At 59.8% G+C, this 52,647-nt stretch carries 52 protein-coding genes and 2 tRNA genes; 25 read left to right on the top strand and 29 right to left on the bottom strand.

Annotated features, from left to right (window positions below):
- Together rpmA and rplU are read right to left on the bottom strand one after the other, a co-directional pair.
- On the bottom strand, nucleotides 1-250 hold a 250-nt coding region (rpmA, locus tag B3E94_RS00845; RefSeq protein WP_286911975.1), incomplete at its 3' end, for a 50S ribosomal protein L27.
- A 38-nt stretch (nucleotides 251-288) separates the two neighbouring features.
- A complete protein-coding gene (rplU, locus tag B3E94_RS00840) occupies nucleotides 289-603 on the bottom strand; it encodes a 50S ribosomal protein L21 (RefSeq protein ID WP_003247466.1) in 315 nt (104 codons plus the stop codon).
- A gap of 245 nt (nucleotides 604-848) precedes the next feature.
- On the opposite strand from rplU, the gene B3E94_RS00835 reads away from it, so the two are divergent.
- The 3 genes from B3E94_RS00835 to B3E94_RS00825 all read left to right on the top strand — a co-directional run bounded on the left by B3E94_RS00835 (nucleotide 849) and on the right by B3E94_RS00825 (nucleotide 2,654).
- Nucleotides 849-1,817: a polyprenyl synthetase family protein gene (locus B3E94_RS00835; RefSeq protein WP_176512200.1), complete on the top strand. Its 969-nt coding sequence runs from the start codon at nucleotides 849-851 to the stop codon at nucleotides 1,815-1,817.
- Nucleotides 1,818-1,984: 167 nt separating this feature from the next.
- Nucleotides 1,985-2,326 carry a zinc ribbon domain-containing protein YjdM gene (locus B3E94_RS00830; protein ID WP_008092017.1) on the top strand — a complete coding sequence of 114 codons (342 nt, stop codon included), beginning with the start codon at nucleotides 1,985-1,987 and terminating at the stop codon, nucleotides 2,324-2,326.
- A gap of 82 nt (nucleotides 2,327-2,408) precedes the next feature.
- Nucleotides 2,409-2,654, top strand: coding sequence for a hypothetical protein (locus B3E94_RS00825; protein ID WP_176512201.1), 246 nt, complete (start codon nucleotides 2,409-2,411; stop codon nucleotides 2,652-2,654).
- A 127-nt stretch (nucleotides 2,655-2,781) separates the two neighbouring features.
- Here the strand turns inward: B3E94_RS00825 and B3E94_RS00820 are convergent, their stop codons facing one another.
- The 5 genes from B3E94_RS00820 to B3E94_RS00800 form a co-directional block, all read right to left on the bottom strand.
- Entirely contained in the window at nucleotides 2,782-3,399 is a 618-nt protein-coding gene (locus B3E94_RS00820) for an FKBP-type peptidyl-prolyl cis-trans isomerase (protein WP_176512202.1), read from the bottom strand.
- 85 nt (nucleotides 3,400-3,484) lie between these two features.
- Nucleotides 3,485-3,790 carry a DUF6482 family protein gene (locus B3E94_RS00815; RefSeq protein WP_176512203.1) on the bottom strand — a complete coding sequence of 102 codons (306 nt, stop codon included), beginning with the start codon at nucleotides 3,788-3,790 and terminating at the stop codon, nucleotides 3,485-3,487.
- Nucleotides 3,791-3,982: 192 nt separating this feature from the next.
- Nucleotides 3,983-4,471: a TIGR00645 family protein gene (locus B3E94_RS00810; protein WP_170028202.1), complete on the bottom strand. Its 489-nt coding sequence runs from the start codon at nucleotides 4,469-4,471 to the stop codon at nucleotides 3,983-3,985.
- Nucleotides 4,472-4,620: 149 nt separating this feature from the next.
- On the bottom strand, nucleotides 4,621-4,959 hold the full coding sequence (locus B3E94_RS00805) for a hypothetical protein (RefSeq protein ID WP_008092007.1): 339 nt from the start codon (nucleotides 4,957-4,959) through the stop codon (nucleotides 4,621-4,623).
- A 163-nt stretch (nucleotides 4,960-5,122) separates the two neighbouring features.
- The gene (locus tag B3E94_RS00800) at nucleotides 5,123-7,561 is read right to left on the bottom strand and encodes a Lon protease family protein (protein WP_286911974.1); all 2,439 of its coding nucleotides are present in this window, start codon (nucleotides 7,559-7,561) and stop codon (nucleotides 5,123-5,125) included.
- 254 nt (nucleotides 7,562-7,815) lie between these two features.
- Here B3E94_RS00800 and B3E94_RS00795 point away from each other — a divergent pair, with 254 nt between their 5' ends.
- The 4 genes from B3E94_RS00795 (at nucleotide 7,816) to B3E94_RS00780 (ending at nucleotide 11,356) form a co-directional block, all read left to right on the top strand.
- Nucleotides 7,816-8,304: a DUF3015 domain-containing protein gene (locus B3E94_RS00795; RefSeq protein ID WP_176512205.1), complete on the top strand. Its 489-nt coding sequence runs from the start codon at nucleotides 7,816-7,818 to the stop codon at nucleotides 8,302-8,304.
- A gap of 71 nt (nucleotides 8,305-8,375) precedes the next feature.
- Nucleotides 8,376-10,229, top strand: coding sequence for a DUF4105 domain-containing protein (locus tag B3E94_RS00790; RefSeq protein ID WP_286911972.1), 1,854 nt, complete (start codon nucleotides 8,376-8,378; stop codon nucleotides 10,227-10,229).
- Between the two features lie 205 nt (nucleotides 10,230-10,434).
- Nucleotides 10,435-10,791 carry a hypothetical protein gene (locus tag B3E94_RS00785; protein WP_286911971.1) on the top strand — a complete coding sequence of 119 codons (357 nt, stop codon included), beginning with the start codon at nucleotides 10,435-10,437 and terminating at the stop codon, nucleotides 10,789-10,791.
- 67 nt (nucleotides 10,792-10,858) lie between these two features.
- Nucleotides 10,859-11,356, top strand: a complete 498-nt coding sequence (locus B3E94_RS00780) for a GreA/GreB family elongation factor (protein ID WP_176512208.1) — start codon at nucleotides 10,859-10,861, stop codon at nucleotides 11,354-11,356.
- On the opposite strand, the gene gdhA is transcribed toward B3E94_RS00780, so the two are convergent.
- The 3 genes from gdhA to B3E94_RS00765 form a co-directional block, all read right to left on the bottom strand.
- Nucleotides 11,353-12,693 (bottom strand): NADP-specific glutamate dehydrogenase, encoded by a 1,341-nt coding sequence (gdhA, locus tag B3E94_RS00775; RefSeq protein WP_176512209.1) that lies wholly within the window; start codon nucleotides 12,691-12,693, stop codon nucleotides 11,353-11,355. The two genes, B3E94_RS00780 and gdhA, sit on opposite strands and share 4 nt — an antisense overlap.
- Nucleotides 12,694-13,019: 326 nt before the next feature.
- Nucleotides 13,020-14,687, bottom strand: coding sequence for an energy-dependent translational throttle protein EttA (gene ettA, locus B3E94_RS00770; protein ID WP_236236449.1), 1,668 nt, complete (start codon nucleotides 14,685-14,687; stop codon nucleotides 13,020-13,022).
- Nucleotides 14,688-15,023: 336 nt separating this feature from the next.
- A complete protein-coding gene (locus tag B3E94_RS00765; RefSeq protein WP_286911969.1) occupies nucleotides 15,024-15,407 on the bottom strand; it encodes a hypothetical protein in 384 nt (127 codons plus the stop codon).
- 260 nt (nucleotides 15,408-15,667) lie between these two features.
- On the opposite strand from B3E94_RS00765, the gene B3E94_RS00760 reads away from it, so the two are divergent.
- From B3E94_RS00760 to B3E94_RS00735, 6 genes are all read left to right on the top strand, one after another.
- A complete protein-coding gene (locus B3E94_RS00760; protein ID WP_286911968.1) occupies nucleotides 15,668-19,498 on the top strand; it encodes a sensor domain-containing protein in 3,831 nt (1,276 codons plus the stop codon).
- 280 nt (nucleotides 19,499-19,778) lie between these two features.
- Entirely contained in the window at nucleotides 19,779-21,032 is a 1,254-nt protein-coding gene (gene glyA / locus B3E94_RS00755; RefSeq protein ID WP_176513900.1) for a serine hydroxymethyltransferase, read from the top strand.
- Nucleotides 21,033-21,165: 133 nt separating this feature from the next.
- Entirely contained in the window at nucleotides 21,166-21,759 is a 594-nt protein-coding gene (locus tag B3E94_RS00750) for a hypothetical protein (protein WP_286911967.1), read from the top strand.
- 123 nt (nucleotides 21,760-21,882) lie between these two features.
- Nucleotides 21,883-22,836: an arsenic resistance protein gene (locus tag B3E94_RS00745; RefSeq protein WP_286911965.1), complete on the top strand. Its 954-nt coding sequence runs from the start codon at nucleotides 21,883-21,885 to the stop codon at nucleotides 22,834-22,836.
- Between the two features lie 268 nt (nucleotides 22,837-23,104).
- The gene (locus tag B3E94_RS00740; RefSeq protein WP_286911964.1) at nucleotides 23,105-23,401 is read left to right on the top strand and encodes a transcriptional regulator; all 297 of its coding nucleotides are present in this window, start codon (nucleotides 23,105-23,107) and stop codon (nucleotides 23,399-23,401) included.
- Nucleotide 23,402: 1 nt separating this feature from the next.
- Nucleotides 23,403-23,720 carry a helix-turn-helix domain-containing protein gene (locus tag B3E94_RS00735; RefSeq protein WP_286911962.1) on the top strand — a complete coding sequence of 106 codons (318 nt, stop codon included), beginning with the start codon at nucleotides 23,403-23,405 and terminating at the stop codon, nucleotides 23,718-23,720.
- 69 nt (nucleotides 23,721-23,789) lie between these two features.
- Here B3E94_RS00735 and B3E94_RS00730 read toward each other — a convergent pair whose 3' ends face one another.
- Nucleotides 23,790-25,196, bottom strand: a complete 1,407-nt coding sequence (locus B3E94_RS00730) for a YfcC family protein (RefSeq protein WP_286911961.1) — start codon at nucleotides 25,194-25,196, stop codon at nucleotides 23,790-23,792.
- A 29-nt stretch (nucleotides 25,197-25,225) separates the two neighbouring features.
- Entirely contained in the window at nucleotides 25,226-26,350 is a 1,125-nt protein-coding gene (locus tag B3E94_RS00725; RefSeq protein WP_286911960.1) for a M20 family metallopeptidase, read from the bottom strand.
- A gap of 126 nt (nucleotides 26,351-26,476) precedes the next feature.
- On the opposite strand from B3E94_RS00725, the gene B3E94_RS00720 reads away from it, so the two are divergent.
- The gene (locus B3E94_RS00720) at nucleotides 26,477-27,397 is read left to right on the top strand and encodes a LysR family transcriptional regulator (RefSeq protein ID WP_286911959.1); all 921 of its coding nucleotides are present in this window, start codon (nucleotides 26,477-26,479) and stop codon (nucleotides 27,395-27,397) included.
- A 44-nt stretch (nucleotides 27,398-27,441) separates the two neighbouring features.
- On the opposite strand, the gene B3E94_RS00715 is transcribed toward B3E94_RS00720, so the two are convergent.
- Nucleotides 27,442-27,672: a hypothetical protein gene (locus B3E94_RS00715; RefSeq protein ID WP_286911958.1), complete on the bottom strand. Its 231-nt coding sequence runs from the start codon at nucleotides 27,670-27,672 to the stop codon at nucleotides 27,442-27,444.
- 535 nt (nucleotides 27,673-28,207) lie between these two features.
- Here B3E94_RS00715 and B3E94_RS00710 point away from each other — a divergent pair.
- A complete protein-coding gene (locus B3E94_RS00710; RefSeq protein ID WP_286911957.1) occupies nucleotides 28,208-28,435 on the top strand; it encodes a hypothetical protein in 228 nt (75 codons plus the stop codon).
- Between the two features lie 40 nt (nucleotides 28,436-28,475).
- Here the strand turns inward: B3E94_RS00710 and B3E94_RS00705 are convergent, their stop codons facing one another.
- Both B3E94_RS00705 and B3E94_RS00700 read right to left on the bottom strand, forming a co-directional pair.
- Nucleotides 28,476-29,630, bottom strand: coding sequence for a Fic family protein (locus B3E94_RS00705; protein ID WP_286911956.1), 1,155 nt, complete (start codon nucleotides 29,628-29,630; stop codon nucleotides 28,476-28,478).
- Between the two features lie 401 nt (nucleotides 29,631-30,031).
- Nucleotides 30,032-30,226: a KTSC domain-containing protein gene (locus B3E94_RS00700; protein WP_286911979.1), complete on the bottom strand. Its 195-nt coding sequence runs from the start codon at nucleotides 30,224-30,226 to the stop codon at nucleotides 30,032-30,034.
- Between the two features lie 1,084 nt (nucleotides 30,227-31,310).
- Between B3E94_RS00700 and B3E94_RS00695 the strand changes: the two genes are divergently transcribed.
- The 3 genes from B3E94_RS00695 to B3E94_RS00685 all read left to right on the top strand — a co-directional run bounded on the left by B3E94_RS00695 (nucleotide 31,311) and on the right by B3E94_RS00685 (nucleotide 34,003).
- Nucleotides 31,311-31,826 (top strand): hypothetical protein, encoded by a 516-nt coding sequence (locus B3E94_RS00695; protein WP_286911955.1) that lies wholly within the window; start codon nucleotides 31,311-31,313, stop codon nucleotides 31,824-31,826.
- Between the two features lie 163 nt (nucleotides 31,827-31,989).
- Complete coding sequence (locus B3E94_RS00690; protein ID WP_286911954.1) at nucleotides 31,990-33,360, top strand: AAA family ATPase; 1,371 nt, start codon at nucleotides 31,990-31,992, stop codon at nucleotides 33,358-33,360.
- Nucleotides 33,347-34,003, top strand: a complete 657-nt coding sequence (locus tag B3E94_RS00685; protein ID WP_286911953.1) for an HNH endonuclease — start codon at nucleotides 33,347-33,349, stop codon at nucleotides 34,001-34,003. The genes B3E94_RS00690 and B3E94_RS00685 overlap by 14 nt, the downstream gene beginning before the upstream one ends.
- A gap of 176 nt (nucleotides 34,004-34,179) precedes the next feature.
- On the opposite strand, the gene B3E94_RS00680 is transcribed toward B3E94_RS00685, so the two are convergent.
- The 12 genes from B3E94_RS00680 to B3E94_RS00625 all read right to left on the bottom strand — a co-directional run bounded on the left by B3E94_RS00680 (nucleotide 34,180) and on the right by B3E94_RS00625 (nucleotide 46,048).
- Nucleotides 34,180-35,442, bottom strand: a complete 1,263-nt coding sequence (locus tag B3E94_RS00680) for a hypothetical protein (protein ID WP_286911952.1) — start codon at nucleotides 35,440-35,442, stop codon at nucleotides 34,180-34,182.
- A gap of 3 nt (nucleotides 35,443-35,445) precedes the next feature.
- Nucleotides 35,446-36,585 (bottom strand): nucleoid-associated protein, encoded by a 1,140-nt coding sequence (locus B3E94_RS00675; protein ID WP_286911951.1) that lies wholly within the window; start codon nucleotides 36,583-36,585, stop codon nucleotides 35,446-35,448.
- A 336-nt stretch (nucleotides 36,586-36,921) separates the two neighbouring features.
- On the bottom strand, nucleotides 36,922-37,800 hold the full coding sequence (locus B3E94_RS00670) for a hypothetical protein (RefSeq protein ID WP_286911950.1): 879 nt from the start codon (nucleotides 37,798-37,800) through the stop codon (nucleotides 36,922-36,924).
- 89 nt (nucleotides 37,801-37,889) lie between these two features.
- A complete protein-coding gene (locus tag B3E94_RS00665) occupies nucleotides 37,890-40,784 on the bottom strand; it encodes a DUF927 domain-containing protein (RefSeq protein WP_286911948.1) in 2,895 nt (964 codons plus the stop codon).
- Nucleotides 40,781-41,065 (bottom strand): DUF3077 domain-containing protein, encoded by a 285-nt coding sequence (locus B3E94_RS00660; protein ID WP_286911947.1) that lies wholly within the window; start codon nucleotides 41,063-41,065, stop codon nucleotides 40,781-40,783. Before B3E94_RS00660 ends, B3E94_RS00665 begins: the two co-directional genes overlap by 4 nt.
- Nucleotides 41,062-41,343, bottom strand: coding sequence for a hypothetical protein (locus B3E94_RS00655; RefSeq protein WP_286911946.1), 282 nt, complete (start codon nucleotides 41,341-41,343; stop codon nucleotides 41,062-41,064). The genes B3E94_RS00660 and B3E94_RS00655 overlap by 4 nt, the downstream gene beginning before the upstream one ends.
- Nucleotides 41,344-41,894: 551 nt before the next feature.
- Nucleotides 41,895-42,488 carry a hypothetical protein gene (locus tag B3E94_RS00650; protein WP_286911945.1) on the bottom strand — a complete coding sequence of 198 codons (594 nt, stop codon included), beginning with the start codon at nucleotides 42,486-42,488 and terminating at the stop codon, nucleotides 41,895-41,897.
- Complete coding sequence (locus tag B3E94_RS00645; RefSeq protein WP_409521228.1) at nucleotides 42,485-42,754, bottom strand: helix-turn-helix transcriptional regulator; 270 nt, start codon at nucleotides 42,752-42,754, stop codon at nucleotides 42,485-42,487. The genes B3E94_RS00650 and B3E94_RS00645 overlap by 4 nt, the downstream gene beginning before the upstream one ends.
- A gap of 46 nt (nucleotides 42,755-42,800) precedes the next feature.
- On the bottom strand, nucleotides 42,801-43,757 hold the full coding sequence (locus tag B3E94_RS00640; protein WP_286911944.1) for a hypothetical protein: 957 nt from the start codon (nucleotides 43,755-43,757) through the stop codon (nucleotides 42,801-42,803).
- 277 nt (nucleotides 43,758-44,034) lie between these two features.
- Nucleotides 44,035-45,330, bottom strand: coding sequence for a tyrosine-type recombinase/integrase (locus B3E94_RS00635; RefSeq protein ID WP_286911943.1), 1,296 nt, complete (start codon nucleotides 45,328-45,330; stop codon nucleotides 44,035-44,037).
- A gap of 161 nt (nucleotides 45,331-45,491) precedes the next feature.
- Nucleotides 45,492-45,567 (bottom strand) — tRNA-Thr (locus tag B3E94_RS00630).
- Between the two features lie 70 nt (nucleotides 45,568-45,637).
- Nucleotides 45,638-46,048: a pilin gene (locus tag B3E94_RS00625; protein ID WP_176513877.1), complete on the bottom strand. Its 411-nt coding sequence runs from the start codon at nucleotides 46,046-46,048 to the stop codon at nucleotides 45,638-45,640.
- 215 nt (nucleotides 46,049-46,263) lie between these two features.
- Between B3E94_RS00625 and B3E94_RS00620 the strand changes: the two genes are divergently transcribed.
- From B3E94_RS00620 to yacG, 4 genes are read left to right on the top strand one after another with little or no spacing between them, the layout of a single operon-like run.
- Entirely contained in the window at nucleotides 46,264-47,472 is a 1,209-nt protein-coding gene (locus tag B3E94_RS00620; protein WP_286911942.1) for a type II secretion system F family protein, read from the top strand.
- A gap of 2 nt (nucleotides 47,473-47,474) precedes the next feature.
- On the top strand, nucleotides 47,475-48,341 hold the full coding sequence (locus B3E94_RS00615) for a prepilin peptidase (protein WP_286911941.1): 867 nt from the start codon (nucleotides 47,475-47,477) through the stop codon (nucleotides 48,339-48,341).
- The gene (gene coaE / locus B3E94_RS00610; RefSeq protein WP_176513872.1) at nucleotides 48,341-48,964 is read left to right on the top strand and encodes a dephospho-CoA kinase; all 624 of its coding nucleotides are present in this window, start codon (nucleotides 48,341-48,343) and stop codon (nucleotides 48,962-48,964) included. The genes B3E94_RS00615 and coaE overlap by 1 nt, the downstream gene beginning before the upstream one ends.
- A complete protein-coding gene (gene yacG, locus B3E94_RS00605; protein ID WP_176513869.1) occupies nucleotides 48,961-49,161 on the top strand; it encodes a DNA gyrase inhibitor YacG in 201 nt (66 codons plus the stop codon). Before coaE ends, yacG begins: the two co-directional genes overlap by 4 nt.
- 129 nt (nucleotides 49,162-49,290) lie before the next feature.
- Here the strand turns inward: yacG and B3E94_RS00600 are convergent, their stop codons facing one another.
- Nucleotides 49,291-49,983, bottom strand: coding sequence for an energy-coupling factor ABC transporter permease (locus B3E94_RS00600; protein WP_236236425.1), 693 nt, complete (start codon nucleotides 49,981-49,983; stop codon nucleotides 49,291-49,293).
- Nucleotides 49,984-50,070: 87 nt separating this feature from the next.
- Between B3E94_RS00600 and B3E94_RS00595 the strand changes: the two genes are divergently transcribed.
- The 3 genes from B3E94_RS00595 (at nucleotide 50,071) to B3E94_RS00585 (ending at nucleotide 52,386) form a co-directional block, all read left to right on the top strand.
- Entirely contained in the window at nucleotides 50,071-50,700 is a 630-nt protein-coding gene (locus B3E94_RS00595) for a DUF1780 domain-containing protein (RefSeq protein ID WP_176513865.1), read from the top strand.
- A 132-nt stretch (nucleotides 50,701-50,832) separates the two neighbouring features.
- Nucleotides 50,833-51,006, top strand: coding sequence for a DUF3094 family protein (locus B3E94_RS00590; RefSeq protein WP_003247547.1), 174 nt, complete (start codon nucleotides 50,833-50,835; stop codon nucleotides 51,004-51,006).
- Nucleotides 51,007-51,090: 84 nt separating this feature from the next.
- Complete coding sequence (locus B3E94_RS00585) at nucleotides 51,091-52,386, top strand: NAD(P)/FAD-dependent oxidoreductase (RefSeq protein ID WP_176513864.1); 1,296 nt, start codon at nucleotides 51,091-51,093, stop codon at nucleotides 52,384-52,386.
- A 162-nt stretch (nucleotides 52,387-52,548) separates the two neighbouring features.
- On the opposite strand, the gene B3E94_RS00580 is transcribed toward B3E94_RS00585, so the two are convergent.
- Nucleotides 52,549-52,624 (bottom strand) — tRNA-Lys (locus B3E94_RS00580).
- Nucleotides 52,625-52,647 lie beyond the last annotated feature (23 nt).

The following is a 52,647-nucleotide window of genomic DNA, read 5'->3' as shown; positions in this document are numbered from 1 at the left end:
CGACGATGCTCACGTAACGGCGGTTGAACTCGCCTTTCTTCTCGAACTTGATCACGCCTTCGATCTTGGCGAACAGGGTGTGATCCTTGCCCATGCCAACGCCGTAACCGGCGTGGAACTGGGTGCCGCGCTGACGGACGATGATGTTGCCGGCCTTGACGACCTGGCTGCCATACATCTTCACGCCAAGGCGTTTCGATTCTGAGTCGCGACCGTTACGGGTACTACCACCAGCCTTCTTGTGAGCCATGGTTCAATTCTCCAAATAAATTCAGGGGATCTAGGGGATTAAGCCTGGATGCCGGTGATTTTGATCTCGGTGAACCACTGGCGGTGGCCCATACGCTTCATGTGGTGCTTACGGCGACGGAACTTGATGATGCGTACTTTATCGTGACGGCCTTGCGAAACGACTTCGGCAACAACTTTAGCGCCAGCGACGACTGGAGCGCCGATGGTGACTTCTTCACCGTTGGCAACCAGCAGAACGCGATCGAAAGTCACGGATTCGCCAGTGGCGACTTCCAGCTTTTCGATCTTGAGGAATTCACCTTCAGCGACTTTGTACTGCTTGCCGCCGGTAACGATTACTGCGTAAGACATGGGTATTTCTCCGATAATCCTGCTCACCCAGCGCTTTATATGATGAGTATTGGCTGGCATGGCTGCATGGGGCTGGAACGGCCCGGTGCAATTGCGTAAGGCAGGTGCTGCCCAGGAAGTTAGGGTGCGCGATTGTACGCAACCACGCCTGGCCTTGCAAGTGCCGGCCCCGGCCCACGGGCAGCGCGCCTTGACACACCGGAACCCGCGACCTAGCATGCCGCGCAACCTCAATGGAGCAGCCGATGCAACCCCAAACCTTCTACCGCGCGGTAGCTGACGATTTCAGCGCCGTCGACGAGATCATCAAGAAGCAGCTGACCTCGCGCGTGCCGCTGGTATCGAAGATCGGCGACTATATCACCTCGGCCGGCGGCAAGCGCCTGCGTCCCCTGCTGGTGCTGCTCTGCGGCAAGGCCCTGGGCCGCGAGGGCGACGACCTGCGCCTGCTGGCGGCGACCATCGAATTCCTGCACACCGCCACCCTGCTGCATGACGACGTGGTCGACATGTCCGGCATGCGCCGTGGCCGCTCCACCGCCAACGCGCTGTGGGGCAACGCGCCGAGCGTGCTGGTGGGCGACTTCCTTTATTCGCGCTCGTTCGAAATGATGGTCGAGCTGGGCTCGATGCCGGTCATGCAGATCTTGTCCAAGGCCACCCGGGTGATCGCCGAGGGCGAAGTGCTGCAACTGTCGCGCGTGCGCGATGCCAGCACCACCGAGGAAGTCTACATGGACGTCATCCGCGGCAAGACCGCGATGCTGTTCGAAGCCTCGACCCACAGCGCCGCCGCGCTGGCCCAGGCGAGCGAAGCTCAGCGCGAGGCCCTGCGCACCTTCGGCGACCACCTGGGCGTGGCCTTCCAGCTGGTCGACGACCTGCTCGACTACAAGGGCGATTCGCAGACCCTGGGCAAGAACGTCGGCGACGACCTGGCCGAAGGCAAGCCGACCCTGCCGCTGATCTACACCATGCGCGAAGGCACGCCTGAACAGGCAGCGCTGGTGCGCAAGGCGATCCAGAAGGGTGGCCTGGAAGACCTGGAGCAGATCCGCGAGGCGGTGGAAGCCTCCGGTGCGCTGGACTACACCGCGCAGTTGGCTCGCGACTACGTGGCCAAGGCCATCGAGTGCCTGGAAGTGCTGCCGGCCAGCGAATACCGGGATGCACTGGTCGAGCTGAGTGAATTTGCCGTAGCGCGCACGCACTGATATCGCGTCGCCCTCTTCGCGGGACAAGCCCGCTCCCACAGGCCGCCACAACGAGGCACCTGGGGGAGCGGGCTTGTCCCGCGATGCTTTTGGGCAGACGAAAACACATCTTGCAAAAAACCTTATACAATATGCGCCTTTACCGCCTGTCTGTTTAAGGAACTGAAGTGAGCACTCTGCCAGCCTGTCCGAAATGCAATTCCGAATACACCTATGAGGATGGCACTCAGCTGATCTGCCCCGAATGCGCCCACGAGTGGTCGGCCAACGGCGAAGCCGAAGCGGCCAGCGACGATGTGGTGAAGAAGGACTCGGTCGGCAACGTGCTGCAGGACGGCGACACCGTCACCGTGATCAAGGACCTCAAGGTCAAGGGTTCGTCCCTGGTGGTCAAGGTCGGCACCAAGGTCAAGAACATCCGCCTGTGCGACGGCGACCACGACATCGACTGCAAGATCGACGGCATCGGCGCCATGAAGCTGAAGTCGGAATTCGTGCGTAAGGTCTGATTGCACAAATCCGCCAATTGGCACTTGCTATTCTGATAATAAGAATTATTCTCATTGGAACCGCTATCCAAGGAGAATAGCCATGACTTATCTGATAGACGCCTGGCTGGACCGCCCCCACCCCTACCTGCGCATTCTTCACCGGGAAACCGGTGAGGTGTGCGCCGTGCTCGAAGAAGAAGCGCTGGATGAATTGCGCGACCAGGGCGACCTGGACCTCGACGGGCTGAACTCGAGCGAGCCGGTGGTGCTCAAGGAGCTGGTGCGAAACCTGTTTCTGTTCTGCTATGCGAGGGCGTTGCGCCCTGGGGGGACAGACTGGAATTGAGGCCGGCAGGGCCGGCCTCATCGCCGGCAAGCCGGCTCCCACAGGTACATCAAAAGGCTTGGAAACTGTGCTGTACCTGTGGGAGCGGGCTTGCCCGCGAAGGGGCCGCAAAGCGGCCCCAAGGGCATTACAGAACGTCGAGCAGCTCGACGTCGAACACCAGCACGCTGTGCGGCGGGATGCTGCCAACGCCTTGGGCGCCGTAGGCCAGCTCGCTCGGCACGTACAGGCGCCATTTGCTGCCAGCGTTCATCAGCTGCAGGGCTTCGGTCCAGCCAGCGATCACGCCGCCAACCGGGAATTCGGCAGGCTGGCCACGATCGTAGGAGCTGTCGAACACGGTGCCGTCGATCAGGGTGCCGTGGTAGTGGGTGCGAACGTTGCTCTCGCGGGTCGGCTTGGCGCCTTCACCGGCGGTCAGCACTTCGAACTGCAGGCCCGAAGCCAGGGTGGTGATGCCATCGCGCTTGGCGTTCTCGACCAGGAATTCCTTGCCGGCAGCAGCGGCGGCTTCGGCCTTGGCGGCAGCTTCGGCTTGCATCAGTTCACGGATGACTTTGAAGCTGGCCGACAGGTCGGCTTCGCTGACGCGGCTGTCGGCGCCGTTGAAGGCGTCGGTCAGGCCAGCCAGGATGGCGTCCAGGCTGACACCCGGTGGTGGGTTGTCGCGCAGTTGGCCGCCCAACTGACGGCCGATGCCGTAGCTGACGCGAGTTTCGTCGGTGGACAGGTTGAGTTCGGACATGGTCGTGCTCCACTGCAGGGCGCAGTGCAGCCGCGCCCTTGATGAAAAGGGCGAGCAGCCTAGCACACTGGGCCGCTGCGAGCAGCTACCAGGCAGAACGCTGGGAAATCGGCACCTTGAGGTCTTCTTCCGGGTGGCTGCCCATGCCGCACATTTCATCCTGCACAGACCAATGCACCAGGTTCATGGAGACCATCGGGATGGTCTGCAGCACCTTGCGCGCATCCTCCACCGAACGTACCCGCAAGCGCTTGCCGCGGGTATCGGCCAGGGGGTGGGCATGGCCCTTGACCCGGGCCTCGATCAGGTAGTCGCCGCCTTCGATGGCAATCAGGTTGACTTCGTCGACATGGCCGGCCCTGGCCTCGGTATTGAGCTGATGCAGGTTCATGGGAGCACCTCGCTGGTGGGAACCACGCATGAGTGCTCATTTTTTGTACGGGGGCGGGGAATACACAAGGCATAACTGACGCCGCTCGTCAGTTGGACCGCGCTGGCCCCATCGCCGGCAAGCCGGCTCCCACAAGTTCTGCACCGTACTTGTGGGAGCGGGCTTGCCCCGCGAAAGGGCCCGAGAGAGGGCTCAGTGCTTGGTCAGTTTGTCCAGGTAGCCCATGCAGAACGCCGAGACCACGAAGGTCATGTGGATGATCACGTACCACATCAGGTAATCGGTGGAGATGTTCTGCGCATCCATGAACACCCGCAGCAGGTGAATGGACGAAATCGCCACGATCGAGGCGGCCACCTTCATCTTCAGCGACGAGGAGTCCATCTTGCCCAGCCAGTTGAGCTTCTCCTTGCTTTCGTCGATGTCCAGCTGCGACACGAAGTTCTCGTAGCCGGAGATCATCACCATCACCAGCAGGCCACCCACCAGCGACATGTCGATCAGCGAGAGGATCACCAGGATCAGGTCGGCTTCGCTCAGGGCAAAGACGTTGGGCAGGACGTGGATCACTTCCTGGAAGAATTTCAGCGCCAGGGCCAGCAGGCCGAGGGACAAACCGAAGTAGATGGGGGCGAGCAGCCAGCGCGAGGCATACATCGCGTTTTCGAGAATACGTTCCATGGAGGGTTTGGGACTCGTCAGGTGACTGGAAAAGCGAGCGCGAGTATAGCCAGCCACCTGTGACAGCAAAAGCCTGGTTTCGCCGGCAACACGGCTCCCGCAGGTACTGGTGGGAGCCGGCTTGCCGGCGATGAGGCCAGCGAAGATTCTCAGGATTCAGGATGGAACTGGTAATCCCCAAGGTTGCGACAGCGTTCGCCATTGATGCGCCGTAGCTGGGCCTGCAGGTGCAAGGTCCAGATCTGCGGCCCCTCGGTCACCTGGTACCCATGCAGGGTCAGGCTGTCGACGATGGCATTGAGCACCGACTCGGCCACCAGCGGCCCATGGAAAGGCCCCTGCGCCTTGATTGCCGAGGGTTGCTCGCCAGACATGCCGGCGGCGAACAGCAAGGTCCACATGCCGTTGTCCCCGGCCAGCGGGCGGATGCTGCATTCGATGCGAGTCACCAGGCCCAGGCACTGGCGAGTAAGGCTGAGGTTGCGCATGGCCGCGTCCCCTCCAATGAGCCCTGTTCAGCCTGAAACCCCCAGGCTGTTTCCATCCTGAACGCTGATGCCGTCCTTAAGTTCCAGCATAGAAGAACGGCACAGAAAGATGGAAAACCGGCGCTGAACGGTAGCACATGGCCGCCAGCGCCGATTTATTGACTCAGGCAGGTTTCGCCTGGGCAATCACCTCTTCCAGGCGTTCCTTTTCCGCCTTCTCGATCTCTTCCTCGCTGATCATCTCGGCGATCTCGCGCAGGCGCTCGACCACCCGGGCGTTGACGCTGCCTTCGGTGAACTGGCCCTTGTCGTCCAGCTCGCCGGCGTCCTCGCCCACCAGCAGGCTCAGTGCCTCGTCGGCCTGGCTGACTGCGTAGACATGGAACTGGCCATTCTCCACCGCCTGCAACACGCGCTCATCCAGCATCAGGGTGGCGACGTTGGCACGCGGGATGATCACCCCCTGCTCGCCGGTCAGGCCGCGGGCCTCGCAGAGGCGGAAGAAGCCCTCGATCTTCTCGTTGACCCCACCCACCGCCTGCACTTCACCGAACTGGTTGATCGAGCCGGTGATGGCGAAGCACTGCTTGAGCGGCGTGCGCGACAGCGCCGAGATCAGCGTGCAGGCCTCACCCAGGGATGCGCTGTCGCCGTCCACGTAGCCGTAGGACTGCTCCAGGGCGATGCTGGCGGAAATGGCCAGGGGGAATTCCTGGGCATAGCGGCTGCCCAGGTAACCGGTGAGGATCATCACCCCCTTGGAGTGGATCGGCTGGCCCAGGTTGACCTCGCGCTCGATGTCGACGATGCCGCTGCCGCCCGGGTAGACGGTGGCGGAAATCCGCGCCGGCATGCCGAACGCCGAGTCGCCCACTTCCAGCACGGTAAGGCCGTTGCACTTGCCGATCGCCGCGCCTTCGCTGTCGATCAGGATGATGCCGGCGAGCATGTCGTCGAGCACCCGCTGCGAAACGCGGCCGGTGCGCGTGGCCTTGGCCTTGAGCGCGCGCTCGATGTGGCCGGCGTCGGTCATCTCGTCGCTGGCCAGGTGGCGAATGAAATCGGCCTCGCTGACCAGCTGGAACAGGTCGCCGATGCGCGCCGACAGGCGCGACTGGTTTTCCGCCAGGCGCGCGCTGTAGGTGGCCAGGCGCGCCACCGCATCGCTGGTCAGCGGCGCCATGCCCTCCTCGTTGGTGCGGGTGCGCAGCAACTGGGCGAACTGCTCCAGGTTCTCGTCGACCATGGGCATGTCTTCGTCGAAGTCCACCAGCACCCGGAACATCTCCTGGAAGTCCGAGTCGTGGTCCTGCAGCGCGTAGTACAGCTGGCGCGAGCCGATGATCACCAGCTTGACGTTGAGCGGGATCATCTGCGGCGTCAGGCTGACCGTGGCGACCCGGCCCAGCTCGCCCAGCGGCGACTCCATCTTCAGCTTGCGCGACTGCAGGGCGCGCTTGAGCGCATCCCAGACGAACGGCTCGCCGAGCATCTTCTCCGCTTCAAGGATCAGGAAGCCGCCATTGGCGCGGTGCAGCGCACCCGGGCGCAACTGGCGGTAGGAGGTGTACAGCGCGCCCTGGTCGGTGCTGTATTCGATGCGGCCGAACAGGTTGTCGTAGGTGGGGTGCGGCTCGAACACCACCGGCGCACCGCCGTCGGCGTAGTGGCCCACCACCAGGCTCGGGGCGTACTGCTCTTCGAGCAGCTTGCGCGCCACGGCGTCGGTCTTGCTGTCGTCGACCAGTTGCTCGACCACGGTGCGCAGCAGGTTCAACTGCACCGACTGCAGGTAGGCACACACGGCCGCGTTCTCGGCGTACTTTTCCGACAACGGCGCCAGCAGCGGCTGCAGGGCCAGGGTGATGGTTTCTTCGTTGAGCTGGCGCAGCTGGTTGTTCGACTCGCGCTTCCACTGCGGCAGGCTGGCCAGTTCTTCGTTCAGACGCTCTTCGAGCAGGGCGATGTCTTCATGGAACTGCTCGCGCACCGCTTCCGACAGCTGGGCGAATTCGGCTTCGTCCAGCGCCTTGCCGTCGGCCATCGGAGTGAAGGCGACGTTGCTGGCGTCGCGGTACAGGGCCACGTCCTTTTCCAGCGACGCGCGCTCGATCACATCCAGGGCGCGGTCGTAACGCTGGTTGAAGGCGCGGTCGATGGCGCCTTTCTTCTGCTGGTACGACGGGTGCTCGAACACCGCCGGGAAGGTGGCCAGCAGGTTGTCGATCAGCCCGCCCATGTCGCTGATGAACTCCGCGGCGCTGCCCGAAGGCAACTCCAGGGCCCGCGGCTCGCGGGTGTCGTCGAAGTGGTTGACGTAGACCCAGTCGGCCGGGGTCTGCTGGCGCTTGCCCTCGGCCTTGAGGTAGCGCTTGACGAACGAGAAGCGGCCGGTGCCGGGCTCGCCCATCACGTAAACGTTGTAGCCAGGGCGTGGCATGGCCACGCCGAACTGCAGGGCCTCGACAGCACGCTCCTGGCCCAGGACACCACGAAACGGCTCCAGATCGTCGGTATGGGTAAAGGCAAACTGCTCGGGGGAGAAACGCCGGGTCAGGGCTTCAGGCGCAAGACGCAGGCGCGCAGCGACAGGATCGGGCATTGGGTTTCCTTACTTCGGCGGGGCAGATACGCAGCATTCTGGCGCCGCCCGCGCGCGCCTTGCAAGGCTCGGCCGGACTTTATGTCGCAGGCGCGCTGGCGTAGTTCAGAAGCAAATTTTTCGCAATGAATGACGCAACCTTTAGATCGTGCCTAAACTCCAAGCTGCGCGGGTGGGTGAAACGCTTTCCCGACTTGGCAACCGAGTTGCCAGAAACCCTGACCCTTGGTTAAGACAAATAGAGAACAAATGCTATGAAACGGATTCTTCTGGGTACTCTGTTCACCGTGGTCTCCCTCAACGCCATGGCCGAAGCGCCAGGTGGCCCGAATTGCGGCTGGGGCAACATGCTGTTCGAAGGCCAGCGCGGCACTCCGGCTCACTTCCTCGCTTCCACCACCAACGGCACCTCCGGCAACGCCACCTTCGGCATGACCTCCGGCACCAACGGCTGCTCCACCAAGGCCTCGCTGACCTATGGCGGCAAGTCCTGGTTCGCCATGAACGGCATGATGAACGAGCTGTCCGAAGACATGGCCATGGGCCAGGGCGAAGCCCTGACCACCTATGCCGTGGTCCTCGGCGTGGCACCGGAAGACCGCGGCTACTTCGCTTCGGTCGCCCATCAGCACTTCAACCAGATCTTCAGCAGCGCCGACGTGACTGCCGAGACTGTGCACAGCAACACCCTGGCCGTTCTGAAGAGCGACCCACGCCTGGCCAAGTACGCTACCGAGGCCTAAGCGCAGCTACTCCCGCCCCACCCCGGGGCGGGTTTCGCCTTTTCGGCATCGTTTAGAAGTAGTTGCCCGATATGCTCAAACGCTTCGCTTACCTGGCGCTGTGTGTCTGCGCCCACGTCCAGGCTGCACCGGTGCTGGACGACGCCCGCGTGCAACAACTGGCCAACACCCCCTACTGGATCGCCCTGGGCCACTACGAAACCGCCAAGCTCGGCGGCTGGCGCAGCTATGTGGACGATCACGCCTACTTCCTCGCCGAAGATGGCGCGCACCACCCGGACCAGGAACTGCGCGCCACGGTACAGGCGCTGTACGCCCCGGCCGAGCTGGGCGACAAGCACGCCCAGTGCGTGTTCCCCGCGCGCACCCGCTGGCTGCGCGAGCAGCTTGACCTGCAAGGCCTGCCGCAACCGGACTGCCAGGAATTCAAGACCTGGTACAAATCGATCGACCCGCACAGCGCCGCGTTGATCTTCCCGGCCGCCTACCTGAACAGCCCCTCCTCGATGTTCGGCCACACCCTGCTGCGCATCGACCAGTCCAACACCCGCAGCGACGACACCACGCTGCTGAGCTACGCCATCAACTTCGGCGCCTATATCGAAGGCAGCGACAACAGCATCCTGTATGCCTGGAAGGGCCTGATGGGCGGCTATCCCGGCCTGTTCGCGCTGATGCCCTACCAGGAAAAACTCTCCGAATACCGCAGCCTGGAAAACCGCGACCTGTGGGAATACCAGCTGGACCTGACGCCGGAAGAAACCGGGCGCATGGTCGAACACGTGTGGGAACTCAAGCAGATCCAGTTCGACTATTTCTTCTTCGACGAAAACTGCTCCTACCGCCTGCTGGAGTTGCTGCAGGTGGCCCGGCCGAGCCTGGACCTGACCTCGCAGTTTCCGCTCACCGCCATCCCCACCGACACGGTGAAAGCCGTCAAGCAGTCGGGGCTGGTGGCCAGTGAAACCTACCGCCCTTCGCGCGAACGCGAACTGCTGGCCCGCGCCGAGCCGCTGGACGCTGACGAAAAACGCCAGGTGCTGGCCGTGAGCGCCGACACCGCGCAACTGCAAAGCCCTGCCTTCACCGCCCTGCCCCGCGAGCGCCAGGCGCTGGTGCAGGATGCCGCGTACCGCCTGGAGCGTTACCGGGCCAACGGCCAGGAGCGCGACCCTGGCCAGGCCACCCGCAGCTTCGAGCTGCTGCGGGCGATCAACCGCAACCCGCCGCCGCCGCTGCAGATCGAACGCCCTGGCCTGCCGGAAGACGGCCACGACTCGCGCACCTGGCAACTGGGCGTGGGCACCCGCGAAGACCGCGCCTACGCCGAGTACGGCCTGCGCATGGCCTACCACGACCTCAACGACAACGCCTACGGCTTCCCGCTGGGCGCGCAGATCGAGATCCTCCAGCTCAAGCTGCGCCAGTACGAAGGCAACGACTGGCAGGTGCAGCGCCTGGACCTGGCCACCATCCGCTCGCTGACGCCCCGCAACGAGCTGCTCAAGCCCTGGTCGTGGCAAGTGGCCGGCGGCCTGGAGCGGGTGCCGGGCAAGCATGACGACGAGGTGCTGGTGAGCCATGTGAACGGTGGCGCCGGGGGCACCTGGCAGTTGGCCGATGGCTTGCTGGGCTTTGCCCTGGGCACCGTGCGGGTCGAGCACCACAACGACTTCGCCCAGTTCATCGCCCCGGCGGCGGGGTTCAATGGCGGGCTGCTGTGGCGCAACGGGCTGGGCAACCTGACGCTGGAGGCCAAGGGCGACTACTTCACCAATGGCGAGGTGCGGCGCAGCGTGAGCTTGAACCAGCAGTGGGAGATCAGCCAGAACCTGGGGTTGAGGCTCAGTGCTGCGCGGGAGTTCAGCCACCTGGCCACGGCGCAGAACGAGGTGATGCTGGAGCTCAAGTGGTATCACTATTGAGGGTGACTGTACTGGCCCTATCGCCGGCAAGCCGGCTCCCACAATGGATCTCACAGCCCTGAGACCTGTGTGGGAGCCGGCTTGCCGGCGATAGGGTCAGCACAAGCAACAATGTGAACCAACCGACGCTTTGACACTGTTTTGACAGCTCCACGACAAATGCCCACCTAGACTTTCACGTATCACTCAGAGGGTCTGGAAGGTCATGTCGCGGTACTGGTTCGGCGTATGCATCGCCTTGTTGCTGTCAGGTTGCGAAACCACCCACGAGCAGATGCTCAGCCAAGGTTACCCCCCCTCCTACGCCGACGGCTTCCAGGACGGCTGCAGCAGTGGCCGCCAGGCCGCCGGGGTCATGGCCGGCGACTTTCGCAAGGATGTCCCGCGCTACCTGCACAACCGCCAGTACGAAACCGGCTGGGACGATGGCTTTCGCCAGTGCAACGCCATGAAGAACAGCGAGGACGAACGCCAGTACCGAGACCGCTACTGGGACGAACGCGACCGCGAGTGGCAGCAGGAAAAGGACCGCGACGCCGCACGTGCCTACCGCCACGATTAGGTCGCAAACGAGCATCCGTTGAAACCCGCAGCCTGTCACCATGGTCTCCAGCACAAGGAGGCCCACCATGAGCCGAGCATTCGTCAACGAAGACCAGGCCGCCGCCCAGGCCGACCAACCGGTGGAGCGGCGCGTCAGCGACCAGCCCAACTACCTCACCGCCAGCGGCCTGCGCCAGCTGCAACAGCGCGTGGCCGAGCTCAATGCCCTGCGCAACCAATTACAGGGCCAGGGTGAAGGCGCAGACAAGCAGCGCCTGGCCGACACCGAGCGCGACCTGCGCTATTTCAGCGCCCGGGTGCAAAGCGCGCAGGTGGTGCCCGCCGCTACCTCGCTGAGCAAGGTGCAGATCGGTAGCCGGGTGAGCTTTGTCGATGAACAGGGCCAGGCGCATGAGGTGCGGCTGGTGGGAGAAGATGAGGCCGATGCCGGCCGCGGGCTGATCAACTGGGGCTCACCGCTGGGGCGGGCGCTGCTGGGCGCCAGCCCCGGCGATGAAGTGGTGTGGCGACGACCTGCAGGTGATCAATCGATCGAGGTCGTCGCCATCGCGCCTGATGCTTAAACCACGCCCTGGGCCAGCATGGCGTCGGCGACCTTGACGAAGCCGGCGATGTTGGCGCCCTTCACGTAGTTGATCTTGCCATCGGCCTCTTCGCCGTAATGCACGCAGGCATGGTGAATCGACTGCATGATGTTGTGCAGCTTGCTGTCCACTTCACCTGCGGTCCACAGCAGGCGCATGGCGTTCTGCGACATCTCCAGGCCCGACACGGCCACGCCGCCGGCGTTGGAGGCCTTGCCCGGGGCATAGAGGATGCCGGCATCGATGAAGATATCCACAGCCTCCAGGGTGGTCGGCATGTTGGCGCCTTCGGCCACGCAGATGCAGCCGTTGCGCAGCAGGGTGCGGGCGTCTTCGCTGTCCAGCTCGTTCTGCGTGGCGCATGGCAGGGCGATGTCGCACGGCAGGCTCCACGGGGTCTGGCCCTTGCGGAACTCAAGGCCGAAGCGCTCGGCCAGCTCGCTGATACGGCCGCGCTTGACGTTCTTGAGCTCCATCAGCGCATCCCACTGCTCGTCGGTCAGGCCCGCTTCGGCGTACAGGGTGCCTTCGGAGTCCGACAGCGAGATGACCTTGCCACCCAGGTCCATGACCTTGCGCGCAGCGTACTGGGCCACGTTGCCCGAACCCGAGACCGCCACGCGGCGGCCATCGATGCGCAGGTTCTGGCGCTTGAGCATTTCTTCGGCGAAGTACACGCAGCCGTAGCCGGTGGCCTCGGGGCGGATCAAGCTGCCGCCGTAGGTCATGCCCTTGCCGGTGAGCACCGAGGTGAACTGGTTGGCCAGGCGCTTGTACTGGCCGAACATGAAGCCGATTTCGCGCGCGCCCACGCCGATGTCACCGGCCGGCACGTCGAGGTCGGCGCCGATGTGGCGGTACAGCTCGCTCATGAACGCCTGGCAGAAGCGCATGACTTCGGCGTCGCTCTTGCCCTTGGGGTCGAAGTCCGAGCCGCCCTTGCCGCCGCCCATGGGCAGCGAGGTGAGGGAGTTCTTGAAGACCTGCTCGAAAGCCAGGAACTTCAGCACGCCCAGGTTCACCGACGGGTGGAAGCGCAGGCCGCCCTTGTACGGGCCGATGGCGCTGCTCATCTGGATGCGGTAGCCGCGGTTGACCTGCACCTTGCCCTGGTCATCGACCCACGATACGCGGAACAGCACGGCGCGCTCAGGCTCGACCATGCGTTCGAGAATGCCGGCTTGCAGGTAGTGAGGGTTGGCTTCGAGGAAGGGCCAGAGGCTGCGCAGCACCTCTTCGACGGCCTGGTGGAATTCGGGCTGGGCCGGGTCGCGTTGTTTCAGGCGCGCGAGGAAGTGGTCGACGGATTCGATCATGGTAGACATCTCACCAAGAGGATTGGACTTATTGGTTTTTTTCGCAATGTACCAAGAAGCAATCGCACTGGAATAGGGCGCGATGTCGTTTTTTTGAAAATATTTGGTGCGTTTTATATAAATGTATACAAAACACCAGGCCTTATGTTTTCAGGTCTGGCCTCTTCGCGGGGCAAGCCCGCTCCCACAGGGAGGGGGGCACAAGCCATGAATCTTGCAGTTTTTCCGTGGGAGCGGGCTTGCCCCGCGAAGGCGCCACTGCCCTTTCATGCCAGGCACAAAAATGGGGCCCCGGAGGGCCCCATCCTTGTGCAGCAGAAACCGGCTTACTGGGCCAGCTTCTTGTGCCGTACCCGGTGCGGCTGGGCAGCAGCATCGCCCAGGCGCTTCTTGCGGTCGGCTTCGTACTCGGTGTAGTTGCCCTCGAAGAACACCACGTTCGAGTCGTCCTCGTAGGCCAGGATGTGGGTGGCCACACGGTCCAGGAACCAACGGTCGTGGGAAATCACGATCGCGGCGCCCGGGAAGTCCAGCAGGGCTTCTTCCAGCGAACGCAGGGTTTCGACGTCGAGGTCGTTGGACGGTTCGTCGAGCAGCAGGACGTTGCCGCCCTCTTTCAAGGTCAGGGCCAGGTGCAGGCGGCCACGCTCACCACCGGAGAGGTCCTTGACGAACTTCTGCTGGTCGCCGCCCTTGAAGTTGAAGCGGCCGACGTAGGTGCGCGACGGGATCTCGTAGTTGCCGATGCGGATCATGTCGGAGCCATCGGAAATCTGCTGGAACACGGTCTTGGCGCCGTCCAGGTCCTCGCGGCTCTGGTCCACGCAGGCCAGCTGCACGGTTTCGCCGATCTCGATGCTGCCCGAGTCCGGTTGCTCCTTGCCCATCAGCATGCGGAACAGGGTCGACTTACCGGCGCCGTTACCACCGATCACGCCGACGATGGCGCCTTTAGGCATGGCGAACGACAGGTTGTCGATCAGCACGCGGTCGCCGTAGCCCTTGCTGACGTTCTTGAACTCGATGACCTTGTCGCCCAGGCGCGGGCCGGCCGGGATGTAGATCTCGTTGGTTTCGCTGCGCTTCTGGAATTCCTGCGACTGCATTTCTTCGAAGCGCTGCAGACGGGCCTTGGATTTGGACTGGCGAGCCTTGGCGCCTTTGCGCACCCACTCCAGTTCCTCTTTCATGGCCTTCTCGTGGGCGCTCTGCTGCTTGGATTCCTGCGCCAGGCGGTCGGACTTGGCTTCGAGCCAGCCCGAGTAGTTGCCTTCGTAAGGGATGCCGGCGCCGCGGTCCAGCTCGAGGATCCAGCCGGCGACGTTGTCGAGGAAGTAACGGTCGTGGGTAATGGCTACCACGGTGCCCGGGAAGTCGTGCAGGAAGCGCTCGAGCCAGGCCACCGAGTCGGCGTCCAGGTGGTTGGTCGGTTCGTCGAGCAGCAGCATGTCGGGGGCCGACAGCAGCAGGCGGCACAGCGCCACACGGCGCTTCTCGCCACCGGACAGGTGCTCGATGCGCGCATCCCAGGCCGGCAGGCGCAGGGCGTCGGCGGCGACGTCCAGCTGGCGCTCCAGGTTGTGGCCGTCGGCGGCCTGCAGGATGGCTTCGAGCTTGGCCTGCTCGGCGGCCAGCTTGTCGAAGTCGGCATCCGGTTCGGCGTAGGCGGCGTAGACCTCGTCCAGGCGCGCCTGGGCGTCCTTGATCACGCTGACCGCTTCCTCGACCACTTCGCGCACGGACTTGTTCGGGTCCAGTTGCGGCTCCTGCGGCAGGTAGCCAACGTTGATGTCGGGCATCGGACGGGCTTCGCCGTCGAATTCCTTGTCGACGCCCGCCATGATCCGCAGCAGGGTCGACTTACCCGCGCCGTTCAGGCCGAGTACGCCGATCTTGGCGCCTGGGAAGAACGACAGGGAAATGTTCTTGAGAATTTCCCGCTTCGGCGGCACGACCTTGCTCAGCCGATGCATGGTGTAGACGTATTGAGCCAAAACCAAGCCCTCTAAATAGATAGATAAAGACATCGACGATCGCCCCGGCAAGTGGCCCGGGCGATGTGTTTACGGGGTGTGATTGAACAAAGGCGACCATTCTACGCCAACCTGCGGCGTTTCACAGGGTGGTCGGATGGTGGGGCGGGTTGGGGCCGCTTCGCGGCCCATTCGCCGGCAAGCCGGCTCCCACAGAAGGCCTGTGGCGAACCCGTGGCTGCCGGCTGCCACAGAAGGCCCTTGGCGAACCCGTGGCTGCCGGCTGCCACAGAAGGCCCTTGGCGAACCCGTGGGAGCCGGCTTGCCGGCGATGAGGCCAGCACAGCCTCACATGAATCAGACGTGACGCTGCTTGGCCTTGCCCCGCGGCAACCGGCAACGGTCACCCTGCTCGGCCAGGCGCGCGGCATAGGCGGCCTTGACGCTGAAGCCGCCGCTGCGGGCAGGCTGTTCAACGGCCTTGGCCGGCTTGGCGGCGGGCGCGCTGGCGACCTTGGCCGCGGCCACGACCTCAGCCGGTGCTGCAGCCGCCTTGGCGGTCTTGCGCAGTTCGGCCAGCGACGGCGTCTTGTTTTTCGCGGCAGCTGCCGCTTCAGGCTTGACCAGCGAGCGCTGGCACGACTTGCACGATACGTCCTCGGTCACGGCAGTGCTGACAAGGGTCTGACTGCTGCGCCCACAGGCGGAATCGAGGCCATTGGTGGAAAAGTGAGTAACCAAAAGCGAACATCTCCGAAGCGTTGTCATTGAAGCGGCCGGCATTCTCGCACAGGAAGCAGGGTCTTGCCGAACCCGGCGCCGGCACCACGACTGCCGGCAATCGATGACCGGGCTGGCACTTTGCCATAATGCCAGGCATGCTAGCCCGTTTCGGGTGTCCGGCCTTATAGTGCGCCACCACGGTCCCGGCCCCTGTAGGCACCGGCATGCACCGTGCATAACAAAACCTGCCATCGCCAGCCCAATCGCAGGACCAACGCTTGACCAATCTCAATCATCCGTCGTCGCTGTGCCCTGCAACCTCGGCTCCGGTCGCGTCCCTGCGCGGTTCGGTAAAGGGTGCGTTGGCCCTGCTCGCGCTGGTGTTGCTGGGCCTGCTGCTGTGGCAATTGTTCGCCCAGTTCAGCCATACCCAGGACGACCAGCGCCAGCAGAACCTGGAAGCCAGCGCCGAGCTTGCCGACCACCTGACCCTGAACATGGCGCTCAAGGCCCAGCAGGCGCTGAATGTGGTACAGCCCTACGTCAAGGCGCCGACACCGGCCGCCCTGCCGAGCCTGGTCGCCACCTTGCGCGAACGCCTGCCGAGCCTGCGCGAGCTGGCCTGGATCGACCACAGCGGGCAGCTGCGCGGCGACAGCCTGGCCGGCAGCCCCGACCGCCAACTGATTGACGAGCTGCTGACGCTGAACCAGGGCCAGGGCTTCTTCTTCTCCAACTCGCCCGACAACCGCACCGTCTACCTGCTGCTGCGCCAAACCAGCGAACAGGACCGCGGCTACTGGCTGCTGCGCCTGTCCAGCGACTATTACCAGGCCCTCACCGTGCACCTGGACGGCCCCAGCCACCCACTGTGGCTGCTGGAAAACAGCCGCAGCGGCGAGGTGCTGCAGCGCCACGGCCCGGTGACCACCAGCAACGAGCCGCTGCAAAGCGTGATGCTGGCCTTCATCGACAACAGCACCTGGCAACTGCGCGGCCTGTTCGACGCCGGCCTTGCGCGCCAGAAGCTGCTGCCGGCGCTGCTCGGCAAATGCCTGCTGGCGCTGTTCTGCGCGCTGCTGCCGGTACTGGCGCTGATCAACATGCGCCGCCGCCAACGCGCCTTGCAGGAAGACCGCCGGCGCTACCAGGAAATCTTCGAAGGCACAGGCGTGGCCCTGTGCGTGCTCGACCTGTCCAGCCTGCCCGGCCAGCTCGACCGCTACCACCTGCGCAACCTCGCCGCGCTCAAGCAGAGCCTGGCCCTGGACGGCAACCTGCGCCGCACGCTGCTGCAGGAGCTGAAGATCACCGAAATCAACCAGGTGGCGCGCCAGCTGCTCAACGTCGACTGCCACGAAGGCGCCTGGCAGCGGCTGATCGACGGCAGCGGCGATGGCCGCGACAGCGTGGGCATGCAGCTGATCGACGCGCTGATCGAACAGCGCCCCTCGCTGGAGCTGGAAGTGCGCCTGCCAGCCCCGCTGGGCGGCGAGCTGCACCTGTGGCTGATGGCGCGCCTGCCGCAGCAGCGCCGCGACTACCAGGCAGTGATCCTGAGCATCAGTGACATCACCAGCCGCAAGCAGGTGGAGCTGTCGCTGCTGGAGCGCGAAAGCTTCTGGTCGGACGTGGTGCGGACCGTGCCCGACCAGCTGTACGTCCAGGACGTGCTCAACCAGCGGATGATCTTCAGCAACCGCCACCTCGGCGAAACCCTGGGCTACAACCGCATCGAGCTGGCGCAGATGGGCGAGCGCTTCTGGGAGCTGCTGCTGCACCCCGAAGACGCCGCCAGCTACCAGGCCATGCGCCAGCAGCAGCGCGACACCGGCCACAGCCAGGCGCTGCACACCCAGCTGCGCTTCCGCCACCGCGACGGCGGCTGGCGCTGCTACGACATCCGCGAACAAGTGCTGACCCGCGACAGCGACGGCCTGGTCACGCGCATCATCGGCGTGGGCAAGGACGTCACCGTGCAGATCGAGGCCAGCCAGTCGCTGCGTGACAGCGAACAGCGCTACCGCATGCTCGCCGAAAGCATCAGCGACGTGATCTTCTCCACCGACAGCAAGCTGCAGCTCAACTACGTCAGCCCCTCGGTGCAGGCCGTGCTGGGCTACCCGGCCGACTGGATCTTCGACAACGGCTGGCAGTCGATCATCGCCAACCCCGCCCAGCTCACCGGCATCTACAGCCTGATGGAACGGGTCAGCCGGGCCATGGGCGACAGCGAAGAGCTGGCGCAGTTGCGCCAGCGCCTGCCGACCCAGCTGTTCCTGTTCGACTGCCTGCGCGCCGATGGCCGCAAGATCCCCATCGAACTGCGCCTGGTGCTGATCTGGGACGACCACGAGCGCTTCGAAGGCGTGCTCGGCGTGGGCCGCGACATCAGCCAGCAGCGCCGCGCGGAAAAAGACCTGCGCATGGCCGCCACGGTTTTCGAGCACTCCACCTCGGCCATCCTCATCACCGACCCGGCCGGCTACATCGTGCAGGCCAACGAAGCGTTCAGCCGGGTCAGCGGCTATGCGGTGAGCGAGGTGCTCGACCAACTGCCCGGCATGCTCACCGTCGACGAACAGCAGGAAGGCCACCTGCGCTACGTGGTCAAGCAACTGCACCAGCGCGGCAGCTGGGAAGGCGAAGTGTGGCTCAAGCGCCGCGACGGCGAGCGCTACCCGGCGTGGGTCGGCATCACCGCGGTGCTGGACGACGAAGGCGACCTGGCCAGCTACGTGTGCTTCTTCACCGACATCAGCGAGCGCAAGGCCAGCGAACAGCGCATCCACCGCCTGGCCTACTACGACGCCCTCACCCACCTGCCCAACCGCACGCTGTTCCAGGACCGCCTGCACACCGCCCTGCAGCAGGCCGAACGGCAAAAGGCGTGGGTGGTGCTGATGTTCCTCGACCTCGACCGCTTCAAGCCGATCAACGACTCCCTCGGCCACGCCGCGGGCGACCGCATGCTCAAGGACATGGCCCTGCGCCTGCTGGCCTGCGTCGACGACGACGACACCGTGGCGCGCATGGGCGGCGACGAATTCACCCTGCTGCTGCAGCCGCGCGCCACCCGCGAGATGGCGCTGAACCGCGCCATCCACGTGGCCGAGAACATCCTCGGCAGCCTGGTGCGGCCGTTCGTGCTGGAGAACCGCGAGTTCTTCGTCACCGCCAGCATCGGCATCGCCCTCAGCCCGCAGGACGGCAGCGAGCTGAGCCAGCTGATGAAGAACGCCGACACCGCCATGTACCACGCCAAGGAGCGCGGCAAGAACAACTTCCAGTTCTACCAGGCCGAGATGAACGCCAGCGCCCTGGAGCGCCTGGAGCTGGAAAGCGACCTGCGCCATGCCCTGGAGCAGAACGAGTTCATCCTCTACTACCAGCCGCAGTTCAGCGGCGACGGCAAGCGCCTGACCGGTGCCGAGGCGCTGCTGCGCTGGCGCCACCCGACTCGCGGCCTGGTGCCGCCGGGCGACTTCATCCCGGTGATCGAAGAGCTGGGCCTGGTGGTGGACGTCGGCGACTGGGTGCTGCGCGAAGCCAGCCGCCAGCTCAAGGCCTGGCACAAGGCCAAGGTGCGCGTGCCGAAGGTGTCGGTGAACATCTCGGCCCGGCAGTTCTCCGATGGCCAGCTGGGCAACCGCATCGCCACCATCCTCGAGGAAACCGGGCTGCCGCCGGCGTGCCTGGAGCTGGAGCTGACCGAAAGCATCCTGATGCGCGATGTGAACGAGGCGATGCAGATTCTCGACAGCCTGAAGGTGCTGGGCCTGAGCATCGCGGTCGATGACTTCGGCACCGGCTATTCATCGCTCAACTACCTCAAGCAGTTCCCCATCGACGTGCTGAAGATCGACCGCACCTTCGTCGACGGCCTGCCCGAAGGCGAGCAGGACGCGCAGATTGCCCGGGCGATCATCGCCATGGCCCACAGCCTGAACCTGGCGGTGATCGCCGAGGGCGTGGAAACCCACGAGCAGCTGGAGTTCTTGCGCGAGCATGGCTGCGACGAAGTACAGGGCTACCTGTTCGGCCGGCCGATGCCGGCCAACCAGTTCGAGGCGCAGTTCTCCAACGAGACGTTGTTCATGTTCCATTGATAAGCGCGTGCAAACACTGGCCTCTGTGGGAGCGGGCTTGCCCCGCGAAAGGGCCGGTGAAGACTGGCCAGGGCTTCGCCCTGGTTCGCGGGACAAGCCCGCTCCCACAAGCCGCGAAAAACGGACCTCCGAGTCAACTCCCGCCCCCACGCCAGCCCAGGCGCGGCGCGGGATGCAACATGAAGCCCATTGGTCCGCGACTTGACGCCAGTTCATATGCCAGGCGCGAATCAATCGGTTAGAATGCCCCCCCAATCCCGCCCGATCCTTGAGGACCGTTATGTTCAGCCGTGATTTGACCATTGCCAAGTACGACGCCGAGCTCTTCGAAGCCATGCAGCAAGAAGCTCTGCGCCAGGAAGAGCATATCGAGCTGATCGCTTCGGAAAACTACACCAGCCCCGCCGTCATGGAAGCCCAGGGTTCGGTGCTGACCAACAAGTACGCCGAAGGCTACCCAGGCAAGCGCTACTACGGTGGTTGCGAGTACGTCGACGTGGTCGAGCAACTGGCCATCGACCGCGCCAAGGAGCTGTTCGGCGCCGACTACGCCAACGTCCAGCCGCACGCCGGCTCCCAGGCCAACGCTGCCGTCTACCTGGCCCTGCTGTCGGCCGGTGACACCATCCTGGGCATGAGCCTGGCCCACGGTGGCCACCTGACCCACGGCGCTTCCGTCAGCTCCTCGGGCAAGCTGTACAACGCCATCCAGTACGGCATCGACGCCAACGGCCTGATCGACTACGACGAAGTCGAGCGTCTGGCTGTGGAACACAAGCCGAAGATGATCGTTGCCGGCTTCTCGGCCTACTCGCAGGTGCTGGACTTCCCGCGCTTCCGCGCCATCGCCGACAAGGTAGGCGCCTACCTGTTCGTCGACATGGCCCACGTCGCCGGCCTGGTTGCCGCTGGCGTGTACCCGAACCCGGTGCCGTTCGCCGACGTGGTCACCACCACCACCCACAAGACCCTGCGCGGCCCGCGTGGCGGCCTGATTCTGGCCCGTGCCAACGCCGACATCGAGAAGAAGCTGAACTCCGCTGTCTTCCCAGGCGCCCAGGGCGGCCCGCTGGAGCACGTGATCGCCGCCAAGGCCATCTGCTTCAAGGAAGCCCTGCAGCCTGAGTTCAAGGCTTACCAGCAGCAAGTGGTGAAGAACGCCCAGGCCATGGCCAGCGTGTTCATCGAGCGCGGTTTCGACGTGGTTTCCGGCGGTACCGAGAACCACCTGTTCCTGCTGTCGCTGATCAAGCAGGAAATCTCCGGTAAAGACGCCGACGCCGCTCTGGGCAAGGCCTTCATCACCGTCAACAAGAACTCGGTACCGAACGACCCACGTTCGCCGTTCGTCACCTCGGGCCTGCGTTTCGGCACCCCAGCCGTCACCACCCGTGGTTTCAAGGAAGCCGAGTGCAAGGAACTGGCCGGCTGGATCTGCGACATCCTCGCCGACCTGAACAACGACGCCGTCATCGACGCCGTGCGTGAAAAGGTCAAGGCCATCTGCAAGAAGCTGCCGGTTTACGGCAACTGATCGGCAACCGCCTGATGTGAAAAAGCCCGGCCTAGTGCCGGGCTTTTTCGTACCTGGGCGCGGAAGCCGTTCCGCATGGGCTGCCCCGCCTGGGCCGCCTAGCCTTGGCGCTCCTTCAACCTGGAGCACGCCCATGAGCACCGATATCGACCGCTCGTTCATCGCTACCCTGCAACACGACGGATCGCCGATCAACGTCTTCGACACCATGACCACCGGCCCTGTGATACTCGCAAGCCCGTACCAGGCCCCGGCCTTCACCCTCGACGGCACACGCACACTGGGCTTGCTCAATGGCAACGAGGATGACTGGCAACATGGCCGGGAAATGGGGTTGGTCTCCTTCGACAAAGGCCCGGCACCGGACCCCTTGATGCTCTACTTCCGCTACAGCCACGCCGGCTACCGGCTCTACGTGCGCAGTGGCAGGCACCTGGGCGAAGGCGTGTTCTGCAGCGCCTACGGCGTGGTGAACAGCCAACCGATCGAAGCCCTCGATCCCGCCTCGTGGCACGTGACCCTTGGACAAAACGGCGAGCCTTTCGACCTGACTGAAACCGAGGGCGACAGCCACGACATTCAACTGACCAATCTCCACGGCCACCCATTGCAGGTTCACGGCCTGTATCCCGTAGGTGGTTACCTGACTTGCTACCCTGCGGCGCGCAAGAGCACGCTGCGGCTGATCATCCTGGCCCGCAACATCGATTGGCTGAACGCCGATTGATCGCCCCCAAGCCCAGCCCTGCAGGCGCATGATGCCCCTGCAGGGCCTCCACATTCGACGAGCCCCTGCCGCCTTTTCGTATTAACCTGTGCCGTTTCAGCCCCCTATGCACAGGCCCCCGCTTTGACCAGAGAGCAACTCGAAACCCAGCAGATCCCGATCTACTTCGCCGCCGTGATCGCCGCCGTCGCCTTCGGCCTGCTGGCCCCCGGCAGCGCACAGCACCTCGAAGCCCTGGTCACCCCCGCCATTGCCGTGCTGATGTATGCGATGTTCCTGCAAATCCCCTTCCTCGACCTGCGCCAGGGCCTGGGCAACCGCCGCTTCATGAGCGCCCTGCTGCTCGCCAACTTCATCCTCGTGCCACTGCTGGTCTGGGCCATCACCCGCGGCCTGGTCGCCCACCCGGCGATCCTCATCGGCGCCCTGCTGGTGTTGCTGACCCCGTGCATCGACTACGTGGTGGTGTTCACCCACATCGGCAAAGGCGACTCCCGCCTGACCCTCGCCGCCACGCCCGTGCTGCTGTTGGTGCAGCTGGTGCTGCTGCCGGTGTACCTGGCGTTGATGCTCGGCGACGGCAGCGAGGTGACGATTGCCATCGCACCGTTCGTGGAAGCCTTCGTGTTGCTGATCGTGTTGCCGATGGTCCTCGCCGTGCTCACCAGCGCCGGCGCTCGGCGTTCGCGCGCGGTGTCGGTGTGGAATGATGGCTGGGCGTGGATGCCGGTGCCGGCGATGGCACTGGTGCTGGTGGCCGTGATCGGCTCGCAGATTGCCGTGGTGTGGCGTGATTTCGACCGGTTGTTGCCGGTGATTCCGGTGTATGTCGGCTTCATGCTGCTGGCGCCGGTACTGGGCTTTGTCGCCGCGCGGCTGTTGCGCTTGCCGGTGGCCGAAGCGCGATCAGTCACCTTCAGTGCCTCCACCCGCAACTCGCTGGTGGTATTGCCACTGGCCCTGGCCCTGCCGGAAGACCTGCGCGGCCTAGCCGCAGCGGCAGTGATTACCCAAACGCTGGTGGAGTTGGTGAGTGAGCTGGTTTACGTGCGGGTAGTACCGGCGTGGATTCGTTGATGTTGGATTGAGGATGGGCAAAGCCTGATTGCACACGCCATCGAAACATCCGGCAAATCAGCGGATGAAGCGTCTCTGATACTGATTCTGGAAAATGGTCCAGGCAAGCGCGAACAGATTGCGCTTGATGAGCTCAATGGATGGCGCCAAGGCTGGTTTGAAATGTGAGTTACAGCTCAAGCCCGTTTTACAGTTCAAGCATTCGCCGTTACGCCCTTTGAGCACTCGTTTCCAAGGTTGCACGCAGTAAGGGAATCCCGTACATTCAATGCGCACAGTAATCGAAACGCCGACATTTCAGAAAGCCGCTGCCAAATTATGGTCTGACGAAGAACGTGTAGCTTTCATCGACTGGATTGCGGTCAATCCGTGCGCAGGGGATGTCATCCCCGGAGCGGACGGGGCACGAAAAGTACGATGGCGTTGCACAGGATCGGGCAAGTCTGGTGGCGCAAGAGTGATTTACTTCAATCTGAGCGAAGATCAAATCGTGTTGCTACTTACGGTTTACGCCAAGACCGAGCGCACCAACATGAGCCCCGCTGAAATCAGCAAGGTGGTATGAAATGCGTGATATCGATATTGAGAGCGTTGCAAAGGCCATTGAAGCTGATGCTGGCGAGCCTCTTGCGGACCTGCGCCAAGCGCTCAGAGAGGCCAAGGCGGGTGCTGGGCGAGTAACGACGCCAGAGCAGATCCTGGTTCGCCAAGCTCGCGAGCGATGCGGGCTGACTCAGGCTTCTTTCGCCGAGCGTATTGCTACACCCGTGGCGACTTTGCGCGATTGGGAACAAGGCCGCTTCGTACCTCCAGGCGGTGTCCTGTGCCTGATGCGCTTAATTCTCAAACACCCCGAGTTGTCTCAGGAACTGGGCACGAACTGAGCAATGCATGTGTGATCGCCGGCCTTGGGGCCGGCGATAAAACCCAGCGATTCGAGAAGAGACTCCGGTCTAGAACGGCCCCCACTTTATTTCCACACCCACGATCAAAACGGCCACGCAAATCACCACCCACACGGCAATCAACGGCGCGACAAACTTCACCCACTTGCCGAACGGTATGCCTGCCACGGCCAACACCCCCATCAACACCCCGGAGGTTGGATTGATACAGTTGACGATCCCCTCACCAAACAACACCGCATGCACAACGACTTGCCGCGTCAACCCGATCATGTCGCCGATCGGCACATAGATAGGAATAAGCAACGCCGACTCCCCCGACCCGGAAGAAATCGCAAAGTGCATCAGCGCCGCACTGACATACATGCCAAGCGCAGCCATCGCAGGGTGCAGCGGGGCTAAAACATCAGCCAGGAAGCCAACGATGGGGTCAAGGATGTGCCCGTTTTCAAGAACGATCGAAATGGCACGCGCCATGCCGACAATAAGCGCGCCCGATACGATCCGAGAGCAACCGCCAAGAAAGCTGTTGGCAATCTCAGACGACGAGAGCCTGCCAATCATCCCCGCCACCATCGCCATGAAGACAAACATGGCCGTCATTTCGACTTCGCCCCATTTCAGGGTCATGGCACCGTAGATGAAAGCCCCCAAGCAAAGCGAGGCGAAGGCCAGGATCACCCAGTGACGGGTAGTAGCCTTTTCCCCCTGCCCGGAGGCCACCGTCACTTCAGGCCGTCGTTCTCCGTTTTTGCGGCAAGCCCGCACATACAGCGTCAGGAATACGATGCACGCGAGAATGAACAGCGCCGAGGTGATCCCGCGCAGCCCAAAGCCAGAAAACAGCGGAAGGTGTGCAAGCCGCTGGGTAAGCCCCGTGGTTACCGGGTTGGTAAGCGCCACGTTGAACCCAGAGGCACACGTCAGGTAAACCAGCGACACCCCGAAGATAGGGTTCAAGCCCAGGGACTTGGCCACCAGCAAGCCAATCGGAACAAATGCCACAACCGCATTGACCACAACGCCCGTTGTGCCCAGCGCCCCAAAAATCAGACCGAACATGGCAACGATCAAGAAATCATTGAGCCGGGTGCTGTTGGCGATACCGTTCAACGCTTGATGAATCGCCCCGGTGCGTTCCAATACAGCCAACGCACCACCCGTGAACAGGATCAGGAAAATGATCGGTGCCGACTTCTGCAAGCCTGTGGCTATCGCCGTAAAGACTTCCAGAGGCAGCGCGCCGCTCTGGGCGACCGGATGAAGACTTCCCGAGATCACGAATGAAATGCCATCGCGCATTTCACGGTCGAAAGACCCGGCCGGAATTATCCAGGTCGCAATGGCAGCGAAGACCAGAACGACGAACAGAAAAACATAGGGGCTCTTGGTTTCTTGCTTTGCACTTTTCGAGGCGTCGCTCGCCGCCTCGAGGGCCGATTTTGTATTTATCATAGCCTTCACTCTAAATGTTCTCGGTAGCTTCAAAGTCTCTGAATGAGCTCGGCCAGAAGTGCAGCGCGTACTGGCAAGTCCGAGATAATGATGTGTTCATGAATGGCATGCGGCCCGACACCGGTGGCGCCAAGTCCATCCAACGTAGGCACGCCGACTGCGGAGGTGAAGTTTCCATCACTTCCCCCGCCCACCGAGGCGCCTTCAATCTGAATACCCAGCGCGGTTGCTGCTTCCTTGGCAACAGCGAAAAGCGCTTGGTTTGCAGGCGTAAATTCAAGTGGCGGGCGCACCAGCCCTCCCGTTACAGAAACCTGCGCCCCCGCCAGGCAGGGCTTCATTGCATTGACCAACCCTTCGATGCGCCTTGCCTCTGACACGCTACTCACGCGCAAATCGACACTCAATTCGGCACTGTCGGCAACCACGTTGGTCCGCTGACCACCTTTGGCGATGCCCACGTTAAGGGTGGTCCCCAGCGCTGGAGCGTTCAGGCCATGCAGAAACAGAATCTGCTCGGCCATCTCGTGCACTGCACTGACCCCATCCTCCGGGTTGTTGCCGGCGTGGGCCGCACGGCCCTTGATCTTGATGTCGAAACGCCCGGTCCCTTTGCGCTCGGTCTTGAGCGCGTTGGTATGCGAGGTAGCCGGTTCGACGACAAGCACCTGCTGGCACTGCACCGCCTCGCTTTCGATCCACTCGCGAGAACTCGGGCTGCCAAGTTCTTCATCGCTGGAGCACAAGAAACGGATCTCCCGGTCATTGAGCAATTCAAGGTCAATGAGGGCCTTGGTCGCCCAAATGGCCTGAATAAGCCCGGCCTTCATGTCCAGTACACCCGGGCCGTAGAACTTGCCGTCCTCGATTTTCAGGGGCAGGCGCCCGATATCCCAGACGGTGTCGAAGTGCCCGAGGATAGCCGTGCGCTTCGAGCCTTTACCGACCGTGAAAACCAGATGGTCGCCGTACACTTCACGAGGAACGACTTCGACACTAGCGCCAATACGCTGCGCCATGATTTCCCGAAGCACCTCGCCACAGGCATCCACTGCACGTTTATCGGTAGAGGGTGATTCCGCACTGACCAGCAGCCTCAAATCGGCGAAAAGGCTGTCGGAATGCTCCTGAAGGTACGCTTGCACGCTACTCATGTCTTGGCCTGTGATGCGCTTGGTGAAGCCCCAGTATGGGAGGGCACCCTGGCTTGAAAAATACGAGGCACGCCACTAGATTGTTGCCCTCAGGTCAACAGTCAGCCGCCGCCGTAGGTCACGAAAATGGACAATGAACTGCAGGAAAAGCGCCTGGGCTACCTCCACGAAGTCGGGCTTCACGGAGGTATCCGCAAGGCAGCCGATGTCCTGAACGTCAATCCTTCCGTGATCAGCCGCCAAGTGGCGCTGCTCGAACGCAGCCTGCATCTGCCGCTGCTTGAACGCCGTGGACGAAACGTGGTGTTGACCGAGGCCGGCAAGCTGCTTTCGGATCACTATGCGCAAACCCAGGAACGCCGCGAACTGCTGAGCAGGCACTTGAATGACCTTCGTTACATGAAGGGTGGGACGGTGAACCTGCGGATTGGGCCAGGCATGGTGGCAAACTTTGTGGCCAACGAGTTGCGTGAGTTTTCCAAGGTTTATCCGGATGTCTTCGTCGACATCAGTTCAGGCGACATGAGCGCCACGCTGATGATGCTGGTACGCGGGGAAGTCGATATGGCTTTGTCTTTCGGCCCTATCGAAAACGTTTCGCTGCAACGCCGCAGTTTTACCCGAGGCCCCATCTGCGCCATCGTTCCCAACGATCATCCCTTGAACGACTTCACCAGCATTCCCATCAAAGCGCTGGCGCAGCACAGGCTCATTGCGCTGACCAACAGCTACGGCATACAGCGCTACATCAACAAGATGTTCGAGGCGGAGAACGTGGTGTTTACCCCTGCCTATCGCTGCAACCAGCAGTCGGTCGCGATCGCTTTATGCCAAGCAGGGTTGGGCGTGGGTTTCATGACCGCTCAAGCGCTTGGGCAACAGGGCGGGAATTCGCTTTCGGCGATACCGCTGGATCACCCGATTGCGAGGGAGTCGCAGTGCCACATCTTGCGAAGCTCGGATCGCCGGCTGCATCCCGCCGCTGAACATCTATGGTGGTTGCTGGTGAATAACCTGGAACGGGCGCAAAACGAAGGGGCTGTGTAAGGCCCGCATCCGCGTTGCGCCGGTCGCCGTTTACCCAATCAGCCCTACTCTCCCTCCCCCTCTTCGTCCCGCAACAAGCTCACTTTTCCACACTGCTCGCTGGCCAGCCGGCTGATGATCCGGATCGCCTGGTGGATGCCGGCGGTGTTGCGGAAGCTCAGGTGCGGGTTGTGTTCGCACTCAAGCACTTCGTCGTGCTGGACCAAGGCTTCGCCGAGCAGTTCGAGTGTCCAGGCGTAGCTTTGGATGGTGGATAAGCGTTCGTGGTCAGTCATGGGGCACCTGCTTGGGGGTTGGGTGCGACTGGTTGCAGATGGGGTAGAAACGGTGGGGTTTGGGAGGCGCCGGAGGAGTGCGGCGGCGGAGAACGAATGCGAGGATCTTTGATAGATTTACGGTGGGCATGCATGAGTTCCTTTCGTTGTGGAACTGCCACCGCTCGCGGCCAAGCAAGTTGGGGTGGCAGCAGTACGCGGGTTGGCCGACCGGGACGAAAGGAGCCCGGCACACCCGAAGGTGTCCCGCGCACCACCGCCATAACGCAACATCGCGGGCACAAAAAAAAGCGCCTGCGATGAAGACTTGGCGCTGCTGCGCCTTTCGATTCCGACCGGCCAAGGTCGCGTCGCCGATGCTCGGCGACCAGGGCAATCTATCCCTATGGTGCTGATTGTGCAAGTTTCTATGCCCGGAGTTAGAGCCATATTAGCCGTAGGAAAAGGAGACATTACGTATTGGCTATCACATGCCCCCGAGGCATAAATCTGCCTTCCAATAGCAAAAAGCCTCTCCCGAAATAGGGATGTTTTGATGACGAAAATTTTTGCCATTTTGGCTGAATTCATACTGCTTGAGGACTGCACATCCGTGCCCATGGCCCATCCGCAAGAAGATGCCCAGATGAATCGTTTCGAGACCAACGCGGACAAGTCGCGCATCTACATCTACCGCAATGAAACCATGGGAGCAGCCATCCAGCCGCATGCTCAGCGCCACCGCGAAAGATACCTACCTTGTCGCAGAAGTGACGCCAGGTGAACACACCATTTCCTGCAGCCCGAAGTGGTCCCACCATCCATCACGGCTTATCAAGGGGCTCAGGAATAAAGCCCTGTTCTCTCAACGCTTTGATCACCCCACGTATCAGATAATTGTTGGAGAAACCGATCGTGTACTGCCTTGAACCTGGGCTAACCGGTAAAAGCATACCTTGGTCCACCAGCTTCTTGATCTGGTAGGTCCGTTGACTGGACGTGAGCTTGGGCAAAACCTCGGCAATGTCGGCAGATTTAACGACCTTCATTTTTATCGCACTTGTCAGAATCTGCTCCTCTACTTCAGTGATCCACTCCCGACTGCGCGCAAAGCTCACCGCTGGAAACAAGATACTTTTCGTGAGATAGCCATAGTTGGTGAGTTTATCCACCTTCTCCAGCTCGTCACGAATGCCCTGCAGAACGTAGATACACCATGCCTCCAACCCTGCCGTGGTACCGGTGTCGGCCATCCCCAGCATGGTGTAGTAGTTCTCCCGATCATTGCAGAACACCGCCGTGGGGTTCAGCACCCTTCCGCCCACATTCACATTGAAGCCGTACTTCATCAGCAGCGCGTAAGTGAGCAGCCTCACCACGCGCCCGTTGCCATTCCCGAAGGGGTGAATCCAACCGAACCGGTGGTGCGCCAACGCGACCTTCATCAACGCGTATTTCGGGGAATCGTCACGATTGATGAAACTGACCAGCTCCTGCATGTATTGAGGCACCAGCACGGCATCCGGCGGGGTGTGTTCCGACTGGGAGATCCTGACCGGGCCTTCACGATAGGCCCCGGGGGTCTTGTCTCCCTCGCGGCGCAAACCGAGCACGGTCATGGCATGCAGCTCTCGGATGGTGTGCTCCGTCAGGGCTACATCAGGCTTCATCACCTCTTCGATGTAGTCCATGGCTTTCTCGATATTGGCGATCTCCAGCAACTGGTCGGTGCTTTCGGCCTTGCCTTCGACCTTGCTGTCGATGTAGTCCGCCAGTGTGGTGTGGTTACCCTCGATTCGAGCGGATCCCAAGCTCTCCAGCGTGTGGAACAAGTCCTTGAGCTGGAAGAAAACCTGCGGTGGCGTATCGCCCTCCAGCCTCAGCCTGCGCAGGAATTCAAGCTCGCTCAGCACGTCAACCAGAGGCGAGTCGAAGGACGGGTTCAGCAGCTGGAGATCGTGATGAGAAAACGTGGCCATCTAGAAATTATCTCTAAACAGGAAAACGACTATCTTTAAAATTTTCGCAAAACACCCCGAAAATATTGGGTGAAAGCTGAGCTCAAGCTAAGCATTATCTTGAAAGCCGTGCAACCGGAAGTGAAAAGCGGCCTACCGTTAACTCGAAACTAGTTGTGAGCTGGAGCGCCCAGAAGGGGAATGATAGAGACAAAAAAACCCGCACAAGGCGGGCTTTTTTGGAGGGGCCGGAAACAAGGAAAGCTGCATCGGGCCAACTGAATGTGGTGGAGACAGGAATCGAATAACACCATATTAAACCCATAATCTATGGGGCTTACCACCTAATTTCACTCTCGCGTATCCCTAAACGTATCCCTAAAGCAAAATCCACCTACCTGTCTGAGCGCTAGTCCTTCAGATCAGCATTGATATCGATCCCGAATCACCCGATCGTAATAGCCCCCCTTGGAGCCCGCATTCACCAGCCCCTGATGAACCTCTGCCGGTACTCCGCAGAAATCGTACGTGCGTCCCTGCTTAAAGGTGATCTTCATTCTCTTGGTAATCGGGTCGTAACCGACAGCGGTGATAGCTGAAGATCTGACTGGAATCATTTGCATCTCATGTTCCCTCACGCTGATGGCGGCATAGTGGCCAGGGTCCAGAGATACTAGGTCACCCAACCTGTGACAGCCACCAGGGTGCTGACTGACATTTGTGACTCTTGATTTCCATCAGCCCCAAGGTCGGGGGACCCTGAGAAATGGCATCTGCTACGGGGACGGAAACCCGCGCCATCGCGCTAGCGGGCTGGCCACCAGATTACTGAAATTTCAGTCATTGAAATCTATCGGATGGGTGCATGAAGAGCAGATTCTTGCCGGTGCGGTAAGGATAAGGCTCGGTGTTCAAGAAGCTGCACAATTCACCCCGGTTCACCTGATTCACCAGTTCACTAAGCTGGGCCCCCTGCCGCTAACAAAGAGCCGCGGGTTTCCTGCCCCGTATCTTAGCGATTTGCTCAGGGTCCCCCTCGGCTAATCGGAAACAGAGCCCAGCACAAGCTTCAGAGACCGATTCTCGCTGGAGGTGATACTAATGTCTGGGCGGGGGTGACGAAGACTCGAGCTCAGGTCAGGTTTCAGGTGAAACAGGTGTTACAATCATCATAAATTATTGATTTATATGTATTTTTCCAAAGAATTCTTACCTTTACCTACGTGTAACAATTTATCGTGATGGTGTAACGGTGTTTCGTAGCCGCTTTGGGTGCCGACAGATGCTGACGTAACGGGTAGCACGCACATTCAGTTGAGTAAATGTCGGCTCAGCGCCTTGGGTTGCCAATCTCACTAACGTAGTTGATGGGGTCGATCGAATCGGCACCTAGCGCGCAAAAACGAAGGTTTTCTTCGCCTATCAGTCATCGACTCCTAGCTACCTTTCGTGAGGGCCGCAATCGGTCAAAAGGGAACGATGGACACCGTGATGGCAAATGAGTAGTGTCGCGGTCGCGTTTCTTCGCTGCAGAGAGCAGCAGGGCTTGCCGTCATCCATGTCGTGTTGCTCCCTTAGCAATGTCGCCTGTTCCGCGACCTACTCTAGGTTTGACAAGGATTTACAGGACGACAAGGAGCGTTGTACGACACGCCTTCGCTACAAAAAATGCGACATGGCGAATAGTTAGGTTTATTTATCATGTCCGAAGCAGCACTCATAAGTCAGCTAGTAAACAAGATCGAGAATGATTTTGAGATTCTCCGTGAAGTCCCGGGGCATCATCCGATCTATAAGAAAAATGTTCGAATAGACCTTATGCTTAGGGCTAGACCTCATCTGCAAGACGCCGGTTTCACCAATGAATGGTTTGGCGTTGAATGCAAATGGTCCGATTCAATTCACGGAGCTATGTCCAAGGTCACACGCATGGCTTGGCAAAGCATTACCTACGCGCAATCAACATTCATAGTAAACAATGAGCATATAATTCCATCATTTGTCGCGGTATACACCCCAGACAACTTAGGAAGAATAATTGAGAGCCATCTTGAAACGCTACTAAGCCTCGGCCTCTATGGAAATGTTGGCCGTCTGTATTTTTATCGAGACCAATCATGGGGTATAAAATTCGCGTCAATTTATGCGCGAAGCGACTCCAATGGCTTTTATGTAAAACGCAATCAACTACCAGCAAGAAGAGCAGGCAGTGTCTGATAAACTCTCAAGGCTTTAAATTAGCTCATCGGGGCCAAGTTCTCCTGGCCCTTAAGCCTAAATTTTAGCTGTAAGATTTGCCATGCAGAATTCAGAAGCCCGAAAAATCGGAAACCCGATCCAAAGGGCAATATGAAAAATTGACAAAAACTAATGGAAAAGCATGAATAGGATATTTAGCACCAATTCTGATTACGGTACGGTTGAGTTAGCCATAAGGGATGACGTGGCTCGCGATAAGAATATATTCACCGTCATAGTGGGAAAGAACGGATTAGGCAAAAGTCGACTCCTGTCTAACATCGCCAGGGATTGCATTAGGAGCTACTCGATAGCACCAAACTTCATTCAATATCGAAAACCGGAAGTTTTTCCTAAGCTAATAGCAGTCTCAACAAGCCCATTCGACAAATTTCCATCCAACCGCAGACAATCCAGCACGCAAGAAACCGAGACTAACTATAGATATGTTGGTATGCGCGGCGAAGGACCTTTTGGGGCTTCGAGTGCTGTATCGCTTCTGTCGTCAGCCGCCAAAGGGTGGCTAGAAAAACTTGCAAGCTTAGATAACACAGCAAACCTCTTGGATGTTTTTGAGTCTCTTGATTTCGAGCCCCATGCAGAGTTCATCTTTAAGCCTGGATACATAGGAAAATCAATATCCATTGGCGACATCCATCATTATGAAAGCGATCTACTGCGAGAAATAGATAGCCTAAACATTCGGCATGACATTAGTTTAGACGGACGTTATATAAGTCAACTGCGAAGCTACAATGAAGATCAGCGTCACGACATTTACGCGGCGATGATCGAGGTGAATCGTTTTGAGTCTTCACGCAAGGCGGTAACTCTCACTGTAGATTTTGCTTCAGGCGCGTTTTATGCGGGCTCTCACTATGCAAGCGGCGGGCTTGCTAAAGCAATCCTAACGCTACTGAGCGCCGGGCTTATGCGGCTGATGGACATTCGGCTTACCAAAAAAAGTTTTGGCCCAATGTCGCTGAAACGAGCCAGCTCAGGAGAGCAATGCCTCTTAGTGATGATGCTAGGTATTGCAGGACATATAACAGACAACTCTGTAATATTAATTGACGAGCCTGAAATTAGTCTGCATCCGCGTTGGCAAGAAGAGTTTATCATATTGCTTACTAGGACATTCTCATCTTACGCAGGCTGCCAATTCATAATTGCCACCCATTCACCACAAATAATTTCTAGGCTGCCCAGTGAAGGGTGCTATATCACTTCACTATCAGATTATTCTGTTCGAAAATCGGCCGAATTTAGCAAGCGGTCTGCAGACTACCAACTCGCCGAACTTTTTGACGCACCGGGAGTTATGAATGAATACATTGCGAGACTTGCTTTTAGTTTGTTATCAAGAGTTAAATCAGCCAAGCGGGTCACTCATGAGAACTGGACTGAACTAAACCAGCTTAAGGCTCTGGTGAAAAACGTTGACCATTTAGACCCTACTAAAGACCTGGTGGAATCTGTAGTTCAGGTATGTGAAATCTATGCCAATAATTGATCGCCCAGTAGAATTTAACGCTGAATCCTTGGCGCTTATTGAAAAGAAAAACTCAGACCCGGCATTCACACATACCAACTGGGGTGATGATGACCTTAAAGCTCTCCGCGCAGAAGTGAGAAATCACTACAGAACAATACAGAGACTTCAATGTGTTTACTGCAAAGAGCCCATTGGGATTCGGGCAGCACATGCTGCACCCATTGAGCATATAGTTCCAAAATCTCAGTACCTGGAATTTATTTTTGAACCTAAAAATCTTTGTGTGATCTGTCCCGACTGTAATGAGTACAAGGGGAAAAATGAGGTATTACATAAGCCTGTTATTACAGGAACCCGCCGTAAACGATACCCCACGGCATCCTCGTCATTTCGTATAGTTCACCCTCACATTGACGATTATGAAGCGCATATCATTAAAGCAAATCGGGTGTATGTGGATCTAACTCCTAAAGGACACTATACAATTGGTATTTGCAAGCTAAATAGATTTTTCCATCACTTCGGAGCTTGTGATGAGTTCATCAATGACGCAAAAATAGCAGAGGCAAATGAGCTATTTTTCAGCATGGGCGTAGTTGACAAGTCATCCCTACTGGAAGAAACACGCACAGGAAATTTGACGAATGTGCTTTTTCCTTAACTACACATTCGAATTAAAACTAGTCAATGCTTAAAGCTATAGCCGACAGCAACCTACTAGGGATGACCGCTTCAACGTTACTTGTCTCTCGCAGAGACTACTAGTAGTGAAAACGCGGGCATCCATTTATTCAGCAACAGTGACCGCACTCGTGACCTTACGCTATTGGCTACGGGCTACGGGCTAAGAAAAATCGGATCAACATATGGAGCTGCGGAGATAGCCGAGATGAGACTGACAACAACCGCTAGAACTGAGTCCCAATATTTAATCAGGGCCAACAACACCGCGCCGCCCCCTGGCAATAGCGCCAGCCCCTGCAATAGTAGAAAGGTACGCTGCAAAGTACGCCCCTGCGTTTCAACTTGCTCAATTGTTATTTTGAGCAGCCCTTGAAGCTTGGGCGGGTATGTTTTTATTTTGTCTCTAAAGTCGTCAAAAACGACATTAAAACTATGCAATAAACGATTCGTTTGCAACATCTGATTGTGTAAAATTGCGAATAAAACCAGCGAAACAACGATCAAGCCCAATACTATAACGAACCCTTCAAACTCAGAGCTACTTTTGTTCAATGCTACCCATCCAGCAAATGAGATCGGGAGCGCAAGCATTTTGCCGGCAATGTCTCCTAACACACCGCTGAGTTTGGTGCCATAATCAATTTCCGCTTGCGCTAATTCGCGTCGAGCCTTTTCGAATGAAAAACTGTACACGTATGTCTGCAAATTAGCACGATATGTAGATAAGACCTCATTCCATTCGCGCACCACGGCAAGAAAGTGGTTTGGTTCGCTCTCAAACTTCTCAATTACGCTGGCGATTGCCATCCGAACCATAAGTTTGCGTTCAGAAAGGTGAGCTTTGTTTTCATTTTTAGGGTTAAGAATTTCCTCAAGCAGACTCAAATGCCTGAGCTCATACCCAAAGACATTTTCATCAACTAGCGTCGGAAGAAGAAACGTCCTAGGTGGTTTTGCGCCATCGGGAGGTAAAGCGAAGAATAGATTATAGGTATCTGGACTACTGTCCTTATCAACGCCGATCGCTAGCAAAGCCAGGAGCTCGATTAATCGACATACCTGTCGGAGCTGTTTGATTGGTGCCGGTTCGCTATCGTCAAAATCGGCCCAATCTAAATCAACTACATACACATTCGGCGGAAACTGACCCTTTCCCAACGATCCATTCCGGGCTAAATCGTTAATCTTTTTATAAAATCGGCCAGATTCATTCGTAGGTAAGCGGAGTTCGATCTCAACCGCACCACCTTCAATAATTTCATAATGTTGGATTTTTCCGAATTCAGGCTGCAGATCCCTACACGCCCGCAGCGCAGCATCTATATCAGCAGTGAGCGGCCCTTCATAGGACACTACACCATCTTCTATGACTGGCGATCCCATTACGCGGTAGAGCGCTACAACATTGGAAAACATGGATTACCCGACCCTGGCCTGAAACTCTTTCTCAATCAAGTCAACGAGCTCTTGGTTCATATTTGACAGTGTTAATTTTTTACGTCCTTCATCGTAAAAAACATCAGAGTTTGGCTCCTTCCCTAAGGCTCCACGCTCGAATTGAAGTGACCAGCTTACGGCTTCACCTTTAATTCTGGTTTTCTCTTTGAGCGATTTCGGATTGACGGTAAAGTCCTCTGGAACTCGATGCTTTTCATCATTGAGATAATCTTTCAGACCAGCTACTTCCTCGACGAGATCAGGTGGAACATGCTGAATTGCAGCATGGCAGATCGCATCCAGCCGAGCGGATTTCCCATCCGCTAAACGGTCCTGCAAGTACCGAACAACCGCTTCTTTCGCTTTATATGCAAAGGGCTTGAGTTGTTTATTGTTGCGAAAAAAACGGCCAACGTAGTCGATGGCATTCTTGGTCGCTCGTCCGGAAGCCACACCTTTGGCGCACCCCAAGGCGGTGATAAAATAATCAGATGCCTGGCTGTCACGTCCGCGGCTGATGAAGCACAGATAAGTCATATCAACCTCTTCTGCGTCCTCAGCATCCGCCACTGCGTTTCCTTCAGCAGTAAGCACCGCAGCGGCAGCGGCAGTGACTGTCGCGAATTTTAACATGTTGATCCTGGCCGCCTGCTGAACAGTCTTCAGGTCCACTTCCTGGATAGCTTTGGGCACATAGTTTTCATCAAGTTGAATACCGCCACGCTGTTTGATACTGGCGACCAGAAAGAAATCAGACGCGCCTGAGGTGTATTGCGCGCAGAGAATGTGACCGCCGGTAGCCAAGGTTTGCTCCCTCGCCTGCTCGACCAGTTGATCCATGGCCAAATGGGTTAAGGCGACGAATTCATCTTCATCGTCACTAGCATCGACGAAAGCACTAAATCGATCGGGAAATGGACCTTGGCGACCGTCGTCTGCAAACTGGCCGTAGACCACGCTGTTCCCTTCTTTACCAATTAGGCCATTGATACCTTCGACGAGGGACTCCAACGCTGGGTTTTGGGTGTCGAGGACGACGTCCTTTTTCACCACATCAGAAACGAGATCTGTATGAGCAGTTTTCTTAAAGCTGTGGATGATGGCGGTTTTCAGCGTGATCACAGGTCGACTTCCGTTTCAGTAATATCAATGTGAGATTACGAGAGTGGGAGCTGACCTGCAAATATCCGTTGGTCTGCAGACGCGTCCATGGACGGCAACAGAATCACTTAGAACGATCGATTCCGGCACTGTATATATAGACAGTGCCGGCATTAAATTCAAGTGCTTTTTACTGCAATCGACCCCGCTGTAGTCAAGATTCCGTTATGGCTTGAGGTCGCAACCGGGTTCAACCAGCTTGCGCGAAGCGTGCAGGTTCGATCGCGAGGTGCCGAAGGGCACGCTGACACCAAACGCATCAAGGCACAAAAGCAGCCCTATGCCTCTGGTGTTAACTCAGGCGGCTGTGTTGAACAGATCGGAAGCGGATAGCTCGATATCGAGTATCTCCGCGGTGGAATATTGGTAACTCATCGAACCCAAATCTCTGGCGCTCCAATGGGTGGAGCTGTCCAATTGGCTACTCACGTGGAAGCGATGAAATGCCATCCCTTCGCGGCCCATGTAACGCTTCGCTGCATACAGCTTGGCTCCCAGATCAAGAAGCTCTGCGACCGAGACATCCCACTGCTCCTCCAGACGCTCCAGGGCCACCAAGACCGCGGAGCGCTCGGCCTTGATAATTTCCTGAACAGCTTCCTCGATGTGCGCCTCGATGGTTTCCATTTCCTGTTCCATTGCAGCGATAATCAAGCTCTGGCGACGCTGATGCTCCATTACAGAACTCAAAGTCTTCGCTGCCTTCTGCGCAGCATCTGCAGCCTTTTTCTCGCCCTCAACGTCGCTCCAGGCAACTGATTGGGCATAGGCCCGAGCGGCATCCTCCTCAGCTTGGCGAGCATCGGCAATCATCTTCTCGCACTGGCTCTTGGTTTCAGCCAACCGAGTGCTCAGCACCTTCCGCTTGCCCTCAAGATCAGCCTTATCAGTTTCCCAGTTGCTCATGGTCTCCTTGTATTCAGCCATCAGTTCGGAGCTATTGGATTTTCGGTCAAACCATGCAATGTCCTGATCGATGAGGAAAATCTTGTGCTCAGTATTGTCAACTTTGGAGTTTGCCTCCCGCAAACGGATCTGTAAGTCATCACCGGCGGAGGTCGCAGCGAAATCTGGATCATTCAGGCGCGCTTCGCATTGAGCGATTTGCCCTTTGAGCTCCTGGAGCTCTGCTTGGTATTGGCTACGTTCGATATTGAGTTGTTCAAGGCTTTTCATTGCTATGTCGTCCATAAAATTGAGATGTGAGTTGAGCGGCTGGCGAGGCCGGACGCGCCGGCGTATACCTCTGGGGGAAGGTCTGCCTTTTACGCAGCCTCAGCCAGCGGAGCCTCGGTGCTCGGCTCACTCAGCACCACATAACAGCGCTGCATTCCCATGCCAGGCAGCCTCACAGTGCAGGACGCTTTTCCGTCCTTACCACTCTGTAGCACCCCCCGCTCTATCAACTCGCGGTTTACGGCCGTAATGTTCATTCCCCGGAACACCTCCGATCGCCAAGCCTCCGGGAGTACGTAGTAAGTGATGGTCGTGTGCATGGTGTCGCCCATGCCGTGCTCCATGGTTTTGCGGAAACCCAAACGGTCGATCGTTCGAGGGCCGTGCTCATCGACCTTCGCCGCGATGGACTCCCATCGCGTGAACCGGCTCTCGCCGAAGCGCTCAATAACTTGACGCAGGCGCGCCATGATGGCTTCGCCCTCCATGTTCCCCGCACCGCCGCGCTCCACCAGCCAAGCATGCAGGCAGACACGAGCTGCAGTGAGCGCAGCGCCGTCCGGCCAGCCAGTAACGCCCAAGGCTGTAGCCAACTCGCCAGCAGCACCAGCCAGGCCAAAGCGCAGGGCGGCGCGCTGCACCTGACCACTTGCCGACGCTGGCAGGTTCTGTGCGATGAACTGTTCAACGGTCCGGCGCAAAACGGCCACCAGGCCAGGTAGCTTGCCGGGAGCGCATAAAGCCTCTAGGAAAACTGTGAGCGGCGTACCGTAGAACTTACTCACCCGCAGTTTGAGCGCGTCCGACAGTGCTGCCGCATCCTCGAATCCGCAAAGGGTGTCGAACATACCCAGCCCTTTACTGGCATTCGCTGGCACCGCAAGCATGCGAACCTCCATGCCGGCCTTGAGCTCCTTGTTGGCTTCGGCCATGTGCTGGGCCAGAGTCTTCTCTCCGGTAGAGAGGAACAGCAGGCGCCATTCCTGCACAGAACGGCCTGCTTGTCCTCGATCATTCGCCCGGGCTTTGCCGGTGCCGTTGCCGAGCATGTAGACCGTCTCGCCGATGATGCGAGCGTCGCACATCCCGATTTCGTCCAGTATCAGGAGTCCATCAGAGTGTGCCGCTGCGATCGACTCCAGGGCGTTGTCGGTCGACCTCCAAGAACGTACCAAACGCGGCCCGCCGTACACCGACGCAGCCACCTGTAAGTGCGTAGTCTTCCCGCCGGAACTGTCACCATAAAGGTGAAAACCGCCGGACTCGTGTCCCAGCAGATGAAGCAAGGGGCCCGCAAAGGCCGTGCTGACCACAAACGCCAAGCGATGATTACCGACACAGAGAGCGCCGATCTGGCTCTGCCACTGCTCTAGGGTGCCCGCCTCGTTGATTGGCGGGAGCTGGGCTCCAGCGTCATAGAAATGCAGGTGCTCACCATGCTGACCGATCTGTCGATCAGGCAGCAGGAATGCATTGTTGTGCCAGCCTAAACGGGTAACCAGTCGTGCTCGCTGCGAGCTATCAAAACCCTGCAGATAGCTCTGCAGGTCGTTGCGCGCATGCCTGCCTGACCTAGATCCGGCCAAGCGCAGCCCCATGTCGACCAAGGGGCCCAATACGTCTTTGCCAAAATCGCCGGTCATAGTCCGCGCCGGGATGTTCCAGCGCTTCTTTTCCCCGTCGGGATCGTCGAACTCGACGAGCAGCCCCCAGTTGTGTCCTTTCTCGTCGCGGGTACGCGCGAGAATTTCAAGGGGCGAACATACGGGGCGTGCGTCACCATCTTCGGTGGCGTAGAACACACCTTCTTCTGTCAGGCGGAAGCCAGTCGGGAGTATATTCCGGCTGGGGCGGGCCTTCGCTTTCTCCGCTTTGCTTGGCTCCGCATCAACCACCTCGACAGACGATAGAGCGCTCTGATTCGAGCCGCCAAACAGCTCACCGGTCTCAGCAAGCAATGCGAGATGCGCAGCAGTCCACCCTTTTTCCAGTGCATCGGCGGCATCATCACCATCGTCCCAGCGTCCGCCTTTGGTAAGGCTCGGCGTTTCGCCCTTGAGCACAGGCTTGCGCTTGAACACTGATAGCTCGATGGTTTGCACTGCACAACCCATTTCCGCCAGCTTGGCGGCTACCGCCTGCATGCACTTCGCGCCGCTGTCATCGTTATCGGGCCACAAGAGCACCCCACGGCCCTGCAATGGGGTGAAGTCCGCCTTGTGCCAAGAGTTGGAGCCGTTCGGCCAACAGGTGGCCACGTGACTGGGCAGAAGCATCTGGGCTGCATCAGCTGCCTTCTCGCCCTCACAGAGAATCACTGGCGCGTCTGGCTTCTTATCCAGCTCGTCCAGGCGTAACAGTGGGCGTGGCTCAGCCAGCCCCTGCCAGCGCCATTGAGCCGGCCCCTTCGCGCCACGTTTGCACCAGGTGAGCGGCGCAAATACCTTCTTGGAGGGCTCACCTTGACTACAGGCGATATCGAAGCGATAGAGAACCATCAAGGGCTCGCCTTGACCGTTGCGGTAACACCAAACTTTCGACGGAGCCCCATGCTGTCGGTGCTTGCTTGGGCATTTCGTCATCGCCTCAGCGGGAATCGGCAACACAGCCAGCCATTCAGAAGCGGCGGATTTTTTCGCCGGCTGATCCAAGATATCCGCACGGGGATCAATACGCAGAAACTCGACAAGCTTCTGGCATGGGTCAACGTCAGAGCAGCTTTCGAGATAGCGCACCAGGTCGATTAGATCGCCGCCTTTGTCACCCGTGGCAAAGTCAGCCCACGTGCCCTTCGTCAGGCTGATTTTCAGGGAGCCGGCGTGCTTGTCATTCCGGGTGGGGTTCGGTGCGGTGTATTCCTTTCCACCGTCTACACGTTTTCCACTTGGCAGCCAGTGCGAGAGCACCCGGTCAATCTGACGAAGCGCCTCAGCTTTGACCTGTGCAAAGGTGGGGCGACGGCTGTTGACTTTGGGTCCGCTCATACGCCACCGCCTTGGGCAATTTGAAGCCCTGTGGCGACGTCATCGATGAGGGCTTTAGCCATTTCCCCGAGGTAGTGAGCAGCCCAAACCACCGTCCCATTCTCATTTTCCACTCCACCCCGCAGAGTGAGCTTATTGATGCAGTCCATCAGAAGCGAGGCTTGCTCAAGCGCTTCCTCACAAGAAATGCCGGCATTAACGCGGAACAGCGGTGCGCTCTGCGAGTTGCAATAGGCAAAGGTGGCGCCGCCGGCGGTGTTGATCTCCAAGGAGGCCTTCATTGCGCACCTCCAGATACCGCACGACGGCTAGATTCGTCAGCATGAATCACCAGCGTGCGAATCAGCCCCAGCGTCCCGCGTACGTCCCACAGGGCAGCGGCGATCACGCGGTTCGCCAAGCGAGGGGCGTCACATTCGAACTGATCTTCCAACAGCAGCAGAACTGCGTTGGCGCGTTCTACTGCGCAAGTGATGGCATCAATGGGAATACCCGCATTGGCCTGCGCAGGCACGGCGAGGAGATCTTCGGGAAGGGCGATGCTCAGAGAAATGCTCATTGCGCACACCCTGTGTTTTCCAGGGCGCGGGCTTTGACCATATGGTCGTTGTAACGGGCAAGGCGAGTACGAAGGCTGGAGTCGGCGTGAAGAGCGGCGAGAGCCAATGCCCGATGGGCAGCGGCGCGAATTTTGGACGGACGGAGGGTGTGCATTGGGTGTTGCTCCTTGAGTTGAGGAGCCATCACCGCTTGCGGCCAAGCAAGGAATGGTGACGGCTGTACGCGGGTTGGCCGACCGGGACTCAAGGCACCCGGCACACCCGAAGGTGTCCCACGCACAGCCGCCATAACACGAAACTGCGGGCACAAAAAAAGCGCCTGCAATCGTATGGTGGGCGCTTGTGCGCCTTGAGTAGTTCGACCGGCCAAGGTCGGTCGCTGAATTTGCAGCGACGGCCACAGAGTAAACGCGAGCGAGCAGAAGCGCAACAGGTGCGCTTACTTGCACAAGCGCGAATGCAAGATTAAATTGAGCAGGCATGAAGACTTACCTCAACGCCCTCGGTAGCAGCCGGGGCGTTTTCGTTTGAGAGGTGCGGGCCGGAGCGGTCAGTAGCCGGATGTCAGTGGGGGCGCTTCGCCTTTAAGCCAGGCGAAGATCCTCGCGTCTTCCCTGCACCGGCGGCGGTACTCCTCAGCGAGCCACTCTTCACGTTTTGCAACGCACTCAGTTACGAAAGTATCCAGGTCTGTCTGGTCTCGTCCAAACGCATGACTTTGTTCGCTGGTGGCCTGTTCTTCATCCAGATCGTTCGCTACCCAGCCCTCCCAAACCTCAGCATCATTTGAATAGAGATAACTCTCATCGGTGAACCAGTAGGTTACCCATTCAGCCAGTTGAATTGCTGTGAGGCCTAAACGCCGCTGTTTGTCCATTGCGAACGGCCCTTCTCCCACGATGGTGGAGAACTCGCGACGGATTCCATTCTTCCGCATGAACGCGGGCATTTCCCACGGGTTCGCGCGAAGCGGAATGGCTAGGCCATCCGGGTTGAAAAAGAACGCCTCCTGGGACTGACCGTTCCAACTCACCCCGGCAATGATCCTGTGGCGCCAGTTGATATCCCCAGGCTTGTAGAGGCAGAACGCTGCGCCATATGGATCATGGAATGGGCCAGTGAAGTGATAACGGCGCACGCTCATGCTGCCACCCGGTCACGAGCCTGAATGCGGCTACGCGTCCATGCTTGAACCTCGGAAAGAACCCAGGCTACCGGGGCGCCCCGGGCGGTGCTGTTGCTCAGCTTCACCGGCAGCGGAAAGCCACTCTCGGCCTGCTGCATCAGCTTGTAGATTGTGGGACGGGCCAACCCTACGATGGCCATCACTTCAGTAATGCGGATCAGAGTGGTCTGTGGGTCGCGCCCAGAATGGAGGGAGGTTGGTGCGGAGAAAGTGGTCATAGTCATGCCTATATCTACAGAGACAGGCACAGACTAAAAACTCAAAAACGAATCAACACGGTCCGCTCGTTTTTCTTTTTTTCCTAGGGCCGTACTCTCCCAGTTCTCTGAGATTTTCCCTAATCGTGTCCCGTGTTCCGATCCCCTCTATACCGATCAGCCTGGATAGCAGTGCCTTAGGTTCAATTTCAGGGTAGGACTTCTTGATACGCTCAACGGCGGCCCTGGTGAGCTCCCGCTTCTTCGCCTTTCCATCTTGAGTAGCGGTACCTGGCCGACTGTTCCCCTTGCCAGCCAAGCGAGCCCGCTCGGAGCTTTTCACGGTGTAGATTTTGTCGATCATCGCCGGAAAAAAACTACCTGGCTGAAGCGTCCCAGAGCTCAACGCGACTTCAGACTGGCGATGAAGGTCAGCAAGCATCAAAACCTTTTCCGATTCAGCCACCCACTGGGCAAAGGTCTCTCTCACCTCAGCTTCCCTGCCCGGTTGGGTACGACGTTGGCGCTCAACCATGGTTTGAAAAAAATCGGGATCATTCAGCCTTAGGTATTCGGCTAAGTCAGGGTTGATGTCGTACACATTGAGCTCAACATTCCCCAGCCAATCAGCCAGCATCTGAACAGCGTCCAGCGCTTGCGCGAAGGCGTAGCTCGCCGCCATTCGAGAGCTAGGAATAGCTTCAACTTGACCTAGCACCTCACGCACTACATCCGGCAGCGAAAACGACTGGGCAAAGCACAATCGCTCGTAAATGAGATCTCGCTGCCTGAACGTCTCATGGATTACCCGCCTTGCTTGACTGGAATACCCCAAAGCTTCCTCGAGCCAATATGAAGCTGCCACGTTTATCACATCAAATGCCTGGCGAAAGTGCTCACGAAACTCAGGGAAAAGTGCAGTTTCCGCTACAGCATCCTCCATCATCTGGATCTCATCGAGCAGGCTACTGATGTCAGTATTCGCAAGCTCGAACGTGAATTGCTCCACCTCATTTTCGGACCAGATCACACCCCACGCCCCCTTGATCGAATAATGAGCCTGAGCGATAGATCGCTAAGCTGCCGACAGGCAACAGTGGTGCGAAACACCATATAGCGTTGATACACCTGCTTGTCCGCCTGGGCCGGCGATGTGTTACCAGTCCGGAGGCTAGGATTTTCAACGGTTCCACCAGCCCCGAAACACGAGTTACACATGAAACATCCCAATTGGTGGCTACGATCCACGAGCATTGACGACCGTAACGCATCGCTGGCTCTCGATGCCTCATGCGTTTCTTGAAGTCTCAAATGTCGCTCGCTACAGCATCTCGGTGGGCAAAGTCGTACGGGGTGATCGCTTCAACTCGATTGGCGTCCAAATAATCTGCCCACCACTGCACCATGAGCCTTCGTTCCTGAATGTGTTCTGCTTTGTGGATATACGCTGCGCGCACTGTGTTTCGCTCCTGATGGCTCATCTGTCGTTCGACGGCGTCTTTACTCCACAGCCCAGACTCAACCAGTGCTGAACATGCCATTGTCCTGAAACCGTGGCCGCACACCTCTGACTTCGTGTCATAGCCCATGCGTCGAAGGGCCTTGTTGACGGTGTTTTCGCTCATGGGTTTCCAGTGATGGTGATCACCTGCAAATACCAAATCGAATCGGCCGGTGAGATCACGGATTCGCTCTAAGACACTAACTGATTGACGACTGAGCGGAACCAAGTGTGGCGTGCTCATCTTCGAACCGCGATGGGAGTTCTTTACTCCCTCGATAGGCGCGCGCTCACCAGGTATTTCCCACATCAACCTCCCCATGTCGATCTCTCCCCAGCGAGCGAACCGAAGCTCACTGGAGCGGATGAACACCAGCAAGGTCAGCTGCACCGCGAGCTTGGTCAGGCCGCGCCCGCTGTCGGCATCTATCCGCTGCAGAAGCTCAGGTAACCGATCAAATGGCAGAGCAGGCCGATGTGCTGTTTTGCGAGTAGCAGTGGCGCCTTGCAGATCGATCGCAGGATTGAAGTCCAGGTGCCCATGCTGAACTGCCATGCGGAGGATGCCCGTCATGTACCGACGTAGGCGTGCAGCCGTATCTAAGGTATCCCGCTTTTCTGCCGCTTTCAGCGGTACGAGCAGATCCCGTGTTTTCAGCTCCGCGACCGGACGATCACCGAGGGTGGGCAACAGGTGTGATTCGATCCGTCGCCATACGGTGGCAGCATGACCAGGTGTCCACTTACGAGCGCAGGCCGCGTGCCATTCCTGAGCAAGCAAACGGAATGTATTCGCCCGGGCGTTAGCCGCTTCCTGTTTGTCCAAGCGCGCCTGCTCGATGGGGTCTTTCCCTGCAGCAAGGAGTTCAAGCGCCTGAGCGCGTCTCTCCCTGGCCGCTTTCAAGCCGAGCGCCGGATAGTTGCCGAACGTAGCTAAACCATCACGGCCATCAGGTTTGGTGTACTTCATACGCCAGGTCTTGACCCCTGACGGCTTCACCAGCAGGTAGAGGCCTTTACCATCAAACAGCTTGTAATCCTTCTCCCGAGGCTTAGCCGCATCACATTTGGGATCGGTGAGAGGCACCACTGTGCGCGCCATAGGGATACGTTTCCTTGTCGAACCGAGATATCCCTAACCATATCCCTAAATCGCGTAGATGCCCAGAGACAAAACGAGACAGGCAGAAACAACAAAGCCCGCGCTAGGCGGGCTTTGCGGGGTGTTTCGTAGACAGTCATAGACTTCTGGAAACTGGTCTCTGGTGCCGGAGACAGGAATCGAACCTGCGACCTTCGCGTTACGAGTGCGCTGCTCTACCGACTGAGCTACACCGGCGTGTAGCGCAACGTACCACTGCCGCAGCCGTTACGCAAACCCCTGTTTCCCCTCGCTAATTCCCCTGCCCTCAAGCCCCCTTGCAGCCCGTCGGCGCAAGGTCTTCTTCGATGTTGGTCGCGCAGCTCCAGCCGGTGGCCGAGCGGGTCAGGGTGAGGGTCTTGCCGAGCACGATGGCCGGTGCATCGGCCAGGGTGCAGCCGATGGTGGCGCTGCCATTGGCGGCGCTGCCCTGGGCGGTGATGGCGCAATGGGACGTGGCCGCCTGGCCGCCCAAGGCGGCGACGTCGGCCACGTCCTTGCCTTCGTTCAGGCGCAGGTCCATCGCGGTCTTCAGCGCGGAGATTTCCAGCAGGCCGGCGGACGCTTTGGCGCGGGCCTGGTGGTTGGTGTACATCGGGATGGCGATGGTCGCCAGAATGCCGATGATCGCCACGACGATCATCAGTTCGATCAGGGTGATACCGCGTTGCCCTTTCATGAACGTTTTCCTTTTTGATTCGCATACTCGGTGGGGTCAGGCTCGACCCCAGACTCGCAGCGGCGCAGTAGGCCTGAACGGACACCTTTTGTCACCCCTGCCCGTCTGGGCGTCATGCTCGCTGAACTACTCTAGTGAGCCTCAGGGAAGCGTGCCCCTCCAAGGACGCGGCAAGCTGTTTCCAGGCTTGTCGCAACGGCAAAAAGGACCTTTGCATGAAGCATTCGACTCAGCGATACGCCTGGCACGGCACCGATGCCAGTGGCGCAGCCGTCAGTGGCCAAACGCGTGGGCGCAGCCCGGCGTATGTGCGCGCCGGGCTGTTGCATCAGGGGATTCACGTTGCGCATTTACGCGCCGTTGGCGAGTGGGCCTGGCGCTGGCCGAAGGGGCGGGGCAAATGCGACCCGGCGGGCTTCAGCCGGCAGTTGGCGACGTTGCTGAAAGCGGGTGTGCCGCTGCTGCAGGCGTTCGAGGTGATGGGCCGCAGCGGCTGCGATGCCGGGCAGGCGGCGTTGCTGCAGCGCTTGCAACAGGATGTGGGCGCGGGGCTTGGGCTGGCGGATGCCTTGCAGCGCCACCCAGGCTGGTTCGATGCGTTGTACTGCAACCTGGTGCGGGTGGGCGAGCAGTCCGGCACGCTGGACCGGCAACTCGAACAGCTGGCGGGGATGCTGGAGCAGCGTCAGGCGCTGCACAAGAAACTGCGCAAGGCGATGCTCTATCCGCTGCTGCTGTTGCTGACAGGCCTGGGGGTGTCGGCGATCTTGTTGCTGGAAGTGATTCCGCGTTTCCAGGCGCTGTTCGCGGGCTTTGATGCGGCACTGCCTGCCTTCACGCAGTGGGTCATCGACTTGTCCACAGGGCTGGGGCGTGTGGCGCCGCTGCTGTTGATAACTGCCGTTGTGCTTTGCCTGGGTGGGCGCGCGCTGTATCGCAAGCACGTGCCGGCCCGCCTGTGGATATCTCGCCAAGCGCTGCGTGTGCCGGTATTCGGCACGCTGCTCGGGCAAGCCGCCCTGGCGCGCTTCGCCCGCAGCCTGGGCACGGCGTATACCGCCGGGGTGCCGTTGCTGGATGCGCTGGGCACGGTAGCCGGGGCCTGCGGGGGCGACTTGCAGCAACGGGCCGTACTGCGCCTGCGCCAGGGCATGGCCAATGGGCAGGGGCTGCACCAGGCGATGACGGCCGAGCCGATGTTTCCGCCCCTGTTGGTACAACTCACCGCCATCGGCGAATCCAGCGGCACGCTGGAGCAGATGCTGGATAAAGCCGCCAGCCATTACGAAGAACAGGTCAGCCAGGCGCTGGAGCAGTTGACCAGCCTGCTCGAGCCGGCCATCGTGGCGGTCCTGGGCGTGCTGGTGGGCGGCCTGGTGGTGGCGATGTACCTGCCGATCTTCCAGTTGGGTAGCTTGATCTGAACATGACTTTATGGACTTTGCTGGCTGAACAGCCGGCGTACTTCATCACCTTGGCGGCCTTGCTCGGCCTGTTGGTGGGCAGCTTCATCAACGTGCTGGTGTATCGCCTGCCGATCATGCTGGAGCGCCAATGGCAGCGGGAGGCCCAGGAGGTACGGGGGCTTGAACCTCATCGGCACGAGCGCTTCGATTTGTGCCTGCCCGCGTCCCACTGCCCGCATTGTGGCCATCGCATTCGGGCGTGGGAGAACATTCCGCTGCTGAGTTACCTGATGCTGCGCGGGCGCTGCTCGGCCTGCAAAGGCGCCATCAGTGCCAGGTATCCGCTGGTGGAAGCCGTTTGCGCGGCGCTATCGCTGGTGGTGGCCTGGCACTTCGGCCCCTCGCTCGCGGCGTTGTTCGCACTGCTTTTGACCTGGAGCCTGCTGGCCCTGAGCCTGATCGATGCCGACCACGGCCTGCTGCCGGACGTGCTGGTGCTGCCGGTGCTGTGGCTGGGGCTGATCGTCAACGCCTGCGGCATCTTCGTGCCGCTGAGCCATGCCTTGTGGGGCGCGGTGGCCGGGTATCTGAGCCTGTGGACGGTGTATTGGCTGTTCAAGCTGGTAACCGGCAAGGAAGGCATGGGCTATGGCGACTTCAAGCTGCTGGCCCTGATCGGCGCCTGGGCGGGCTGGCAGGTACTGCCCCTGACCCTGCTGCTGTCGTCGGTGCTGGGGGCGGTAATCGGCCTGAGTTTGCTGCGCCTGCGCCAGCGCCCGGTGAGCATGGCGATACCCTTTGGCCCTTATCTGGCCATTGCGGGGTGGATTGCTGTGCTCTGGGGTGATGAAATATACGCTTCCTACCTGCAACTGCTTGGATTCTGATGACCACTGCGGCCTTCACACCTTGGATTCTCGGCCTTACCGGCGGCATCGGCAGCGGCAAGAGCGCAGCCGCCGAACGCTTCGTCGAGCTTGGCGTGCACCTGGTCGATGCCGACCAGGCGGCGCGCTGGGTCGTCGAACCCGGCCGCCCGGCCCTGGCCAGCATCGTCGAGCGCTTCGGCCCCGGCGTGTTGCTGGAAGATGGCCAGCTCGATCGCGCGGCCCTGCGCCAGTTGATCTTCGCCGACCCGGCGCAGCGCAAATGGCTGGAGCAGCTGCTGCACCCGCTGATCGGGCAGGAGATTTTCAGTTACCTGGCCAAGGCCCAGTCGCCTTATGCGGTGTATGTGTCGCCGCTGCTGATCGAGTCTGGCCAGCACTTGAAGACCCAGCGTGTGCTGGTGATCGATGCGCCCCAGGCATTGCAGGTAGCGCGTACCTTGCAGCGCGACAACACCAGCGCCGAGCAGGTGCAGGCGATTCTCGACGCCCAACTGGCCCGCGAGGAGCGCCTGCGCCATGCCGATGATGTGGTGGTGAATGACGGCGACCTGGCGGCGTTGCACCAGCAGATCGACCGTTTGCACCACTTTTACCTGACTTTACGAGGAGGCCAGCCATGAGCAAGCCATTGACCGTCGATTGCCCGACCTGTGGCGCACCTGTGGAATGGAACGAGAAGAGCGCGTTCCGGCCGTTCTGCTCCGATCGCTGCAAGTTGATCGACCTGGGGGCCTGGGCGGCCGAGGAGCACAAGATTCCGGGGGCTGAAGAGTCTGAGGATGAGCTGTATTCAGGGGATCTGGAGCCGCGCCACTAAGCTGCTGCCTGTTGCGGCCTCTTCGCGGGACAAGCCCGCACCCACAGGTACACCTCAGGTTCTGAAAGCTGTGGCCATCCTGTGGGAGCGGGCTTGTCCCGCGAAGAGGCCAGCCAAGCCACTACAACATTACCGCTCTTCATCCTTCCACGGCGCCTGCAGATACCGGGTGCGGTTGAACGTCTCCAGCCATTCCGGGCAAAAAACCACCAGCGCACTGATCACCATGCCGTTGATGAACGCCTCCGGGAACATCATCAGCCACAGGTAGCCCACAAAGTCGCTCAACCACTCCGGCATGGCGAAACGCCCATCCAGCCACAGCAAACCCAGCGCCGCCAACACGCAGACCAGCACCGTGAGCGCAGCCGGGAAAAACCCCGAGCAGAAGATGTACACGAACAGGTTGCGCGGCTGCGCCCGCTCGACCAGCAGGGCACACACCTCGGTAATCAGCACCGGCAAACCCACCAGCAACAACCCGTTCACCCCTAGCGCTGCCAAGTCCTGCCGCCCCAGCGCCAGCAACCCGAGCTGGGCGAAGAAGCCCCCCAGAATCGCCAGCGGCCAATCCAGCAGCAGGGTCACGGCCGTCATGCCGATGAAGTGGTACGACACCCCGGTATCGAAGTCGCGCCGCACCAGCCACAGGGCAAACAGGCAGAACACCGTGCCAAACAGCAGGTGCTGCCGGCGCCGGTCGGTGAACAGCTCCACCCAGCGGGTACGGCTGGCCGCCCATACCAACAAAGGCACATAACCCAGCCAGCCAAGGCTTAGGCTGGTATCGGACAACACCTGCGCGCTGATCACCTGAGGCATACCCCTTGCCGGCCTGTGGATAAGCTTGAGTCTACACCCATTGAAAACAGCATCTTATCGTCATGGATTAGCGACTAAGCTTGTGGCATGGATGACTCAGACTACCTGCGCCTGCTCACCATCCAGGCCGAACAAGCCAATGCCTTCCTCTCCAATGCACGCAAGTGGGAGCGGGAGCGTTGGGTATGCCAGCGCCTGCTGCAGGGGCTGAACATCCCCTATCGCAGCGAGGATTTCACCCCGGCTGGCCAGGAGCCGCCGGACGTGTTGTTCCGCGACGCGGCGTTCGAGGTATTTTTCGTGCTCGATGAAGGGCGCCGGCTCAATGACGAATGGCGCGAAGAATTGCAGCGCAGGCGCAGCGCCTTCTCCCTGGCCCAGCTGGTGCGCCGCGAAGCGCGGCCCCGGCGCATCGCCGCCAGCGAGCTGCTGGCGCGCCTGGCCCCGACCTTGCGCAAGAAGGCGCACAACTACCGCGAACGCGGGCTGGAGCTCAACGAGCTGGACATCATCGCCTTCGCCAGCCTCAAGCGCGAGGTGCTCGACCTCAACACCCACTTCCCGCCGCCCACCGAATACCTGCGCCAGGGCTGGCGGTCGCTGTCGCTGGTGGGGCCGACCTTCGCCCGGGTGCTGTTCGCCCACCCCGATGCGCCGGATTTCTTGCGCGGCAACCTGGGGCGCAGCATCGTGTTCGACGTGGGCATCAGTCTTTGATCCAGTGCCGAGAGTCTTTGCGATGGCGTACACTCGGCGCCAGGGATAGAAAGCATTATCATTTGTTTCAAGCGCTTGCATGAACGCTGTAGCGTGCATGCAGTCACAAACGTCTACCTGACGAGGCCCACCATGACCAGCCGCCTGAATCCTGAAGATCAGCGTCGTGTCGATGAGTATCTGCGAGCCCCCCAGCATCAAGTCGAGCGCAGGCCCTTCCGGCCTTGGTTGCTCCTTGCGCTGGTGCTGGCGGTGACCATCGGGTTGGGCCTCATCAGCCGCCTGCTGAGTGGACTGGTGCTATGAGCTGCCTTGCGCTCGCCCTCCCCTCGTGCAGTTTGCGGCCGGCCGGCACGGCCACGGATTCCGTAAACCTTATGAGATATTCCCATGACTCATCGCATCGTGATTGTCGGCGGCGGCGCCGGCGGCCTGGAACTGGCGACCCGCCTGGGTAAAAGCCTGGGCAAGCGCAAGCAGGCCGAGATCACCCTGGTCGACGCCAACCTCACGCACATCTGGAAGCCGCTGCTGCACGAAGTGGCCGCCGGCTCGCTCAACTCCTCGGAAGACGAACTGAACTACGTGGCCCAGGCCAAGTGGAACCACTTCAACTTCCAGCTGGGGCGCATGAGCGGCCTGGACCGTGAAGGCAAGCAGATTCAACTGGCCGCCACCCTCGACGAAGAGGGCCGCGAGCTGCTGCCTGCGCGCACCCTGGCCTACGACACCCTGGTGATCGCCGTGGGCAGCAACACCAACGACTTCGGCACCCTGGGCGCGGCGCAGCACTGCCTGTTCCTGGACACCCGCAAGCAGGCCGAGCGCTTCCACCAGCAACTGCTTAACCACTACCTGCGTGCCCACGCAGGCGACGTGGCCAGCGAGCAGATCAGCGTGGCAATCGTCGGCGCCGGTGCCACCGGTGTCGAGCTGGCGGCCGAACTGCACCACGCGGCCCACGAGCTGGCAGCCTATGGCCTGGACCGCATCCAGCCCAAGGACATGCACATCACCCTGATCGAAGCCGGCCCGCGGGTCCTGCCTGCCCTGCCCGAGCGCATCAGCGTGCCGGTGCACAAGACGCTGGAAAAACTCGGCGTGAAAGTGCTGACCAATGCCGCGGTCAGCGAAGTGACCGAGGACGGGCTGAAAACCAAGGATGGCGAAGTGATCCAGGCCAGCCTGAAAGTCTGGGCGGCGGGTATCCGTGCGCCGGGCTTCCTCAAGGACATCGATGGCCTGGAAACCAACCGCATCAACCAGCTGGTGGTCAAGCCAACCCTGCAGACCACCCGCGACGACAACATCTTCGCCTTCGGTGACTGCGCCGCCTGCCCGCAACCGGGTAGCGACCGCAACGTACCGCCTCGGGCGCAGGCGGCGCACCAGCAGGCTTCGATGCTGGCGCAGAGCCTGAAGGCGCGGCTGGAGAACAAAGCCCTGCCGACTTATGAGTACAAGGATTACGGCTCGCTGGTGTCGCTGTCGCGCTTCTCGGCGGTGGGCAACCTGATGGGTAACCTGATGGGCAGCGTGAAACTGGAAGGCTGGCTGGCGCGGATGTTCTATGTGTCGCTGTACCGCATGCACCAGATGGCGCTGTTTGGGTTCTTCCGCACGGCGCTGATGATGCTGGGCAGCAAGATTGGGCGCGGCACCGAGCCGCGGTTGAAGCTGCACTGATTTAGCGAGCGGCATGAGGCCAGGTTATCTGGACTGGCCTCATCGCCGGCAAGCCGGCTCCCACAGGGGCATGCGAACTGCACCGAAAGGTGCATTTTTTTTGCGTGGGATAAATTCGAGGCAAAAGAAAAAGGGCATCTCTTTCGAGATGCCCTCTTTACATGGTGGGTCGTGTAGGATTCGAACCTACGACCAATTGGTTAAAAGCCAACTGCTCTACCAACTGAGCTAACGACCCTGAAAATGGTCGGGGTGAGGGGA

Source organism: Pseudomonas sp. UBA6315, from assembly GCF_002438125.1.
Classification (GTDB): domain Bacteria; phylum Pseudomonadota; class Gammaproteobacteria; order Pseudomonadales; family Pseudomonadaceae; genus Aquipseudomonas; species Aquipseudomonas faucium.
The sequence above is the reverse complement of the archived record's forward strand: the minus strand, read 5'-3'. Positions and strand labels throughout refer to the sequence as shown.

What these genes read in the sequence shown, in the direction of transcription:
- B3E94_RS00785 (WP_286911971.1), top strand. Translation starts at nt 10,435, where the DNA reads ATGTCGCGGTACTGGTTCGGCGTATGCATCGCCTTGTTGCTGTCAGGT.
- B3E94_RS00620 (WP_286911942.1), top strand. Translation starts at nt 46,264, where the DNA reads ATGAAGCATTCGACTCAGCGATACGCCTGGCACGGCACCGATGCCAGT.
- B3E94_RS00800 (WP_286911974.1), bottom strand. Translation starts at nt 7,561, where the DNA reads ATGCCCGATCCTGTCGCTGCGCGCCTGCGTCTTGCGCCTGAAGCCCTG.
- coaE (WP_176513872.1), top strand. Translation starts at nt 48,341, where the DNA reads ATGACCACTGCGGCCTTCACACCTTGGATTCTCGGCCTTACCGGCGGC.
- B3E94_RS00650 (WP_286911945.1), bottom strand. Translation starts at nt 42,488, where the DNA reads ATGAGCGTGCGCCGTTATCACTTCACTGGCCCATTCCATGATCCATAT.
- B3E94_RS00810 (WP_170028202.1), bottom strand. Translation starts at nt 4,471, where the DNA reads ATGGAACGTATTCTCGAAAACGCGATGTATGCCTCGCGCTGGCTGCTC.
- rplU (WP_003247466.1), bottom strand. Translation starts at nt 603, where the DNA reads ATGTCTTACGCAGTAATCGTTACCGGCGGCAAGCAGTACAAAGTCGCT.
- B3E94_RS00635 (WP_286911943.1), bottom strand. Translation starts at nt 45,330, where the DNA reads ATGGCGCGCACAGTGGTGCCTCTCACCGATCCCAAATGTGATGCGGCT.
- B3E94_RS00730 (WP_286911961.1), bottom strand. Translation starts at nt 25,196, where the DNA reads ATGATAAATACAAAATCGGCCCTCGAGGCGGCGAGCGACGCCTCGAAA.
- B3E94_RS00710 (WP_286911957.1), top strand. Translation starts at nt 28,208, where the DNA reads ATGACGAAAATTTTTGCCATTTTGGCTGAATTCATACTGCTTGAGGAC.
- gdhA (WP_176512209.1), bottom strand. Translation starts at nt 12,693, where the DNA reads ATGATCGAATCCGTCGACCACTTCCTCGCGCGCCTGAAACAACGCGAC.
- B3E94_RS00600 (WP_236236425.1), bottom strand. Translation starts at nt 49,983, where the DNA reads ATGCCTCAGGTGATCAGCGCGCAGGTGTTGTCCGATACCAGCCTAAGC.
- B3E94_RS00700 (WP_286911979.1), bottom strand. Translation starts at nt 30,226, where the DNA reads ATGATTCCAGTCAGATCTTCAGCTATCACCGCTGTCGGTTACGACCCG.
- B3E94_RS00780 (WP_176512208.1), top strand. Translation starts at nt 10,859, where the DNA reads ATGAGCCGAGCATTCGTCAACGAAGACCAGGCCGCCGCCCAGGCCGAC.
- B3E94_RS00585 (WP_176513864.1), top strand. Translation starts at nt 51,091, where the DNA reads ATGACTCATCGCATCGTGATTGTCGGCGGCGGCGCCGGCGGCCTGGAA.
- B3E94_RS00750 (WP_286911967.1), top strand. Translation starts at nt 21,166, where the DNA reads ATGAGCACCGATATCGACCGCTCGTTCATCGCTACCCTGCAACACGAC.
- glyA (WP_176513900.1), top strand. Translation starts at nt 19,779, where the DNA reads ATGTTCAGCCGTGATTTGACCATTGCCAAGTACGACGCCGAGCTCTTC.
- B3E94_RS00665 (WP_286911948.1), bottom strand. Translation starts at nt 40,784, where the DNA reads ATGAGCGGACCCAAAGTCAACAGCCGTCGCCCCACCTTTGCACAGGTC.
- B3E94_RS00655 (WP_286911946.1), bottom strand. Translation starts at nt 41,343, where the DNA reads ATGAGCATTTCTCTGAGCATCGCCCTTCCCGAAGATCTCCTCGCCGTG.
- B3E94_RS00695 (WP_286911955.1), top strand. Translation starts at nt 31,311, where the DNA reads ATGTCCGAAGCAGCACTCATAAGTCAGCTAGTAAACAAGATCGAGAAT.
- B3E94_RS00645 (WP_409521228.1), bottom strand. Translation starts at nt 42,754, where the DNA reads ATGACTATGACCACTTTCTCCGCACCAACCTCCCTCCATTCTGGGCGC.
- B3E94_RS00790 (WP_286911972.1), top strand. Translation starts at nt 8,376, where the DNA reads ATGCTCAAACGCTTCGCTTACCTGGCGCTGTGTGTCTGCGCCCACGTC.
- B3E94_RS00705 (WP_286911956.1), bottom strand. Translation starts at nt 29,630, where the DNA reads ATGGCCACGTTTTCTCATCACGATCTCCAGCTGCTGAACCCGTCCTTC.
- B3E94_RS00690 (WP_286911954.1), top strand. Translation starts at nt 31,990, where the DNA reads ATGAATAGGATATTTAGCACCAATTCTGATTACGGTACGGTTGAGTTA.
- B3E94_RS00720 (WP_286911959.1), top strand. Translation starts at nt 26,477, where the DNA reads ATGGACAATGAACTGCAGGAAAAGCGCCTGGGCTACCTCCACGAAGTC.
- B3E94_RS00820 (WP_176512202.1), bottom strand. Translation starts at nt 3,399, where the DNA reads ATGTCCGAACTCAACCTGTCCACCGACGAAACTCGCGTCAGCTACGGC.
- B3E94_RS00805 (WP_008092007.1), bottom strand. Translation starts at nt 4,959, where the DNA reads ATGCGCAACCTCAGCCTTACTCGCCAGTGCCTGGGCCTGGTGACTCGC.
- B3E94_RS00715 (WP_286911958.1), bottom strand. Translation starts at nt 27,672, where the DNA reads ATGACTGACCACGAACGCTTATCCACCATCCAAAGCTACGCCTGGACA.
- B3E94_RS00735 (WP_286911962.1), top strand. Translation starts at nt 23,403, where the DNA reads ATGCGTGATATCGATATTGAGAGCGTTGCAAAGGCCATTGAAGCTGAT.
- B3E94_RS00825 (WP_176512201.1), top strand. Translation starts at nt 2,409, where the DNA reads ATGACTTATCTGATAGACGCCTGGCTGGACCGCCCCCACCCCTACCTG.
- B3E94_RS00590 (WP_003247547.1), top strand. Translation starts at nt 50,833, where the DNA reads ATGACCAGCCGCCTGAATCCTGAAGATCAGCGTCGTGTCGATGAGTAT.
- B3E94_RS00835 (WP_176512200.1), top strand. Translation starts at nt 849, where the DNA reads ATGCAACCCCAAACCTTCTACCGCGCGGTAGCTGACGATTTCAGCGCC.
- B3E94_RS00795 (WP_176512205.1), top strand. Translation starts at nt 7,816, where the DNA reads ATGAAACGGATTCTTCTGGGTACTCTGTTCACCGTGGTCTCCCTCAAC.
- B3E94_RS00595 (WP_176513865.1), top strand. Translation starts at nt 50,071, where the DNA reads ATGGATGACTCAGACTACCTGCGCCTGCTCACCATCCAGGCCGAACAA.
- B3E94_RS00625 (WP_176513877.1), bottom strand. Translation starts at nt 46,048, where the DNA reads ATGAAAGGGCAACGCGGTATCACCCTGATCGAACTGATGATCGTCGTG.
- yacG (WP_176513869.1), top strand. Translation starts at nt 48,961, where the DNA reads ATGAGCAAGCCATTGACCGTCGATTGCCCGACCTGTGGCGCACCTGTG.
- B3E94_RS00660 (WP_286911947.1), bottom strand. Translation starts at nt 41,065, where the DNA reads ATGAAGGCCTCCTTGGAGATCAACACCGCCGGCGGCGCCACCTTTGCC.
- B3E94_RS00740 (WP_286911964.1), top strand. Translation starts at nt 23,105, where the DNA reads ATGCGCACAGTAATCGAAACGCCGACATTTCAGAAAGCCGCTGCCAAA.
- B3E94_RS00615 (WP_286911941.1), top strand. Translation starts at nt 47,475, where the DNA reads ATGACTTTATGGACTTTGCTGGCTGAACAGCCGGCGTACTTCATCACC.
- B3E94_RS00680 (WP_286911952.1), bottom strand. Translation starts at nt 35,442, where the DNA reads ATGTTTTCCAATGTTGTAGCGCTCTACCGCGTAATGGGATCGCCAGTC.
- B3E94_RS00725 (WP_286911960.1), bottom strand. Translation starts at nt 26,350, where the DNA reads ATGAGTAGCGTGCAAGCGTACCTTCAGGAGCATTCCGACAGCCTTTTC.
- B3E94_RS00685 (WP_286911953.1), top strand. Translation starts at nt 33,347, where the DNA reads ATGCCAATAATTGATCGCCCAGTAGAATTTAACGCTGAATCCTTGGCG.
- B3E94_RS00815 (WP_176512203.1), bottom strand. Translation starts at nt 3,790, where the DNA reads ATGAACCTGCATCAGCTCAATACCGAGGCCAGGGCCGGCCATGTCGAC.
- B3E94_RS00670 (WP_286911950.1), bottom strand. Translation starts at nt 37,800, where the DNA reads ATGAAAAGCCTTGAACAACTCAATATCGAACGTAGCCAATACCAAGCA.